This is a genomic window from Candidatus Hydrogenedentota bacterium (assembly GCA_016791475.1).
In the GTDB taxonomy this organism is placed as follows: Bacteria; Hydrogenedentota; Hydrogenedentia; order Hydrogenedentales; family JAEUWI01; genus JAEUWI01.
Map to the genome: position 1 here is coordinate 1 of JAEUWI010000045.1, position 57,671 is coordinate 57,671.

At 62.1% G+C, this 57,671-nt stretch carries 43 protein-coding genes and 1 pseudogene (1 of these 44 running past the window's edge); 22 read left to right on the forward strand and 22 right to left on the reverse strand.

The features are described from left to right. Nucleotides 1-330 precede the first annotated feature (330 nt). From JNK74_20695 to JNK74_20715, 5 genes are all read right to left on the reverse strand, one after another. Nucleotides 331-1,425: a hypothetical protein gene (locus tag JNK74_20695; GenBank protein ID MBL7648602.1), complete on the reverse strand. Its 1,095-nt coding sequence runs from the start codon at nucleotides 1,423-1,425 to the stop codon at nucleotides 331-333. A gap of 324 nt (nucleotides 1,426-1,749) precedes the next feature. Further along, entirely contained in the window at nucleotides 1,750-2,733 is a 984-nt protein-coding gene (locus JNK74_20700) for an LLM class flavin-dependent oxidoreductase (protein ID MBL7648603.1), read from the reverse strand. Nucleotides 2,734-2,785: 52 nt separating this feature from the next. Continuing rightward, nucleotides 2,786-3,229, reverse strand: a complete 444-nt coding sequence (locus JNK74_20705) for a PIN domain-containing protein (GenBank protein MBL7648604.1) — start codon at nucleotides 3,227-3,229, stop codon at nucleotides 2,786-2,788. Further along, nucleotides 3,226-3,519, reverse strand: coding sequence for a prevent-host-death protein (locus JNK74_20710; GenBank protein MBL7648605.1), 294 nt, complete (start codon nucleotides 3,517-3,519; stop codon nucleotides 3,226-3,228). Before JNK74_20710 ends, JNK74_20705 begins: the two co-directional genes overlap by 4 nt. Before the next feature lie 147 nt (nucleotides 3,520-3,666). Further along, nucleotides 3,667-4,929, reverse strand: a complete 1,263-nt coding sequence (locus JNK74_20715; protein ID MBL7648606.1) for an MFS transporter — start codon at nucleotides 4,927-4,929, stop codon at nucleotides 3,667-3,669. A gap of 182 nt (nucleotides 4,930-5,111) precedes the next feature. Here JNK74_20715 and JNK74_20720 point away from each other — a divergent pair, with 182 nt between their 5' ends. After that, complete coding sequence (locus JNK74_20720; GenBank protein MBL7648607.1) at nucleotides 5,112-6,758, forward strand: FAD-dependent oxidoreductase; 1,647 nt, start codon at nucleotides 5,112-5,114, stop codon at nucleotides 6,756-6,758. A 6-nt stretch (nucleotides 6,759-6,764) separates the two neighbouring features. Then, a complete protein-coding gene (locus tag JNK74_20725) occupies nucleotides 6,765-7,466 on the forward strand; it encodes a hypothetical protein (GenBank protein ID MBL7648608.1) in 702 nt (233 codons plus the stop codon). A gap of 424 nt (nucleotides 7,467-7,890) precedes the next feature. Here JNK74_20725 and JNK74_20730 read toward each other — a convergent pair whose 3' ends face one another. From JNK74_20730 to JNK74_20740, 3 genes are all read right to left on the reverse strand, one after another. Next, entirely contained in the window at nucleotides 7,891-10,095 is a 2,205-nt protein-coding gene (locus JNK74_20730; GenBank protein ID MBL7648609.1) for a beta-lactamase family protein, read from the reverse strand. Beyond that, on the reverse strand, nucleotides 10,085-10,600 hold the full coding sequence (locus tag JNK74_20735; protein MBL7648610.1) for an RNA polymerase sigma factor: 516 nt from the start codon (nucleotides 10,598-10,600) through the stop codon (nucleotides 10,085-10,087). The genes JNK74_20730 and JNK74_20735 overlap by 11 nt, the downstream gene beginning before the upstream one ends. A 539-nt stretch (nucleotides 10,601-11,139) precedes the next feature. Next, nucleotides 11,140-11,469, reverse strand: a complete 330-nt coding sequence (locus JNK74_20740; GenBank protein MBL7648611.1) for a pyrimidine/purine nucleoside phosphorylase — start codon at nucleotides 11,467-11,469, stop codon at nucleotides 11,140-11,142. A 212-nt stretch (nucleotides 11,470-11,681) separates the two neighbouring features. Between JNK74_20740 and JNK74_20745 the strand changes: the two genes are divergently transcribed. The 3 genes from JNK74_20745 (at nucleotide 11,682) to JNK74_20755 (ending at nucleotide 16,815) form a co-directional block, all read left to right on the forward strand. Further along, nucleotides 11,682-12,077 carry a BlaI/MecI/CopY family transcriptional regulator gene (locus JNK74_20745; GenBank protein MBL7648612.1) on the forward strand — a complete coding sequence of 132 codons (396 nt, stop codon included), beginning with the start codon at nucleotides 11,682-11,684 and terminating at the stop codon, nucleotides 12,075-12,077. Continuing rightward, nucleotides 12,074-16,204: a M48 family metalloprotease gene (locus tag JNK74_20750; GenBank protein ID MBL7648613.1), complete on the forward strand. Its 4,131-nt coding sequence runs from the start codon at nucleotides 12,074-12,076 to the stop codon at nucleotides 16,202-16,204. The genes JNK74_20745 and JNK74_20750 overlap by 4 nt, the downstream gene beginning before the upstream one ends. Nucleotides 16,205-16,341: 137 nt before the next feature. Then, complete coding sequence (locus JNK74_20755; protein MBL7648614.1) at nucleotides 16,342-16,815, forward strand: SRPBCC family protein; 474 nt, start codon at nucleotides 16,342-16,344, stop codon at nucleotides 16,813-16,815. 131 nt (nucleotides 16,816-16,946) lie between these two features. Here JNK74_20755 and JNK74_20760 read toward each other — a convergent pair whose 3' ends face one another. Further along, nucleotides 16,947-17,285, reverse strand: a complete 339-nt coding sequence (locus JNK74_20760) for a PadR family transcriptional regulator (protein MBL7648615.1) — start codon at nucleotides 17,283-17,285, stop codon at nucleotides 16,947-16,949. A gap of 179 nt (nucleotides 17,286-17,464) precedes the next feature. Between JNK74_20760 and JNK74_20765 the strand changes: the two genes are divergently transcribed. The 6 genes and pseudogenes from JNK74_20765 to pabB all read left to right on the forward strand — a co-directional run bounded on the left by JNK74_20765 (nucleotide 17,465) and on the right by pabB (nucleotide 24,081). Then, nucleotides 17,465-18,322: a prephenate dehydrogenase/arogenate dehydrogenase family protein gene (locus JNK74_20765; GenBank protein ID MBL7648616.1), complete on the forward strand. Its 858-nt coding sequence runs from the start codon at nucleotides 17,465-17,467 to the stop codon at nucleotides 18,320-18,322. Further along, complete coding sequence (locus JNK74_20770; protein MBL7648617.1) at nucleotides 18,319-18,951, forward strand: dTMP kinase; 633 nt, start codon at nucleotides 18,319-18,321, stop codon at nucleotides 18,949-18,951. The genes JNK74_20765 and JNK74_20770 overlap by 4 nt, the downstream gene beginning before the upstream one ends. A 159-nt stretch (nucleotides 18,952-19,110) precedes the next feature. Next, a complete protein-coding gene (gene holB / locus JNK74_20775) occupies nucleotides 19,111-20,196 on the forward strand; it encodes a DNA polymerase III subunit delta' (protein ID MBL7648618.1) in 1,086 nt (361 codons plus the stop codon). 27 nt (nucleotides 20,197-20,223) lie between these two features. Beyond that, nucleotides 20,224-20,943: pseudogene (locus JNK74_20780) on the forward strand (stage 0 sporulation protein). 311 nt (nucleotides 20,944-21,254) lie between these two features. Beyond that, on the forward strand, nucleotides 21,255-22,037 hold the full coding sequence (locus JNK74_20785) for a TatD family hydrolase (protein MBL7648619.1): 783 nt from the start codon (nucleotides 21,255-21,257) through the stop codon (nucleotides 22,035-22,037). 307 nt (nucleotides 22,038-22,344) lie between these two features. Further along, the gene (pabB, locus tag JNK74_20790; protein MBL7648620.1) at nucleotides 22,345-24,081 is read left to right on the forward strand and encodes an aminodeoxychorismate synthase component I; all 1,737 of its coding nucleotides are present in this window, start codon (nucleotides 22,345-22,347) and stop codon (nucleotides 24,079-24,081) included. A gap of 254 nt (nucleotides 24,082-24,335) precedes the next feature. Here the strand turns inward: pabB and tadA are convergent, their stop codons facing one another. Beyond that, complete coding sequence (gene tadA, locus JNK74_20795) at nucleotides 24,336-25,601, reverse strand: Flp pilus assembly complex ATPase component TadA (GenBank protein ID MBL7648621.1); 1,266 nt, start codon at nucleotides 25,599-25,601, stop codon at nucleotides 24,336-24,338. A 374-nt stretch (nucleotides 25,602-25,975) separates the two neighbouring features. Between tadA and JNK74_20800 the strand changes: the two genes are divergently transcribed. The 4 genes from JNK74_20800 to larE all read left to right on the forward strand — a co-directional run bounded on the left by JNK74_20800 (nucleotide 25,976) and on the right by larE (nucleotide 30,234). Continuing rightward, nucleotides 25,976-27,028, forward strand: coding sequence for a hypothetical protein (locus tag JNK74_20800; protein MBL7648622.1), 1,053 nt, complete (start codon nucleotides 25,976-25,978; stop codon nucleotides 27,026-27,028). Between the two features lie 24 nt (nucleotides 27,029-27,052). Beyond that, entirely contained in the window at nucleotides 27,053-27,775 is a 723-nt protein-coding gene (locus JNK74_20805; GenBank protein MBL7648623.1) for a single-stranded DNA-binding protein, read from the forward strand. A gap of 114 nt (nucleotides 27,776-27,889) precedes the next feature. Further along, nucleotides 27,890-29,359 carry a hypothetical protein gene (locus tag JNK74_20810; GenBank protein MBL7648624.1) on the forward strand — a complete coding sequence of 490 codons (1,470 nt, stop codon included), beginning with the start codon at nucleotides 27,890-27,892 and terminating at the stop codon, nucleotides 29,357-29,359. 38 nt (nucleotides 29,360-29,397) lie between these two features. Beyond that, entirely contained in the window at nucleotides 29,398-30,234 is an 837-nt protein-coding gene (gene larE, locus JNK74_20815) for an ATP-dependent sacrificial sulfur transferase LarE (GenBank protein MBL7648625.1), read from the forward strand. A 120-nt stretch (nucleotides 30,235-30,354) separates the two neighbouring features. Here larE and JNK74_20820 read toward each other — a convergent pair whose 3' ends face one another. The 4 genes from JNK74_20820 to JNK74_20835 form a co-directional block, all read right to left on the reverse strand. Further along, the gene (locus tag JNK74_20820) at nucleotides 30,355-31,068 is read right to left on the reverse strand and encodes a twin-arginine translocation signal domain-containing protein (protein MBL7648626.1); all 714 of its coding nucleotides are present in this window, start codon (nucleotides 31,066-31,068) and stop codon (nucleotides 30,355-30,357) included. 175 nt (nucleotides 31,069-31,243) lie between these two features. Next, a complete protein-coding gene (locus tag JNK74_20825; GenBank protein ID MBL7648627.1) occupies nucleotides 31,244-32,749 on the reverse strand; it encodes a hypothetical protein in 1,506 nt (501 codons plus the stop codon). After that, on the reverse strand, nucleotides 32,742-34,157 hold the full coding sequence (locus JNK74_20830) for a neutral/alkaline non-lysosomal ceramidase N-terminal domain-containing protein (protein MBL7648628.1): 1,416 nt from the start codon (nucleotides 34,155-34,157) through the stop codon (nucleotides 32,742-32,744). Before JNK74_20830 ends, JNK74_20825 begins: the two co-directional genes overlap by 8 nt. 94 nt (nucleotides 34,158-34,251) lie before the next feature. Next, nucleotides 34,252-36,735, reverse strand: coding sequence for a Na/Pi cotransporter family protein (locus tag JNK74_20835; GenBank protein MBL7648629.1), 2,484 nt, complete (start codon nucleotides 36,733-36,735; stop codon nucleotides 34,252-34,254). Between the two features lie 233 nt (nucleotides 36,736-36,968). Here JNK74_20835 and JNK74_20840 point away from each other — a divergent pair, with 233 nt between their 5' ends. Continuing rightward, nucleotides 36,969-37,994 (forward strand): aminotransferase class I/II-fold pyridoxal phosphate-dependent enzyme, encoded by a 1,026-nt coding sequence (locus tag JNK74_20840; GenBank protein ID MBL7648630.1) that lies wholly within the window; start codon nucleotides 36,969-36,971, stop codon nucleotides 37,992-37,994. On the opposite strand, the gene JNK74_20845 is transcribed toward JNK74_20840, so the two are convergent. Both JNK74_20845 and JNK74_20850 read right to left on the reverse strand, forming a co-directional pair. Next, nucleotides 37,964-39,580 (reverse strand): hypothetical protein, encoded by a 1,617-nt coding sequence (locus JNK74_20845; protein MBL7648631.1) that lies wholly within the window; start codon nucleotides 39,578-39,580, stop codon nucleotides 37,964-37,966. The two genes, JNK74_20840 and JNK74_20845, sit on opposite strands and share 31 nt — an antisense overlap. Then, complete coding sequence (locus tag JNK74_20850; GenBank protein MBL7648632.1) at nucleotides 39,573-41,915, reverse strand: neutral/alkaline non-lysosomal ceramidase N-terminal domain-containing protein; 2,343 nt, start codon at nucleotides 41,913-41,915, stop codon at nucleotides 39,573-39,575. Before JNK74_20850 ends, JNK74_20845 begins: the two co-directional genes overlap by 8 nt. Nucleotides 41,916-42,144: 229 nt before the next feature. On the opposite strand from JNK74_20850, the gene JNK74_20855 reads away from it, so the two are divergent. From JNK74_20855 to JNK74_20865, 3 genes are all read left to right on the forward strand, one after another. Further along, nucleotides 42,145-42,696: a DJ-1/PfpI family protein gene (locus JNK74_20855; GenBank protein MBL7648633.1), complete on the forward strand. Its 552-nt coding sequence runs from the start codon at nucleotides 42,145-42,147 to the stop codon at nucleotides 42,694-42,696. Nucleotides 42,697-42,765: 69 nt separating this feature from the next. Beyond that, nucleotides 42,766-43,044 (forward strand): hypothetical protein, encoded by a 279-nt coding sequence (locus JNK74_20860; GenBank protein ID MBL7648634.1) that lies wholly within the window; start codon nucleotides 42,766-42,768, stop codon nucleotides 43,042-43,044. A 52-nt stretch (nucleotides 43,045-43,096) separates the two neighbouring features. Then, nucleotides 43,097-43,948, forward strand: a complete 852-nt coding sequence (locus JNK74_20865) for a sugar phosphate isomerase/epimerase (GenBank protein ID MBL7648635.1) — start codon at nucleotides 43,097-43,099, stop codon at nucleotides 43,946-43,948. A 79-nt stretch (nucleotides 43,949-44,027) separates the two neighbouring features. On the opposite strand, the gene JNK74_20870 is transcribed toward JNK74_20865, so the two are convergent. The 5 genes from JNK74_20870 to JNK74_20890 all read right to left on the reverse strand — a co-directional run bounded on the left by JNK74_20870 (nucleotide 44,028) and on the right by JNK74_20890 (nucleotide 51,847). Then, on the reverse strand, nucleotides 44,028-44,495 hold the full coding sequence (locus JNK74_20870; GenBank protein MBL7648636.1) for a hypothetical protein: 468 nt from the start codon (nucleotides 44,493-44,495) through the stop codon (nucleotides 44,028-44,030). A gap of 146 nt (nucleotides 44,496-44,641) precedes the next feature. Next, nucleotides 44,642-46,915, reverse strand: coding sequence for a hypothetical protein (locus JNK74_20875; GenBank protein MBL7648637.1), 2,274 nt, complete (start codon nucleotides 46,913-46,915; stop codon nucleotides 44,642-44,644). 184 nt (nucleotides 46,916-47,099) lie between these two features. Beyond that, on the reverse strand, nucleotides 47,100-49,400 hold the full coding sequence (locus JNK74_20880; GenBank protein MBL7648638.1) for a hypothetical protein: 2,301 nt from the start codon (nucleotides 49,398-49,400) through the stop codon (nucleotides 47,100-47,102). A 111-nt stretch (nucleotides 49,401-49,511) separates the two neighbouring features. Continuing rightward, entirely contained in the window at nucleotides 49,512-50,369 is an 858-nt protein-coding gene (locus tag JNK74_20885) for a hypothetical protein (GenBank protein ID MBL7648639.1), read from the reverse strand. Between the two features lie 143 nt (nucleotides 50,370-50,512). After that, a complete protein-coding gene (locus tag JNK74_20890; GenBank protein ID MBL7648640.1) occupies nucleotides 50,513-51,847 on the reverse strand; it encodes a sulfatase-like hydrolase/transferase in 1,335 nt (444 codons plus the stop codon). A gap of 322 nt (nucleotides 51,848-52,169) precedes the next feature. Here JNK74_20890 and JNK74_20895 point away from each other — a divergent pair, with 322 nt between their 5' ends. The 3 genes from JNK74_20895 to JNK74_20905 all read left to right on the forward strand — a co-directional run bounded on the left by JNK74_20895 (nucleotide 52,170) and on the right by JNK74_20905 (nucleotide 56,979). Next, nucleotides 52,170-53,519 carry a hypothetical protein gene (locus JNK74_20895; GenBank protein ID MBL7648641.1) on the forward strand — a complete coding sequence of 450 codons (1,350 nt, stop codon included), beginning with the start codon at nucleotides 52,170-52,172 and terminating at the stop codon, nucleotides 53,517-53,519. Between the two features lie 54 nt (nucleotides 53,520-53,573). Further along, entirely contained in the window at nucleotides 53,574-55,622 is a 2,049-nt protein-coding gene (locus JNK74_20900) for a hypothetical protein (protein MBL7648642.1), read from the forward strand. 103 nt (nucleotides 55,623-55,725) lie between these two features. Continuing rightward, nucleotides 55,726-56,979 carry a right-handed parallel beta-helix repeat-containing protein gene (locus JNK74_20905; GenBank protein ID MBL7648643.1) on the forward strand — a complete coding sequence of 418 codons (1,254 nt, stop codon included), beginning with the start codon at nucleotides 55,726-55,728 and terminating at the stop codon, nucleotides 56,977-56,979. 296 nt (nucleotides 56,980-57,275) lie between these two features. On the opposite strand, the gene JNK74_20910 is transcribed toward JNK74_20905, so the two are convergent. Beyond that, nucleotides 57,276-57,671, reverse strand: partial view of an FAD-dependent oxidoreductase gene (locus tag JNK74_20910; protein MBL7648644.1) — the 3' portion only. It continues 1,272 nt past the right edge of the window; the window shows 396 of its 1,668 coding nt (coding positions 1,273-1,668); its start codon lies beyond the right edge, outside the window; it ends in the stop codon at nucleotides 57,276-57,278.

The following is a 57,671-nucleotide window of genomic DNA, read 5'->3' on the forward strand; positions in this document are numbered from 1 at the left end:
TCGATGGGACCTCTTTTGGAAAGAATACTTGGCCCTACAGCACGCCGCTTGAGCGGTAGTATTAAAACTGCACCCTTATTTAAAAGATTGGTGGAGAAACCGTAAGCCGCAGCATTCGTGTCGCCCAGTCAAACCCGGTAGCCCCGATACTTACTAATCAGCCTCTGAGTGTCCTCGGCAGAAACGTGGGTTCCGTTTTACGAAGTTTGAGCATACTAGATGGGTGATATTGATAAGTCAAGCGCCATTCCGCGAAGCTGGGAATTCTACCCTGCACGAGTCCACTTATCCCCCCACACCCGCTGCTTCCTCGTTGCCATCGCCACTCTATCACTCCCCACTCCGCCACACCCGCCGCACGCGGTGGTTGTTCGTATCCCCCACATACACGGCGCCGTCCGCCCCAACACAAATCCCATGCGGCCGGTCCATCTTTGCCGCTGTCGCGGGGCCGCCGTCGCCGCCAAATCCACGCCCATTCGGTCCGCTCCCGGCGATGGTGGTGATGACGCCCGACTGCGTGTCGATCATCCGGATGGCCTGGTTCTCCGTGTCCACCACATGCACCTCGCCCGCTGGGCCGACGGCGATGCCTTTGGGGCCGTCGAAGGTGGCCTCGCGGGCGGGGCCGCCGTCGCCGGTGTAGCCCCGCTCGCCCGTTCCGGCCACGTGGGTCAGTGTTCCCGTGCTCAGGTCCATACGCCACACGCTGTGTCCCTCGCGCAGGGCGATCCAGAGGGTGTCGCCGTCCACAAAGAGTGCGCGAGGCCCCACCATGGGGTTGCCGTCGGCCTGTTGGCCGTCCTGGGGCATCGTCTTCTCGCCGTTGCCCGCAATGGTTCGGATCGTGCCCGACGCGAGGTCGACGCGGCGAATGCGGTGGTTGCCGATGTCGGCGATGAGCAGGCCGCCCTTCCCGTCGAGGTCGATGCTGTGGGGCTGCTTCAGCAGCGCCTCGGTCGCGGGACCGCCGTCGCCGCCGAACCCCTCGCGACCACAGCCCGCGACGGTGGTGATGATGTGGGTCTTCCCATCGATGCGGCGGACGATGTGGTTCTTCATTTCGACGACAAAAAGATTCCCCGCGTCGTCGAAGCGGATCTCGTAGGGCTCGTTCAGGTCGGCGTCAAGGGCCAGCCTCCCATCGCCGCTATACCCGGCCCGCCCCGTACCGGCCACGGTGGTCAACGCCTGGGTATTCAGGTCGAATCGGCGAATGCGATGGTTCTCCACTTCGCAGATATAGAGCCCGCCATCGGGCCCGACCACCAGGCCAAAGGGCTGGCCGACGTTCCCGGGCGTGCCGTCCCCCACGGGCGAATCAATACGCCACTCGGCGGCCTGTGCGCGCCCGGTCAGGGCGGGAACGACGAAGAGAAGAGTCAGAAACAGAGCCACGGACTTGTTATTTGGACGAAATGACATTACGTTTTCTCCTACCCATTTGCGCCTTAACGCCTGATCCGTGCCCCTGTCCAATAGGACTCGCACGGCTGGGAGCGCGGGCGTCCTCGCCTGCACTTTGCGCCGCAGGCGCATGAACCGATTCAAATGCGCACTCATTCCTACCGAACACGATTAACCGCTTCGCACCTTTGATCGCACCTCCGGTGCCTTGCAGGCGGGGACGCCTGCGCTCCCAGCCGTGCGCATTTTCCTCGGGGAACCAGGTCATGAGGATAATAAGACGCCCCAACTTTAGACGTCCTTCGTGCTACATCCGACGGTTTCGTGGGAAATAGGAAATCGCTACGTCCCCACCGACTCCATCAAAATCTCATAGGACCTCACCCGCGCCGCATGATCGTAAATTGCTGAGGCGACGATGAGTTCATCGACGCTCGTCCGGTCGATAAAGGCGTTCAACTCGTCCCGCACGCCGGCGCGGGCGCCGACGAAGGAACAGGACATCATGCCCGTCACGTGGGCCTTCTCGGCGGGGGTCCAGTAGACTTCGATATCGTCGATGGGCGGTCGCAACCGGCCGGGCGTGCCGCGTATTAAGTTCGTGAACTGTTGTTGAGCCGAGGTAAAGAGCCGTCGCGCTTCGGCGTCGGTATCGGCGGCGAAGACGTTAACGCCCGCAGCCGCGTAGGGCGCGCTGAGCTGTTGCGACGGCTCAAATTCCCGGCGATAGATTTCCAGCGCGGGCATCAGTTCCCTCGGCGCGAAGTGGGACGCAAAGGCGTAGGGCAGGCCCATCTTCGCGGCGAATTGCGCGCCGAAGAGGCTGGAGCCCAGGATCCACAGGGGCACCTTCGTTCCGGTGCCGGGCACCGCGCGGACCATCTGTCCTTCCTGCGCCACGCCCAGATAGGCCTGCAACTCGAGCACATCCTGTGGGAAATGGAGCGCGCTGTCCGCCGTGCGGCGCAGGGCGCGAACGGTGACTTGGTCCGTGCCGGGCGCGCGACCAAGCCCAAGATCGATCCGCCCCGGATAGAGGGATTCCAGCGTGCCGAACTGCTCCGCCACCACGAGGGGCGCGTGGTTCGGCAGCATGATGCCCCCGGCGCCGACGCGGATGGTGTTCGTGCCCCCGGCCACATAGCCAATGAGCACCGCTGTCGCCGCACTGGCGATGCCGACCATGTTGTGATGCTCCGCCAGCCAGAATCGATGATAGCCCAGGCGCTCCGCATGCCGCGCGAGGTCCAGCGTGTTCCGAAGCGCGTCGGCGGGCGTTGCGCCTTCCGGCACGAAGGCGAGATCGAGTATCGAAAGACGGGTCATGTTTATACTGCCTTTTCGCCACCCCTGTCCCCGAGCTGCTCCTCGGAAGGGATTATTCCACCGCCACGACTTCCAGGCGCTCGGACTCCCCAGGTATGCGCGGCAAGAGTGCGGAGATGCCCGAGTCCAGTGTCGCGAGCCTGCCACCTCTGAGTCTCGCCAGTGCCAGCAGGTAGGCATCCGTAATCTGATTGTGCCCGGTAATTTTGGCCGTGCGCTCCAGAATGATTCTCAGCGGGAGATCGTCCGGCCAGAATTCATATCCCGATTGACCAGTCAAGGTGTTCAGCAGGAGAATAGCCGCTTCAGGCGCGACGGCGTAGGGTTGCATACGCGGATTGGAGATTACTCTCACAAAGGCGGCTTCAGTAAAGGGGCAGGTGGCCCAGCCCTCCTCGCGAATTCCGCGAAACCAGGAAATAACCGCTTTGTGGCGCGCGTGCGCGGGCCAAGCGAGCGCAATGAGTATATTGGCGTCCAGCAGGCGGACGCTCACCACTCGTCTTCCAGAGACCGTATGAACTCCGTCGAAATCTGCGGCGCTCCTACTGGCATGCGAAACACGGGGAGTCCCGTCTCTTTACAGATCTCGATGCCAGCTTCCTCAAGGGTTAGGCCCTCCGCCCGCCCGCGTGGGTCCATGGGGCGTTTCTTCGTGGCCTCGTTGCTCAAACGGTGCGCCACTTCGCGTTCTGAAGAAATCTCACGCCAGAGTTCGATGGGCAGAATGACGCCCACCTCCCGCCCGTCCGCATCAGTTATATATTGAACGTCGTTCAAGGTCATCGCTTACACCTCGGATCCATCCTACCACAAGCTCCTGAATAGCGCCAAAACCGTCAACCGTCAACCGTCAACCGTCAACCGTCAACCGTCAACCGTCAACCGTCAACCGTCAACTGTCAACTGTCAACTGTCAACTGTCAACTCCCCTCACACCACCTTGTCATCCGCCGCGACCAGCACTTCCTCCTCCGCCACATCCACCACCGTCTTCACCGGTCCACGGAAGAACAGCAGAAACACCACCAGCACACCGACCGCGCCCCACGCGGGCGCGCTCCAGATCGCCTGCCAATCGTGAAGGTAGCCGCTGACCGGTTTGGCAAGTTTGTTTGCCTCCATGACCTTCCCGGCCAGCAGGGTGCCGACAAAGGCGCCGACGCCCCAGAGAATAAAGGCGATAAAACCCTGGGCCGCGCCGCGCATGCGTTCGTTGCTCTCCTCGTCCACGTAGAGTTGTCCGGCAATGAAGAGGAAGTCATAGCAAACGCCGTGGATCAGGATGGCGCTGATAATCAGCGTGGTGGACAGGGTGGCGGCATCGACACTCTGCGCGAGGAGGAAGTAACGTGTGACCCAGGCAATGATGCCGATGGCGATGGTTTTCTTGTAGCCGAGTTTGTGCAGCAAGAACGGCAAGAGGATAAGAAACACCACATCGGACACTTGCGCAAGGGTGAGTCTGCCCGCAAAGTTTTCCCAGCCGTGCTCGGTGAGATAAATGCCGAGGTTGACGAAATAGAAGTAGAGCGGGATGCAGATGAGGAACATGCAGCCGATGAAGATGGCAAAGGAAGGCTTCTTCAGCAGCGCGAGGGCGTCGAGGCCGAGTATTTCGCGCAGGGGCACGTTTTCCCCCACTTTCATAGGCGGAGTATGGGGCAGGGTCAGCGCATAAAGCCCCAACGCGATGGAGCTCGCACCCGCGAGGTAAAACTGGAGCGCGACCTGCTCCGCTTTCAGCGCGCTGACGAGGAGTCCCGCCGCCACCCAGCCCACGGCGGACAGGGTTTTCACGTGGGGGAAGTCCTTTTTCGCATTGGGCAATTGGTGCAGCGACAGGGAATTCCCCAGGGCGAGGGTGGGCACATAGGTGGCGCAATAAACGATGAGCAGCGCATAGAAGGGTGCGAAATCCTTCATCTGGGGCAGCAGAAAGAGCAGCGCCCCACCGAGGATGCCGAGCGCCCCAAGCAGCTTCTCCGAGGCGAAGTAGCGGTCGGCTATCAGGCCCACGAAGAAGGGGGAGATCATCGCGCCAACGGCAAAGGCGCCATAGGCCAGGCCAATCTGACCCCCTTCGAATTTCAGCGCATTTGCGAGGTAGGCGCCCATGCTGGCGTACCAGCAGCCCCACGTGAAATATTGGAGAAACATGAAGACGGACAAACGAAGCTTTATGTTCGGATGCATGACATTCCTCGGGGTGGGGTCGAGACCAGAACGTTACAACACGTTTCACTGGCGTGATTAGAGCCTAAAGCACACCAGGATAGCAATCGCAATTTCCAGCGTTGCAGATTCAGGTGGATGGGCCTATGATAAGCAGTCGGACATTGCGGCGGGCCGGGTAGCCCCGCCAGAGGAGGAAGAGAATGACATCGCCGAATACCTGCACGCGGCGCGAGTTTGTCGCCTTGACCTGCGGCGCCTTGCCCGCCATCGCCACAGCCAATGCCTTCGCCGGGCCGGCGCTCCTCAAAGCCGATGTATGCGTCTACGCCGCCACAGCGGGCGGCATTATGGCGGCCGTGGCGGCATCGCGCGAAGGGTGCCGCGTTCTCATTGTAGAGCCCAGTCGCTGGCTGGGCGGCATGACCGGCGGCGGAATCAACCACATCGATTGGGGCCGGAAGGAGGCGGTGGGCGGCGGCGCCTTCGCAATCCTGGAGAAGAACTACGACAACGCGCAGTACCGAAAGGTCTTTGCGGACCTCGTGGCCGAGCATAAGATAGAGGTCCTGTTCGAACATCGCCTGAACTCGGTCCATCGCGATGGCCCGCTGATAACGTCCCTCTCGCTGGACTACGCGCCGCCCGACCCCACCGGTTGTCCCGTCGCCTCGGCCACAACGCAGAACGCTGTTTCGGTTCAGGCGGCCCTCTTTCTCGATTGTTCCTACGAGGGCGACCTCATGGCGGCCTCCGGCGTGTCCCATACCTTCGGCCGCGAATCAACCGGGCAATACGGTGAATCCCTCGGCGGCGTGCGTCCCAATTTGTGGACCTACGACATCGATCCCTACAACACCGCGGGCGACCCGTCGAGCGGACTTCTCCCCCTGCTGCAGGAAAGGGAAATGGCGCCCCTGGGCAGTGCGGACAAGCTCATGATGGGCTACGCCTTTCGCTACAAATACGATCTCGTCGGCGACGGCTGGCCCATAACCCCCACCGACGACTACGACCCGGCCCAGTTCGAGGTATTCCGCCGGGGTTTCAAACAGGGCCTCGACCTTCAGCGCTCCAGGAAGATGAAGGTCCTCGGTGAGATCATCGAAAACAATGGCCGACTGTACGACGACCCAAGCGGCAATACGAACCGCTCCCTCCTGAATACCACCGTGTTCGGGTGCAACGACGCCTACCCCGATGGAGACTGGGCCGTCCGCTCCAAAATCTGGAAGTTCCATCAGGACTTTTTCCGAAATCTCACCCATTTTCTCCGCACCGACCCGTCCGTTCCACCCGCCTTGAAAACACCGGCGGACCAGGCGACTTTCCTGCGGGGCCAGTTTGACGATTCCGCCGGTTGGCCGCACCAGTTGTACGTGCGGGAAGCCCGGCGAATGGTGTCTTCCTACGTCGTAACGCAGAAGGACCTCGAAGGAAAATCGGATCCGCCCCATGCCGTCGGACTGGCCTCCTACGGTGTGGATGACTGGCCCTACGCCACCCTGGCCGTCGGAGGAAAAGTCGCCCTGAGCGGTGGGGAGTTTTCGATTCTGTACCTGGACGAAAAATACAAGGGCATCTACAAAATCCCCTATGAGGCCATCACACCCCGCCGGGAGGAATGTGAAAACCTGCTGGTTCCCGTTTGCTGCTCGGCAAGTCACATTGCCATGACCTCCCTGCGCATGGAGCCGGTCTGGATGATCCTCGGTGAATCCGCCGGGGTCGCCGCCGCAATCAGCGCGAAGCGCGGCGCGCCCGTGCAGGACCTTCCCTATTCGGAGCTCCGACCGAGACTGCTGGCACTGGGCCAGAAACTGGAAAGAACCAACCCTTCACAAGGGTGAAACAGCATGCCCATGCTCCCCACAATCCATTCGCGTCTTCGCTGCCTGTCGCTCGTACCGCTACTCTTCCTCGTGACCATGCCCGCACACGCCGAAGCCATCCCCGTGGCGCCCGACCGCAAGAGCGTCACCGTGGACAGCTACACCGTTCCCCTGAACGATGACCAGCGAAAGGACGTCGAACAGCGACGCAAGCTCACCCTGACGGATGAACAAATGGCCCCGCTGCGGGCCATCTGCGACACTACCCCCAATACCATTGATGTGGTCTCCTCCCAGTACGACAGTTGCACCTGCGGCATGGGGGTCTACGCCATCTGGTGCCGCCCCGGCGAGGTGGAAATTCCCTGGACCAGCGTGGAAGCGGAGCTGGAGAAAAAAGCGGAGCCGCCGACGGCGGACGCGGAGCCGGGACCGGAAACCGGCACACCGGAATCTACCCGGGTCATTGTCGACGCCGCTGGGAAGCTCTATCTCGACGGTAAAGAGTGCCAGGAGGCCGACGTCATGGCCCTGATCGATACGCTGCACGAACGCCAGAAGGAAAACGACTGGGTATCCTGGTGGATCACCCTCGACATCCCACCACCCATCGACGAGGCCACCGACACCCGTATTCACGAGCGCGCGGCCCGCATCGAAGCCCACTGCAAAGCGCGAAACGTCGGATTCTGGGGCCTCGGCATCAGCGCGGACAAGTTCCGATAGCACCGCCCATAAGCTCCCGTCCCACCCAAAAAAGTGCAACGTCCGATCCATACTTATAGAGGTGGTCGGTGGAGAATCTCCGATCAACGATTCGTTCCTTCACCGCGTTCCACGAACGGCGCGGCCACTGACCTGTGCGAATGAGAAGGGGAGGTATACCGGTTACCCTCCCCCGACACCGCCAGGCAACCCGCGTCACGTGAAAACTACGAAGGAAATCCGCAGACCACCCCGAGTAAAGTCCGGCGCCGGACAATTCCCCAACGCCCGAACTGTCTCTATCGAAATGACCACCCCCAGCGGACCCGCCACGCAGTCCATTCGCTGCGGCGAACCCACTCGGTCCATTCGCCGCGGCGAATCCACTCGGTCCACTCGGTCCACTCGGTCCACTCGGTCCACTCGGTCCACTCGGTCCACGCGCCTATAGCGGCAGATGCCGACCAATCAGCATCTCAATCGCCTTGTTCAGGGCATTGCCCGCCGTGTCGCCACCCACATTGGTGGCTGCGAAGAAGGCCATGCCCTTCCCCGGCGCAAGCCACACTGTGGTATACCACAGCGTATTGCTTCCCCCGTGCGTGAGAACGTGGCCCCCCGACCAGCCCCGTTCCGTGACAATCCACCCCATGCCATAGTCCCCGCCGGGCAATGGCGCGTGAAGCGTGGCAAAGGTCTGCGCCGAAACAATGCCCCCCTGCCCCTGTGCGCCCTTCAGGTGCGCCGCGACAAAACGGGCGTAGTCTTCCATCGTCGTGTGTACCGTGCCCGCCGGACCCATCACCGGCGGATTGTCCGCGTTGCGCGCGTTGGGGTTCTTCGGCGACCAGCCAAGCAACCCGCTTTCATGCCCCCACGGCGAACCAGGTGCCGATGGCGCACCGAAGCCCGTGTTCGTCATGCCGAGTGGAGCGAAGAGCTTCTCCCGCATCAAGACTTCCCACGTCTTTCCGGTTACTTTTTCCATCATCGCGCCCGCCACGACATAGCCCGCGTTGCTGTAGGCATATTCTCCGCGCTTGCCGTCGGGTGCCTCCGCCAGAATCTCCGCCGCGCAGACGATTCGGTCCTCTGGCGCGGAAAACCAGCGAATATTCGCCGTGATCCCGCTCGTGTGGTGCAGCAGCATCGACAGCGTGGTGTCCCGGTGACCCTCGTCCATCCCAGGCGCGCTTTCGCCCAGCACTTCTCCAATCGTTGAATCCCAGCGCAGCAGCCCCTCCTCCACCAGCATTCCCGCCACCGTCGCGGTCATCGCCTTCGTGTTCGATCCCAAATGCCACTGCGCCGCAGAGCTTACCGGCGTATCATCCTTTGTAGACAACGTCCCCACCATCGCCTGCTCCACGATCACATCGCCGCGCAGGGCAAAGGCCGCCAGCGCGGGCAAGGCATAGGCAGCTCGTACGCGCTCCAGCGACTCGACAAGCGGCGCGGCGGAATCCAGCTCCACGACCGGCTCAGCCCGCTCTGCCTTGGACGCCTCGTCCGCCGCCTCCCGCGCTTCGCGTTTCTCGGCTGCCGCCCGCACTGCGCGACGGTTCCCCGCGGTCATCGCGACATCCTTCACGGTCCGCACGGGCTGCGACTGCGATGGTTCAAAGCTCCCGCTGACGAGCCCGGCCGAGAGCACATCCAGTTGCACGGTGTCCTTCGGCGTATGGCCCATTTCCGTCAATATCTGAACCAGATCCTGACCGAATCGCATCTGCCATTTCTCTCCGTAGGTAGTTTTGCAGAATTCCACAATCTCCTTCACATCGAGCCCGTCGATTGAGAAGAGCAGATGCCATTCTCCGTCAATCTCAACCACCGGCACGTCCTCTCCCCAGCGCACATCGGTGAATGGAGCGAGCTTCGGATAGGTCTCTCGATCCATGCTATATCCGTAAACAATACCGCCGATGCCAATCGCCAAAAACAAGGTGGCCAGACCCCAGCCGATCAACTTTCGACGCAGTGAACACGCCACGCGCATCGACGTCATGAGCATTGGATACTCGCCGCTTACCTCGCCAGTCGCGTCGTCACCCAGTTGCTCCAGCAGCGCGATCAACTCCCGGCGCTGCGGCTCATACTGCGTCCGCTCGACGCGACGGCCCAGCCAATAGGTGAAGCCATAAATCGAAGAAACCAGGATGAGGCAAATCGCCATGTTGCCAATCGCAGCCATAGGCTCCTCGTATACCGACCAGGCAACATGGACGAAAAAAATTGTCATAGCCACCGCTGCGGTGAACTGGGTCCTCCAGAAGTCGTTGCGCCGAACCCGCGCGAGTTCGTCCACCAGGGCCAGAGACTGCCGCACGCCGTCCAGTAACGGCTCGCCCGGGTCCATCCCGCCGCGCTTACCATACGTCCGACGCGCAACCTTGTACGCGGCGCTCCAGAAAATAGCCGCCACCACGAGGTACCAGGTCCAGGGCGCGTCAGTCGCCATACCCAGGTAAAGAAAGACGGGCAACAAGAGCAATTCCGTGGCTATGGTCGAGAAATCGCCCCACACAATCGTCGCCCGCAATTCCTGCTGTTTGCTCCGCACCGCCTCCAGCAGCGCGTCACCATTCACCGTCACCCGCGTCTGCGAAGCTTCCGCCCGCCAGGCCTGCTGAAAATCGTCAGGGCTCATGGCTCTTCCCTTTCATCAATTCACCCAGCGCTTTCTTCGCGCGATTCAGTTTCACCCCCACATTGCTCTCGGAGATGCCCAGCACTTCCGCCATCTCCCGATAACTCAGTTCGTCCAGATACAACAGCACCAACGCCGCGTCGGCCTTCGGCAATTGATGTATCGCGCTGTAAAGCTGCTCGACAACTTCGCGCTGCGCCGCGCCATCGGTCCCGTCCGTAGCGACAACATGCACGTCCAGCAGGGGTTGTTGTCGTGCTCGGCGAGGCTTGTCCTTCCGGTGCCAGTTCATTGCCGTATGGAGCGCCACGCGATAAAACCACGTCGCCGCGCTGGCCCGCCGCTCAAACTTCGGCAAGGACCGCCACGCCTCCAGAAGAATCTCCTGCGCCAGGTCCTGGCACTCCTCGTGCGTAAGCGTGTACGCGCGCGCCACCTTCACCACCGAAGCCCCATGGGCCTCCAGCCAGGTCACGAATAGCGATTCTTGGTCTTCGTCCAGCAATGCCAATCCCTCGATTGCCTATATTGGTAACGCGGACACACGTTTCCTTACAGAGCCGGGGAAAGAATAAGGGAAGGCAAGGTTGGCGCACACCTTGGCGTCTCTGCGCCTTGCGTGACCATAGATCAAAACGTGCTCACGCAAAGCCGCGAAGGCGCAAAGTGTGGAAGTCAGCGGCATAAAGTAGATTAAGCCACTTCCAAGTGCGACGATACATGAATTGTCCGGAGAGTGTGTTTTAACACAGATCTCCACAGATCCACCCAGATAAATTACAAGGGCTCAAGAACAGCCAGAAGATACAGGTTGGTAAGGGCAGAAGCCTTCAAGGCAGGAGATGGGCACTCAGAAGGAAGGCGAAAGCTTCTGTCTTATCTGTGCGGATCTGTGCAGATCTGTGGGCAAAGTCCGTATCGGCGGTTAATTGGTGATCGGTGCATTTCAGCGCGAAGCACTATTGGTTAAAGGTGCCAATACAAAGCGCCCCTCCGCCGTGTCGAAACCAGCGGAGGGGCGTTGAATTTTGTTTGCGCAAGCGTCTACTTGAACGAGCAGACGTACTCCGCGATGCCGGATTCCACAGTGATGTCGAAGGACGACTTCGCCGGCACATCGAAGTACGTGCCCGCCGCGTAGGCCGTCGCTGCGGCTTCGCCCTTCACCTGGGCCGTGCACGCACCGGAGATGATGTCCATCCGCTCGGCCGCGTCCGTGTTGAACGTGTAGGTGCCGGGATAGATAAGCCCCGTGGATTTCTTCGTGCCATCCGGAAACAAAATGGAGTGGCTCACCACCTTGCCGTCGAAATATACGTTGGCCTTGCAGACAATGCTGACACCATCAAACTGACTGGGAACCTGTTCAGACATAAAACTTCCTTCATAACGCAAAAGCGGGTTGGGTTGTTGAGTCGGGAATTATAGCCGGTCGCAGGCGCGCGCGCCAGATTTTACGGTAGGACAGGAAGCCGCGTGCACTGCTGATCGGCGTTGGTGCGAATGGCCTTCTGTGAGAAGCTCACAAGTCCATTGACATCGACCCCAATTTGTGAAATACTCACAGGACAGACTGGAGGCAATCCATGGACGACGTGAACCGAAACGAACTTGAAGCGCTCCGCATTCTCTGGGCGCGGGGTGAACAGAAACCCGGCGAAATCGAGGCGGAGTTTTCCTGGCCCATCGACAACGGTACCCTGCGATCAGTTCTACGCGTGCTGATGGAGAAGGACCTGGTCACGCGCCGCCGGGACGGTCGCGCTTTCTACTACACAGCCCGGAAGTCCCGCGAGGGAATGTTGGCAGGGTTGACGCGCCAACTGGCCCACGTATTTTCCGGAGGCTCCACAGCCGGGCTCATCGCGCAACTCATCAAGACTGAGAATCTGTCCCCGGAAGAGCTGGCGGAATTGCGGCGGCTAGCCCGCGGCGAAAGTAAGGCGACCTCGGACAGCCAACGGCGAAAGGGCGCGAAATGAACACGCTCGCGGAATTTCTCATTGGTTTGCCGTTCGTCGATGCCGTATTGGTGAAGGCCACGGTGCTGCTGGCAGTCGCATGGTTGATTCATCTAGCACTCTGGCGGCGAAACCCACGTTGGCGGGTGTTGCTTTGGCGGAGTGTTATTCTGGGTTTATTGGCCCTGCCATTTGCGGAGTTCACGCTACCCGCCGTGGAGATCGCGTTGCATAGCGAGGCCGCGCCATCCACACCTCCAACTATGTCTGCATTAGAGGCGCCTGTCGAACAGGTTTTAATCTCGCTACAGCCGAGTATCACGGCTTCTCCGATGGAAATTTTCACACCGTCCGAATCCTCCCCGCCATTCTCCGCCACGGCGTGGCTCTCCCAGAACGCGCTGTCGCTCCTGCTCTTTCTCTGGGGGGCAGGCGCGCTTCTGTCCCTCCTCCAGATGACGCGCGGCTGGATCCGCGTTCAAGCTGCAATCCGCCTCTCGACGGCCGCGCCAGTAACGTTAGTGGATTGCGCTCGCGAAGTTGCGCAACGGCTCGGCATCCGTCAACCTGTAAAGCTGCGCATCCTGGCCGGGCTCGGCTCGCCTTTTCAAACGGGCATGGTGCGCCCGGTCATCGTCCTCTCGGATCGGGCCTTGGGCGAAGATGACGTATCGCAGGTGCGGGCAGTACTCGCCCATGAACTGGCGCATGTGAAATCGCGCGACACCTTCTGGATGAGTCTAGCGCGCGTCCTCTCCGCCCTCCTTTGGTTCCATCCGCTACAGTGGGGTCTACGGTCTGCCCACGGCTCAGCCTGCGAGGAAGTTTGTGATGCTGTGGCGGCTGACCTCGTTGGCGGCGCCGAGTCCTACGCCCGCGCCCTTGCCCTCGAAGCGCTCGCCGTTCACGCCGCCGCCGCCGCGCCCGGAGGCGTTCCTATGCTGGGAAGCTCAGAGATCATGCATCGCCTGCACCGGTTGCGTCAGGGTATTCGCGCAAACGCGCTGGCCGGGCACTGGGTGGCCGTCGCATCGGCCGCAGGCATCACGCTCCTGGCGGCACTCGGAAGCCTTCGACTGGTGCAAGAGCCTGCGGAAGTTTTCGGCGCGGAAATCGACACGCGGTCGGACCAGTCCCCCGCCATCGAGGTGAACCTCACCAAGGATCGGGCGGTAGCAACATTACCCGGACTGGAAGTCGAACTGCTGGGTGTAGTCGGTGCGGAGCCGACACTCATTTCTGTTGACGGGCGTCAGGTAGAGCCACGAGCGTGGGGAAACGCGGCCGAAACAGTAGTCACCTCCTATTGGAGCAACCTCTTGCGACAACAGATGGCGGGCCAACGGCGCGGCACAAACGCGGGCTTTCTCTTTCGCCTTCACCCAACCTCGCCCGCGGCCACTGCGATGGAATTGAGCGGCGTTACGCCAGATTTGGAGAATCTCGACACAACGAGTACTGTGACAGCGGCTGACGAATCCGGTGAGGCATCAGCGGATCGCTACGTGATCGCGGACTGCCGGACGGATCTCGATCTGGAACTGCCCGATCATATTGGACTGCGTAGTAACTTTTCCGGGGAAGCCGAATCCAACCTTTACGCCATCCATTGGAATAATGTGCCGATGGTGGAAAACACAAACGCGCGCTTCCGCAGCCCGCGGTTTAGCAGCGCGGATATTATCGCCGCCAGCTATCAGGTGGATGGCGAACCCTGGTGGCCTCGCTTCCAGGAAGTCTACGCACCGAACGATGGAGCGATCATTCGCTTAATCAAGCAACCGAGAGGCGCCGTTGCTCAGGACTTTTTCTCGAAAAGCCGCAGTGGCGGTAATGCCATGCCCGACGTGATCACATTGAGGTGGGATCGTTTCCTGGCCGGATGGCCTGGCGATCCCGTGGCGCGCGAGAAAGACGTGCTGGCTACCTATAACTTCAGCTTCAATGGAGGCGAAGGCTCTTCGCTTCGAACGCTACCGGCCGCGCTCACTGAACTGACGCCGGCGGATATCCAAGTGGCGGACAGTGTGCCTGACACCATAATCCGTGGCGATTGGAGCATTGTTGAGGACGCCCCGCTCGAAGAACGAATGAAGGCCCTCGAAACGATCCTGAGCGAGGAGGCGGGGACGCCCATCCACTTTGAAAGCCCGGATACCGCTCAAATCGTCGTCGTCGCGCGCGGCTCGTTCTCCTTTCAGCCCATTGCCGACCCGCCCGAAGAGAAGGGAATCTACATCTATGGGGGAAACAACGCCGGTGGCGACCACTACAACTATGGTGCCGCGAATCGCCTGAGTGAAGTTTTCGAGATCTTTTCATCTGGAACCCATGTGGCGGTTATCAATCAGGTGAATCAGCCTGACGCCGCCCAAGTACCCTACGCCTATTTCATGCGTTCCGCCAGAATGGCGCACGGCGAGGCCGCAACACCCGAGGGCCGCCGGAAGCTCGATCAAATCCTCGGCCACCTCGCCGAGCAAACGGGCCTGGAGTTCACCGTCGAACACCGGACGCGCAAGCTCTGGCGCATGACCGCCGTGGCCGCTCCGAACGCGAACGGCGACGCGCCGCCTGCGACATCCGATGCTCAGCCTGCCCCGGACACTGAAACAAAGGATGAACCTGGCACGCCACTGGCCGCAAGCGAAGATCCTGCCGGTAAGACACGTACGTTGCGCTTCCGCTTCGTGGACGAAAACAATAGCCCCTTACCTGGCATTCGCTTTGTCGTGTATGGTCAAACTCACACCGACAGCCTCCGGCGCGGCACGGCAAACGATGAAGGACGTTACGTTTGGGAGGGAGCGCCATCGGAAACAATGGAGATTTCTTTCAGCCATCCGACGGGCGCGCAGGGACATGAAGTCTTGCCGCTGCAGGAAGCAGAGAATATCATCACATTCGAAACCCCGCGGCTCGCGACGTTCCGCGGTTCGGTCGTCGACGCCGAAACAGGGTCCGCTGTACCGGACTACGAAATCTGGATTGGCACCAACACCGATGGCAGCCTCGTCACAACCATGTTCTCAGGCACCCATTGGAGTGTCGCCAAGAGTCCGGAGCGAAAAGGTGATGGCTTTGAACTGAAAATACCCAAGCGAGAACAGGATATCACACATTTACGTATTGCGATTGTAAGTGATGGCTACTTCATTGAACTATCGCCGCTCTTCCCCCAGGACGCACCACCGGACATGTTGAATTTCAAGATGGAAAAAGCCGCTCCCGTGGAAGGTCAAGTCCTTGATGCTGCTGGCGTTCCCGTCCGCGGGGCAAAAGTACACCTCGCCTCGGAAGACTTCGTCATATCGATGATGGGGCTTGGCAATGCCGTATCGCGCTACGACGACAACACCCCGGAGAAGCGCGAAAACGCCCGGCACCTGTGGGTCGGCAAGAATCACGTTGTTGTATTCACGCCAGAGGACGGGCGATTCAAACTTCCCGCGCTTCGGCCCCCGTACGACCTCGTTGCCCTCGACGAGAATGGCTACGTGCGAAAGCACGTCACCGCCCCCGAGTCTAACCATGAACTGCGACTGGAGCCCTGCGCGACGCTCACCATTGGCAATGCATTCCATGAACGCCTTACGGACATCGGCATGAGCCCCGCCTCCGAAACACCCGCATGGTTTTTCGCCCTCCCTACCCGCATGCCCGACATGCGGAGTCCCAGACTCGTCATGGAGAACCTCCCTCCCGGCCGTTATTTCGTGCATGCTTCCTACCGCAGCGCCCCTGGAAGCGAAGCAACATCCAGCAAGGGCAACCGGGTCTCGCGCTACGTCACGCTCGCCTCTGGGGAAGCCGGCCATCTTACTACGCTTGAAAATGGCCCGGAAGTCTCGGGAAAGCTGTCTCTGCCGGATGGCATGTCCGCCGATGTCGAACTCCGAAATGACCGCATTTCCATCTCCTCCAATGACTTCGCCGACGGTATACTTCGCTTCTACACCGTTCCTCCGGGGCAATACCGCCTTGTCGCCAGGCTCTACGCAGCCGATACCCCGGATGATGTGCGCCGAGTCTACACCGAGTATGAATACCCCGACTTCATCAACGTAGAAGAGAGATCATTGGAACACGTGGACCTCGGAGATCTGCGTACGACGGAGGATCATACGCTTGCATTGAGTGAATACTAGCCAGGCGTGGAGATGGGAGAACCGGAATAGGCAATATTGAAATTTGGACTCCTCCTGGAAGTGATTCCGCTGGTAGCAATGCGGCCTGGTTTGTTATGGTGGATGCTGAAATCAGAAACCACCAGAGGAGAGCCGCCATGCCAGAGACCGCCACAGATCAAACCACGGGCACGGTCAAGTTGCACCGGGTATTCAAAACGACACCTGAGAAACTGTACAAGGCATTCGTCGATCCGGACGCAATGGTGAAATGGCTGCCGCCCCATGGATTTACCGGCAAGGTCCATTCAAGCGATATCAGGGTCGGCGGCGGATACCACATGTCATTCACGAATTTCGGGACGGGTAACAGCCATTCCTTCCGCTGCGAATACGTCGAGCTGACGCCCCACTCCAAGATTCGCTACATCGACCAGTTCGACGATCCCAATCTTCCGGGCCAGATGCCAGTCACGATCACGATAAAAAAAGTCGTCGCCGGGGCCGAGGTCGATATCATCCAGGAAGGCATCCCCGCGGTCATCCCCGTGGAATTCTGCTATCTTGGCTGGCAGGAGTCGCTGTCGTTATTGGCACAGTTGGTCGAGCCGGAAATTCCGGATGGCGCGTGAGGTAGCGTCGTACTTCTGGGGAATCACATTTGGGTCGCCCCAATACCCATCCCACCCTACATCCCAAAACCGCAGGTGGGACGCCCGCCGCGGCGCGTCCACGACCTGTGTCACATTCTAACCAATTCCCCTCACGCCAACCCCTGCGCGCGCAGACCCAGCACCCCATTCACGCCCGCAACGAAGCGCTCCCAGTCGGCGCGCTGCTCGGCGAGGGATTTGGCGCCCTCGGCCGTGAGGCGGTAGAAGCGGCGGCGGCGCCCCGTGTCTTTGTCTTCCCAGTAACATTCGAGCATGCCCTTGCGCGCGAGGCGGTGGAGCGCCGGGTAAAGGCTGCCCTCTTTCAGCTCGAAGAAGCCTTCGGAACGCCGCATCACCTCCTGCGTGATCTCGTAGCCGTAGGTCGGCCCCCCCTGGGCCACCTGAAGTATCATCATGTCCAGACTGCCGGTGAGAAATTTGGAATCCATGGCGATTGCGCCTCCATTTGTTGCATCTGCATAGCGGAACTATGGATAGCGTACGCCAAGCGCGCCCCGATGTCAAGCCGCCGGTATGCAATCCCCAACCGCAATACGATACACTACCCACTTGTCTTGGGAAGCAATTTGGGGGGGCGTATGTGCAGGTCCCCGAAACCGGAGTTGGTATGGATCCATTGTTTGACCGCGTCGTACTTGTGGGCGCGGGACTGTTGGGGGCCTCCCTCGGCCTGGCCATGCAGGCCTCGGGCGCGGCCCGCCACATCACCGGCGTGGGACGCCGCCAGCAAACCCTGGACACGGCCCTCTCCCTCGGGGCGATTCACGAAGCCACCCTCGATCTGGCCGGTGTCGCCGCCGACGCCGACTGCATCATCATCGCCACACCGGCGGCAACGGTCCTCGAGGCGCTGGACATCGCCCGGGCCGCATCCCGCCCCTCCGCCGTCATTCTGGACGTTGCCAGCACCAAGGCCGCCATTTGCGCCCACGCCGCCAACCTCTGGCCCGCACCCCGCCGCTTTGTCGGTTGCCACCCCATGGCCGGGTCGGAGAAATCCGGTCCGGAGCATGCCTCGGCCAGTCTCTATAACAACAGCGTCTGCTTTATTGAAGAAAGCCCCGATCTCGACCCCGAGGCCGTGCGGCTGGTCCGCGAACTCTGGCAACGAAGTGGTGCGCGCGTGGTCAATGTGCAGCCCGCGCTCCACGATGTCATCCTCGCCAGCACCAGCCACATACCCCACATCATGGCCACGCTCCTGGCCACCTCCGCCGTGGAGCGGGGCGCCGCGCGCGAATTCGCGGGCAATGGCTTTCGCGACATGACCCGCCTGGCCGAGGGCAGCCCGGAAATGTGGCGCGACATCACCCTCACCAACCGCGAGGCCGTAATGGAAGGCCTGGAAGTGCTCCGGGGCCAACTGAACGACTTTCTCACCGCCGTGGAGCGTAGCGACGCCCAGGCACTGATGCAATTCTTTGAAGCGGGCCGCGAGGCGCGACGACAGGTGTTTACGCCATGAGCGGATGCTTTATTACCTTTGAAGGCGTTGAGGGCTGCGGCAAATCAACCCAGATCGCGCTGCTGTGGGAATATCTGACGGAAGCGGGTTACGACGTCATCGTTACCCGCGAACCCGGCGGCACGCCCATCGCCGAGGCCATACGGGGCGTCCTGCTGAACCCCGACCACGAAAACATGGGACCCGCGGTCGAGCTCCTGCTCTACGCCGCCGCGCGCGCCCAGCATGTCTTTGAGAAAATCGCCCCCGCCCTCGCCGCAGGCCAGATTGTCCTCTGCGATCGCTTCGCCGATTCCACCACGGCCTACCAGGGCGCGGGACGGGGACTCCACGCCGAACTCCTCCATACCCTCAACGAAATTGCCACGGGCGGCGTGTGGCCCGACTGCACATTACTGATCGACGTCCCCGTGACCGTGGGCCTTGAGCGCGCACGAAGCCGGGGCCGCAAAGATCGCATCGAGCAGGAATCCATCGATTTTCACGAGCGCGTGCGCCAGGGCTTCTTAAGTCTCGCCGCTTCCGATCACGATCGCATCCACCTCATCCCCGGCGAGGCTTCAGTTGACGAAGTGCATCAGACCATCCGCCGCGCCGTGGAAGCCCTGCTCGCCGCGCGGGTAGAATAGACTTCAGCCTTCAGGCTCGGCTGTATCGCGCCAGCCCAAAGGCCCCATAAGACCCATAAGACCCATAAGACCCATAAGACCCATAAGACCCATAAGACCCATAAGACCCATAAGACCCATAAGACCCATAAGACCCATAAGACCCATAAGAAACCGCCCATGAGCTTCCGCGACATCAAAGATCAGGACATCCCCCTGCGCCTCATGCGCAACATTCTCCAGCAGAACCGCGTCCCCAATGGCCTGCTCTTCTGGGGCCCCGAAGGCGTGGGCAAGCGATTCGCCGCCATCGAACTGGCCAAAGCCATCAACTGTACCTCGGGTACCTTTGATGCCTGCGACACCTGCCTCTCCTGCCGCAAGGTCATGTCGGGCAATCATTCCGACGTCAAAATCATTGCCCCCTCGGGCAAGGTGCGCAATATCAGCGTCGACGCCATCGACACCATCTCCGAGCTGGCGGCCTATCGCCCGTTCGAGGGTCAGTGGCGCGTCATCCTCATTCAGGACGCCGACCGCATGCGTCCGGACGCGCAGAATCATTTCCTGAAGACCCTGGAAGAGCCCGCGAGCAAAACCACCTTCGTGCTCCAGACCTCCTATCCCACCATGCTGCTCCCCACGATCCGCTCGCGCTGCCAGCAGGTGCGCTTTGGCACGCTGAAGCCGGCGACCGTTGCCGATATCCTCATGCGCGAGCACGATCTGGACACCACCACGGCCCGCGCCGTGGCCTCCGTGGCCCAGGGTCAGGTTTCCCGCGCATTGGATCTGGTGACCACCAACAAGCGCGAGGCCGTGCTCGACGTGGCGCACCGCCTGAAGGCCGGTGAAGACCCCCTCCTCGTGAGCGAGGCCTTCGTGGGCCAACTCAAACAGCACATGGAAGCGCGAAAGGCCGCCCTGCTCAGCGACCTGGAGAACGACGCCACCCCGGACCAGTCCAGGGAAGACCTGGAAGATCAGAAGAAGGAGCAGGCCGCCTTCGTGGAGGGGCAGCTCCGGCGGGACTATCTGGAGTACCTTTACCTCTTCAAAACGTGGTATCGTGATGCGTGGGTCTATACCATGACCCGGGACGCGCAGCATGTCCTCAACCGCGACCAGGTTCCCGCGCTGGAACACTACAGCGGTGGCGGTTACCCCGAAAAGCTCGCCGCCATTGAAAAGTCCTGGGTCTACATCGAACGCAATATTAATATCGACCGGATCTTCCGCGACCTCTTTTTTGTACTCGCGGCCTGAGTATCCGGCTTTGGAGAGATTTTGGGTATGAATGTCGTCAAAATCCGCCTGCGGAAGCCCCGCCGGGTGTTTTCTTTCTTGTGCGCCGAGCTTCCCCTCAACCGGGACGACTCGTGCATCGTGCTGAGTGATCGCGGCGAGGAATGGGGCACCTGCATCCTCCCTCCCGAGCCCTGCCCCCAGGAAATGACCAAGCGCTTTTCCATGAAAGTGCTCCGCCGCATCACCGAGAAAGACGAGAAGAACCGCGACTTCATCGAAGAGGAAGAGCGCAAGGCCCGGGAAATCTGCCTGAAGAAGATCAAGTCGCGTCACCTCCCGATGAAACTGGTGGACGTGGAGCTCACCTTTGACAAGCGGAAGATCATCTTCTATTTCACCGCCGACGACCGCGTCGATTTCAGGGAACTCGTGCGCGATCTGGCCCACGACCTCCGGGCCCGCATCGAGATGCGCCACATCCAGGTGCGCGACGAAGCCAAGATGGTCGGCGGCATTGGCGGCTGCGGTCGCGAGCTGTGCTGTTCAAGCTGGATGAACGAGTTTCATCCCATCTCCATGCGCATGGCGAAGGCTCAGAACCTTTCCCTGAACCCATCAAAGATCAGCGGCCAGTGTGGTCGACTCCTCTGCTGTCTCAGCTATGAAAACGAGCAGTACGAAGCCATGCGCAAGAAAGCGCGCCAGGAAGCCAAGACAAAGCAGGCGGAAGAGGCGTTGAAGCCAAAGGTCGCCCCGGAATCGGAGACCCTGGCTCCCGCGGAACGCGCCCCGCGCCCCGAACGGCGGCCCGCCCGCACCGAACGTGGTGATCGTCCCGAGCGCGCTGATCGTCCCGCATCCAAAGACCGTCCCGATCGCCCCGCGAACCGCGAACGCGCCGATCGTCCCGATCGCCCGCGCCGCGAAACACCCGCCCCCGTCGCCGCCACACCGGCCGAAGCACTGCCCGAAGGCGCGGTGGGAACCGAAGCCGAAGGCAAGCGCTCGCGCCCGCGCCGCAATCGCAAACGTAAACGCGGCGCCGGCGGCGGCAAGAGCGGGGGCGGCGAAAGCTGATGGGCCTGGTCGACACCCACTGTCACCTCCAGAGCCAACGTTTCGATGTAGACCGGGATGCCGTGGTGGAAGCCTGCCTCGACAAGCTCGATTGGCTCGTGGTCATCGGCGACGACATGGCCAGCAGCCGCGCGGCCGTGGCCATGACGGGACCGCGCATTCACGCCGTGGTCGGCATGCACCCCTACTACGCGAAAGACGTGGACGCCGCCGTGCTCGACGAGCTCCGCGATCTGGCCGTGCGGCCCGGCGTGATCGGACTCGGCGAGATGGGTCTGGACTACTTCAATGAATATTCGCCGCGCCCCGATCAAGCCCGCGCCTTCGAGGCGCAACTGCAAATGGCCTGCGAACTGAATCTACCCATAGTGATTCACAATCGCGAGGCCGATGAAGATTGCCATGCTATTTTGAAGGGGTTCGCGGGGCGCCTGTCCGGCTGCATCATGCACTGCTTCGGAAGCGGCCCCGAATACGCGGAAAAGTTTGTCGAACTCGGATTCTATGTCTCCTTTGCGGGCAACGTGACTTTCAGCAAGGCGGTGGCCTTGCAGGAGGCGGCGAAAGTCGTGCCCATGGATCGGCTGCTGGTGGAAACGGACGCGCCCTACCTCGCCCCCATCCCCCTGCGCGGCAAACGCTGCGAGCCCTGGCACGTACAACACACGGCGGCCTTCCTGGCGGAGCTCAAGGGCGTGTCGCTGGATGAGTTCGCGGTGCGGACCACAGAGAACGCAAAGCGGGTCTATAATATAGACTGTGTTAGCTCGTCACCGGTCTGACGAAGCAATAAAGTCTAACCACGAATGGACACAAATTCACACGAATGAAAGTGGGGACGGAACCACAAAGAACGCAAAGAGCTCAAAGAACCGCTATTTCCTTGTGCTCTTTGCGTTCTTTGTGGTTAATTTTGGTTATTATATTGTTGATATCGAGACGTGAATCTGCAACGAAGTCGATTGTGTGCATTGAATCTCCTCTTCTTATTCGTGTGAATTCGTGTCCATTCGTGGTTAAGACTTTTCCTACTTCAGGCGGCAGACTGTTATAGATCGAGAAACCCGTGACCGGTCGCAAATCACCACTATGAAAACCAGCTACGGACGTATCCTCTTTCCCGAGGGCGATTCCCTCCGCGTGTATGAATCGCCCATCGCGGAATTCTGCACCGCGCGGCTGGACGAGGTGCGCTCGATTCTGGCCATCCTGGAGCAGCAGGTGATCCGGGGCTATCACGTGGCAGGCTATATCACCTACGAAGCCGCACCAGCCTTCGACCCGGCGATTCAGACGCACACACCTCGCGATTTCCCCTTGCTGTGGTTTGGCGTCTATCGAGAGCCACTTTTTGAAGCATTGCCCACCGGCGCGGCGCTGCCTCAGCCCGCGTTGAACTGGAAACCGAGTCTGGAGAAGGCGGCCTATGGTGCATCCCTCGCCCGAATCCGGGAGCATATCGCGGCGGGCGATACCTATCAAGTCAATTTCACCTATCCCTTCGAGGCCCATTTTGACGCGGAGCCCGAGGCCTGGTTTCTGGAACGCCTCCAGGCCCAGCAGTGCGGGTATGCGGCCTACCTCGATCTGGGCGACCAGGTCATCATGTCCTTGTCGCCCGAACTCTTCTTCGAGCTTAACGGCGAGCGCATTACCACACGGCCCATGAAGGGCACGCGCCCACGCGGACTTGGGAGTGCGGAAGATCGGGCAATGGCCGAGGCCCTGCGCAATTCACCCAAGGAGCGCGCGGAAAACCTCATGATCGTGGACATGCTCCGCAACGATCTCGGCCGGGTGTGCGCGGTGAACTCCATCGAAGTGCCGACGCTTTTCTCCATCGAACGCTACCCCACCGTGTGGCAGATGACCAGTACCGTCACCGGACATTGCGATGCCTCCGTGCCCGATATCTTCGCCGCGCTCTTTCCCTGCGCCTCGGTAACCGGTGCGCCGAAGATCGAGACGATGAAAATCATCCGCGAACTCGAAGCCGGACCTCGTGGCGTCTACTGCGGCGCCATCGGCTGGTGGGCCCCCGGGCGCCAGGCACGTTTCAACGTCGCCATTCGCACGGCGACCCTTGATCGCGACAGGGGCCTCGCGCGTTATGCGGCGGGCAGCGGCATCGTGTGGGATTCCGAGGTGGATCGCGAATATCAAGAGTGCGAACAGAAGACGGCGGTCCTCTATCACACGCAGCCGCCCTTTGCTCTCCTCGCTTCCTTGCGCCTGGAAGCGTCGAGCTATTTCCTGCTGGAGGAACACCTGGACCGCCTGGCGGATTCCGCCGAATACTTCGGATACGCCTTTGGGCGAGAAAAGGTGCGAGCGGCGTTGGAAGCCTACCGCGCCCAGGTCGAACGCTTCCCCACGAAGGTTCGCGTGCTTTCCGACAAGCAAGGCGTATTGACCATGACCGACGAATTGCTCCCCGCACCGAAGCCGTGGAAAGTGGGGCTTGCCCGCTCTCCCATCGACAGCCGGCAGCCCTGGACCCACCATAAAACCACCCACCGCGCTTTGTACGATAGCGCGCGCGCCACGCGGCCCGATTGCACGGATGTGTTGCTTTGGACGGCCGACGGCGCGCTGACGGAATCGACCTTTGCGAATATCGTTCTGCGCTTCGGTGATAAGCGTTACACGCCGCCATCGGAGGCGGGGCTTCTTCCGGGCGTATTTCGACGACACTTGCTGGAGACGAGCGAAATCGAGGAACGGAAGTTGACCGTGGACGATCTGGCGAAGGCGGATGAGGTGATGTTGATCAACAGCGTGCGCGGGTGGATTGAGGTCGAGTGGGTTGCACTCTCGCCCGAATGATTGGCTGGATCCCCTCATTTGTAGAATAATTCCCGTGGATCAAGTCGTTGCTGTGACTTGGGGTCATATCCATGCCAGACTCCAAATGGCGGGTACACCAATCCCGGTCTTTGATGGACTACTGTGCGCGACGGCATTGACCCATAATCTGACGATGGTCACGCGAAACATTCACGACTTCGCCCACAGCGGTGTACGCATCTTTGACCCCTGGAACTGCTAGAGATCTATGGTGGCCGATCAAAAGAACCCATTCAATCCAGAATATTCGGCAATACCCGCAGCAGTTCGTCCAGCGTCGTGATGCCCTTGAAGGCTTTGTCGAGCCCGTCTTCGGCCATGGTCTGCATGCCTTTCTTCACGGCCAACTCTTCCAGAAAAGAACTGGTGGGCGAGTGCAGGATGGCCTCGGCCATTTCCTGATCCACCGAGAAGAGTTCGCCGATGGTGGCGCGGCCGCGGTAGCCAATGTCGTTGCAGGCCTCGCAGCCCTGGCCGCGGTAGAAGACCGCCTTCTGCTTCTTGGGCACAAAGCGCTCGCGAAGTCCCGGCGAGGGCGTGTAGGCCTCGGTGCACTCGGGGCAGTTGAGCCGTACCAGGCGCTGGGCCATGACCGCCGTGACGGCCGAGGCCACGAGGAAGGGCTCGATGCCCATGTCCAGCAGGCGCGTGAACACGCCCGCCGCCGTGCCGCTGTGAATCGTACTGATGACGAAGTGGCCCGTGAGCCCCGCGCGGACGGCCATGCGGGCCGTCTCCAGATCGCGAATCTCGCCCACCATAATGATTTCGGGGTCCTGGCGCAGGATCGCGCGCAATGCCGTGGCGAAGGTGAACTCCACGTGGGGGTTGATCTGGATCTGCGAGATCTTATCCATGGAGTATTCCACCGGATCTTCGATCGTCACGATGTTGGTGGTGTTGCTCTGCAGCTCCATCATTTCGCGCAGCAGCGCGTAGATGGTGGTCGTCTTGCCGCTGGAACTCGGCCCGGTCAGCAGCAGGGTGCCGGTCGTGCGCGTGATGATTTCGCGGAGATGGCTGACCACCTTGGGCTGAAAGCCGAGGGTTTCCAGCGTGTACAGTTCAAGGGTATCGCCCAGCAGGCGGATTACCGTCTTCTCGCCCTTGATGGTGGGCACGGTGGATACACGCAGCGGGCGCCCGCAGGAGGTCTTTTCGAAATCGATGCGCCCGTCCTGGGGCACATCCTTGCGGTAGACCACGAGATCGGCCAACACCTTGATACGGGCGTTGATCTTGGGCTGAAACTCCCGGGGAATCAGGGCAACCTGCTGCAAAATGCCGTCGATGCGGTAGCGGAGGGAGAAATAGTCGCTCCAGGGCTCCAGGTGGATGTCGCTGGAGCCGTGATAGGCCCCCTGGCTGATGAGAATGTCCACCGCATCCGCCACACCCGATTCGTCCGACTGGTCCAGGGTGGCCAGCAACTCACTCTGAACCTGATGCAAGGGGATCGCGCGCGACTTGTCGCGCTCCACCTGTGATAAATCCGGCATGGGGCGGGTACCCTCTCCCTTTTTGCGGCGACAAACGCACTGCTTCGAGCCAACAAGCCGACTCTGGCGTTACGTCTCCGGTGCGGACTCGAGGGTCACCATGAACCGAAAGCCACCCGGGGCTGCCAAAGCCTCTCCTCATCTTGCGCAACTTCCCCCCGTTATGTCAACAAAACAGCGACCGCAGCCCGGCATCGCTGGCGGGCCGGTGCGCTCCGAAGAGGCCAACAAAAAAAAATGTGAAAACATTTGACGATAAGCATAATAATTCTTATACTGGATTTGTGGCGATGGGAGGGGTAAAATCTCCTCAGTCCCCCCAGTCGTGGCTCGGCCACGCGGGTATGTCCCGAAGGGGACGCTGGAAAGGAAAAATGAACGGCGAATTAATCCCTTGGCGTACGCTGCTGACCGAGCTTCCATCGCTGGTAGAGCTCATGGCTCTGCTGGGCATGTCGGGTTGTCTCATTTTTGTCGGGCACCTGATCAAGGGGATTTGGGTTCGGAACAACGAGACCGTGCCAATTCCCGTGGCTGCCGTCATGAATGTCTTGATGCTGGTGACGTACTTTTCGATTGTCCGCTCCATTTACACCCACACGGACCTCGACCATCGATTCAGCATACTGGTGTGGTGTCTTATCTTTCTGGCCCCCACGGCGGCGTACTACGCACTCATATTCACCACCGCTTTTTCCAACCGCGTCATCGACCAGATCAGCCCCTTCAACATGCGGATTGAAGAGCCCTCCGAATTCGCCGAAGCGCGCAAACTCGCGCTCCGTGGCGATGTCGACGGCGCCGTAAAGCGTTACCGGGCGTACCTGGACAATACGGATGCGGCCATGTTTGAGGCCGCGCGCCTGCTGAAGTCGGAAGACCGCTACGCCGAAGCCGCCGCCCTCTTTCTGGAGATTTCCGAGCGCTATTTTGGCAAGAAGCTGGTCTGGGCCGAAGCCACCTTCCACCTGGCCAAGCTCCGGGAGTCCCACCTGCACCAGGCCAAGGACGCCATGAACCTCCTCGGACAGATTCTGGAACGGGCTTCCGACACGCGTTTCGGCCAGTTGGCCCAGACCGAACTGACGCGCATGCAGTCGCTCTACACCATCGATCCCAACGAATCCGTGGACTACTCCGAGCCGGACGACGGCGAAGATCCCTTCTATGCCGAGGGCCACGTTCGAACCGCGCCTGTTTCGGCAGCGGCCCCGGAAGACAATGGACGGAAGCACACGTCGGATATGCACGATCTGCCCGCGCCGGCGGTGGACCCCTTCTTTGCCGCCGCCATGAAGCGGGCCCAGGAAGACGAAGAGGCTGAAGCGGCGGCCCAGGCCGCCAAACCCGCCCCGAAGAAGTCTCCCGCAAAGAAAGCCGCAGCGAAGAAGGCCCCTGCGAAGCGCAAGCCCAAAGCTGCGGAATAAACCGCAGAATCCCGCCGCCCGACCATGCCGTCTCCCCCACTTCCCGTGCAGATTGCCCGGCGACTTTCCGATGCCTGTGACGCCCTCGCCTTCGCGCCGCCCATCACCCACACCTACAATCCCCTGGTGTACGCCCGGCTCCCCCACGAACTTTATTTGCGTACCTACGCCCGCGCGGGCGTTGAGGCGCTCCTGGTGGGCATGAACCCCGGCCCCTGGGGCATGGCCCAGACGGGCGTGCCCTTCGGCGAGGTCTCGATGGTCCGCGATTGGCTCGGCATCGTGGCCCCGGTGGACAAACCCGCCCTGGAGCACCCGAAGCGACCCATCGAAGGCTTTGCGTGCACACGGAGCGAAGTTAGCGGCGCGCGCCTCTGGGGCTGGGCCCGCGATCAGTTTCAAACGCCCAAAAGGTTCTTCAGCCAATTCTTCGTCCACAATTACTGCCCCCTCTGCTTCATGGAGCAGAGCAGCCGGAACTTCACTCCGGACAAATTGCCCCGTGCCGAGCAGACGCTCCTTTTTGACGCCTGCGACCAGGCCCTGGCCGCACTGGTCGACGCCCTGAAACCGAAGGCCGTCGTCGGGGTGGGGGCCTTTGCCGAATCCCGAATCCGGGTCGCCCTGCCCGAATTCCACGGTACCATCGGGCGCATTCTTCACCCAAGCCCGGCGAGTCCGGCGGCCAATCGCGGATGGGCCGAGGCGGCAAACCGGGAACTGCGGGCTCTGGGCCTTCGGTTCTAGCGACCTGAGCGCACGCGTCGCCCCCGCCGCCGAAAAACTGGCAGTTCCGGGGTTCATCGGGTACAATGAAGGGGCGAGTATTTTCTCCATCGCGCCCTCTTCCGGAGCAACCTCTTGTCCACGACGTCCAATCCCCCTTTTCCCCGCTTGCTTCTTGCCGTGCTCCTGTTGCCGCTGTGCATCGCGGACGCCGCAGCCTCCCCGCGCGTGACAAACGAAGCCTACTTCATCGACGAGACCGGTGGCCGCACACTCGACGAGATCCAGACCCTGGATGAACAGGGGGCCTTCACCCCCTCCGAGGGCAACGATGTAAACTATGGCTACTCCCGATTCGACTATTGGTTTCGCGTTACGATTTCCGGGGCCGAGTCGTCCGGCTGGATGGCCCTGGAGTTGTCCAATCCAAGGCTCGGGGAGATCACGCTGTACGAACTGAACGCCGACGGCAAGACGCGAAGTGCCCAGGCGGGCGTCCGCCGGCCATTCTGGGACCGGGAATTACCGGGTCTCTCGCCCACCTTTCCCGTGGAAATCGCCGCAAACCAGTCGAAAACCTATTATCTTCGGGTGAAGAATTATGGTGCGCTCCGCTTCGACCTGGGCCTGTGGACCCTGAGCGAGCACAATCGCCACGCCAACGTCATGCTGGCAACGGCCCTGGGGGTGGCGGGCGCATTGCTGGTGCTGGCGCTCTACAACCTCTGTATCTTTGTTCACTTGCGGCAATCCGGCTACCTCTGGATCGGCATCTTCCTCCTCTCCTGCACCCTTTGGCAGATGGGAGCCTCGGGCACGGCCAACATGTTTCTCTGGCCCAATTCACCGGGCTGGAGCCGCCATGCCCTGCTGCTGACCGGCGTGATGACCCTGGTTATCGGCACCTGCATGTCCAATGTGCTGCTGGACACACGTCGCTACGCTCCGCGCATCGGACAGATCAACCTGGCCGTCGGCCTGATTACCCTCGCCTGCGCCCTCCTGACCCTCTTCGATAACCGCCTGGCGCTCTACGCGACGCTTTTCGGCGGCCTGATCATTCCCATCAACATGGCGGGCCTGGCCCTGTACACGATGCGGCGGGGTTCGCGGGCGGGCCTGTCGTTTCTCTATTCATGGGGACTGGTCCTGGTGGGCTGTATCATAAACAGTCTCCTCGGTCCGGGCTACCTGCCCGCCAACTGGTTCACCCTTCACTTCATGGACTTCGCCCTGCTCTGCGCCTGCCTGGGCTGGTCCTTCGCTCTGACGGGACGCCTCAAGATTCACGAGCGGGAGCAGCGGCTCGTATTGGAGCGCCTCGTCGACGAGCGAACATCGGCGCTGCAATCCGCCCTGGACGCCGTCAAAACACTCCAGGGTCTCCTCCCCATTTGCAGTTGCTGCAAGAAGATCCGCGATGACCAGGGCTACTGGCAGCATGTGGAGACGTACCTGCAGGAGCACACGGACGCCGATTTCAGCCACGGAATCTGCCCGGATTGCGCCCACACCCACTACCCGGAATATTTTCCAAGACGCGAGGCGGCTCCCGGTCTTCTGGGTAAAAAAGGGGAGCCTTCGCGCGGCCCCGTGGTAGAATAGGGACCGTAGATCTGGCAGCAACCCACCGCGAATCGACCATGAAAACACAAAGCATCCCCGCCCCGGTACAGGCCAGGGAGGAATCCCTGAAGGCCCTGCTTCACGGCTACGGCACGCTGGCCATCGCCTATTCCGGCGGTGTGGATTCGGCCTATCTGGCCTGCGTCGCCCATGAGGTGCTGGGTGATCGGGCGAGGCTGGTACTGGCCGATTCACCGAGCATCCCCCGCTCCGAAGTGCGCGACGCGGTCGCGCTGGCCGAAGCGCGGGGCTGGAACCTGACGGTGATCCCCACGACCGAGTTTGAGAACGAGGCCTTCCTGAAGAACGACGGCACGCGGTGCTATTACTGCAAGTCGGAGCTCTTCACCCAGATGGACGCCTTTGCAAAAGCCCACGGCATTGAGATTCTCGCCTATGGAGAGATCGCGGAGGATCGTTTCGATCCCACCCGCCTGGGGGCCCGGGCCGCGCGGGAGCACCGGGTGGTGGCGCCGCTGGCGGAGGTGGGCCTGCACAAGGAAGAGATTCGCCGCCTGAGCCGCGCGCGCGAACTGCCCACGTGGAACAAGGCCTCTTTTGCCTGTCTCTCTTCGCGCTTTCCCACGGGGACGCGGGTGGCGCCGGAGGAAATGAGCAAGGTGGAGGCCGCTGAAGAAGTGTTGCGGGGCCTCGGTTTTGTGCAATATCGGGCGCGCCACCATGGCGCCGTCTGCCGGGTGGAAATCGATCCGGTGGACTTCCCCAGATTGCTGGACGAGGCGACGCGCGCGGCGGTGCTTTCGGGAATTACCCGGGCGGGCTATCGCTATGTGACGCTGGATCTGGCGGGCTACCGCACGGGGAGCACGGCGGACCCGCCATTGGAGGGGTGATGGGTCGTATGGGTCGTATGGGTCGTATGGGTCTTATGGGCCGAATCTTTTCTGGCTAAGTTTATAAGAAAGGGCCCGCTCTTTGGAGCGGGCCCTTTTTGTTTTCGGTGCCTTTGATTGCTAGATCGCGGCGTAGCGCTCGCCGACCTTGTCCCAGTTGATCACGTTCCAGAAAGCCGCAATATAGTCGGGGCGGCGGTTCTGGTAATGGAGGTAGTAGGCGTGCTCCCAGACGTCCAGGCCGAGGATGGGGGTCTTGCCGGACATGAGCGGGCAGTCCTGATTGGCGGTGCTGAGCACTTCGAGCTTGCCGTCGGCCCCGGCGACGAGCCAGGCCCAGCCGCTGCCGAAGCGCTTCTTCGCGGCGTCTTCAAATTGGGTCTTGAAAGCATCAAAAGAACCGCAGGCCGCATCGATGGCCTTGGCCACATTGGCACCGGGCGCCTTCGCGCCGCCGGGCGTCAGAATGTCCCAGAACAGGGTGTGGTTATAGTGGCCGCCGCCGTGGTTGATGACGGCCTGGCGCTTCGCTTCGGGCACGTCCGCAATACTGGCCAGGATGGATTCCACGGACTTGCCCTTGAAGGCGTCGAGCCCTTCGAGCGCCGTGTTCAGACCCGTCACATAGGCCGCATGGTGCTTGTCGTGGTGGATTTCCATGGTCTTCGCGTCGATGTGGGGCTCGAGCGCGTCGAAGGCGTAGCCGAGGGGCTCCAGCTTGAAGGGCGCGCCGGCTTCGGGCTTCGCTACGGCCGACGGGCTGGCGGAAAGGGTACCGGCCGCCACGGCGCTTGCGGCGAGAAAGGAACGTCGGGTCAGTTCGATATTGTTCATGCTGTTCTTCTCCTGGGCGCTTGCGGTGCACGGCGCGCCTGAGTTGCATTCGGATCCGACCGAGATTCGGCATGGGCATTCCGCGTACGACGGGATCCGTTCGCTGCGCGTGGAATCGATACAGAGGCCTGCCTGAGCTATGGAGCATATAAGAAAATGCCCGCCACATCAACTCTTAGCGGAAGGAAATCAATGTCACCGCTTCGTACCACGCCGCGACATAGAGAAACACCGCGCTGACGGCGGTGCACCCGGTGAGGACCAGGAGCCCCCGGGGCAGGAGTCGGGCGGCGTCATCCACGATGGGCTGGCCGACGGCCTTGTCGCCCAGATACCAGACTCGGACGGGGGACCAGAGGAATCCCCAGATGTATTGAAGCCAGACCGCCGCGCCGAAGCCGGTGAGCACGTAGGGCGGCAGTTCGAGGCCCAGGGTGACGGCGTGGTAGGTCATGCCCGCGGCCGTCTCCGTCCACAGGGGGGCCATGGCGAAGCCCACGACGACGAAGCTGAGCATGATCTTGACGAGGCCCGCGAAGAACGGCGGGATCAGCGAGGCCACCGAGCTCAGCAGCAGGGTCTGCATGACGAAATTGTTGAAGAACGTGGCGTGGGCCGCGCGGGAGATATCGCCCGAATCGTAGGCGTCGCCCACGTACTTGAGCCCTCCCTCGGTAAATTCGTGGGAGGCGTACTGGGTGAAAAAGTAGTTCAGTTCCGTGTCCGCCAGGCCGAGGGCCATGGCGCCGAAAAAGCCCCCGAAGAAGATCAGCAGCAGGGCCCCGATGAGTCGCGGCCGCAGCACCACTTCCTGCATGGCGTGGGACAACACCGGAACGGGAAGACGGGACAGACGCCGGCAGATCTCGAGCATGAGCGTGGACGAGCCGACAGCGACCATCAGCAGAGCGAGCCAGATGCCCCAGGCGATATAGGGACGGGTCTGGACCGGACCGCCGTGGACCTTCGGGAGGGATTCGAGGGCCGGATCAAAGAGTTCCGGAATGAGCGTCTCCAGTCGCCCTCTTGTATCGGCTATGAAGCGTCCTTTTGTTCCGCCGAGCGCCGGCAGAAAGTGGGGTTCCAGGGCGGGATCCATGGGAATGACATAGACCTTGTTGAAGCCGGAGGCCTGAGGCGACAACTGGCCTGTAACCTTGAAGGTCTGGCCATCCAGCACGACATCGCGACCAGAAAGGAGGGGGCCGGCCAGGACTTCGCGGGCACCGGCAACGGGCAAGCGCCCCGATGCCAGCACGGGCTCCAGGCGGGACGGCGCTAGATCGAGCATGAGCAGCGAGGCGCGGGGTAGAAAATCGAGATTCAGGAGGCTCTTCGTGTCGAGCGGATTGGCCGACCTGCCGGGCCGGGCCGAAAGGCGTCGCGATTCGCGCACCATGTCTTCCTGAATAAGCTTTACGACCACGCTGTCGCCGAGGCTCTGCTCGATGGTCAGTGTTCGGCTCCAGGCGTTGATCGCCTCGTCCGAAGCGATGTCGACTTCCTCGGTCCAGACGGCGGTACTCCACGGCTGGGCGTGGAGCCAGCGGGCTTCGAGGGCGGCGAGCAGGAAGAGAAGGGTGACCCCGGCCAGGACCAGCGCGATGGCGATCACGAGGAACCGAGGGGACGACGAAGACCAGTGGCTTGGCAGGGCTCCGGAATTCAGCGGGCTATCCAAGGGGCTGCGCCCCGGCGGGTGCGCCCAGCCGCGCAACCATCTCGTGAAAAAGCTCGGTGAAATAGGCTTCCACGTTGGGCCCGAACCAGCTCATCATGCCGGTCTCATAATCGAGGGGGGTATCCATATAGTATTTATCCGGTGAGAAGTAGCCGCAATAGGTGGAGCAGAAACTGAGGGTCCACAGATCGAGTCCCTGGGTTTCCGCCCACGCCTTCCACTCCACACTCGTTTCGCCGCTGAAGTCAAAGGGCATGCCGACAAAGAACAGGTTCCCCACGCGCACGCCGTGGATCCACCCCTTTCGCTCCAGGCCGAGGAATCCCGTCAAAATGGGAGACAGCCGCCAGTTCGTGTTGGTCTCCGAGGGCCGCAATTGAAAGGGAGGCATGCCGATGGGCACCCCCGCCGAAGCGATATCGAGTTTATTGGAGTAGACCAGCGCGTCATCCTGCACCAGGATCAGTCCGGCGAGACTCTGGCCCATGGCGACGACCCGCTCGGAGGCCGTCGGCGCCTCTGGAGCACGGGGTCCCATGGAGCCCACGGCCCCGCCCAGATACTGGGCGTCGTGGCGGGTTTCCCGCTCGATGAATCGCATGAGCTCGCCGGGATACTCCGCGCTGAACTCCATCATGTCGTCGCTGAAGTTGGTGGGGTGGGCGGAATAACTCGCCAGGTAGCAGAGGTCGCCATCGTCCTGCTTTGCGAGGAGAAAACTGAGCTCGGGATCCACCGGCCCACCATCCCGAACGCGATTACGAATGAACTCGGGGGCCTGAACGCTGCCCGACGCGAGGGAGGCCGGCTCCAGATTGTTCCGGGCCTCCTCGATGGCGTCCACGAAGGACACCACGAGAAAATCGATGAGCACGGGATCGTATTCTCCGCCCGAAATGGCGGAGATCATGCCGGGCATGAAACCGCCCGGACCGCAATGGGTGTGGCTGGCGTTGAAAAGAATCTGATCGCCCGTGAGTCCGGACTGGGCCGCGCATCGCTCGCGCACGGCGCCGGACAGGTTCGGCGGGATGATGAGCATGTCGGAGCCGACCAGAACGACGATGTCCCGGCCATCGCTCAGGGCGAGGGCGCGGACATAGAGGTCATCGCGGATCCCGGTGGATTTCTTGTCATTTTTCCGGTCCGAATATCCGCCGAGGGGGACGCCGGGTTCGGGGGTAATTTTCCGCTTCGCCCACCCCGCCTGGAGGGCGCCGGGCGAGGCGCTGATTTCACTGGTGGCGGCGTGGGCCGCGATATCGGCGAGGGCTTCGCGGTAATAAGACTGGGACTGATATTTCGCGTCGGCGTAGGTCGGCCAGGGCCCCGCGATGAACACAACGAGCATGGCGAGTGCGATCGGCGTCAGCAGCAGCGCGATCAGGATTTTCTTTTTGCGGGACAAGGCCGAACTCCTGGTGGGTGGGTATAAAAAAAGCGCGCCCGAAGGCGCGCCTTTATGATACTTGAATCGGCGGTCTGGATAAAAATCCGTGGAATCAGTTGGTGACTTTCAGCACCCGCGCCGAACGCTCGGCGATGTTCACCAGGTGGTCGCCCACGCGCTCGAGGTGGGCCAGGGCGTCCAGATAGATCACCCCGGTCTGCACGTCGCGGTTGCCCTCGTCGAGTCGGCGCACATGCTCGTCCGTCAGGCGCTTCATGAGCACCTTCAAGCGCTTGTGGATACGGTGGGCATTGGCCACACTATCCGCGTCGCCCTCTTCCAGGGTCTTGTAGATGCACTCGAATTCGGCGTTGAGGTCTTCCTGGAAATCTCGAATTCCCTGCCGGTCGTCGGCGCTCAGCTTGAGCTTCATCTCTTTGAGCAGGCGGTGGAGCTCCACCTGGGCTTCGGCGTGGTCGCCCAGTCGCTCCGCGTCATTCACGGCGTGGACCAGGGCCGGAATGAGGGCCGACTCGTCGGAGTCGAGACCGGTACGTGAAAGCTCGACGAGATAGCTCGTGATCTCGTGCTGCAACTTGTCAATCACGTCTTCACGCGCGAGGATGGAATCGACGAATTTTTCGTTGTCGTCGCAGAGGAGCTCGCAGCTTTCGTTCATGGATTTCTGGCCTTTGCGGACCATGAAGACGACTTCGCGGACGGCCTGCTCCAGGGCGATGGCGGGGGCGCTCAGCAGTTTGGGTTCCAGGTAGCGGAGCACGGAATCGCGCTCGGATTCGAGGACCGGGATGATGAACTGGCAGACGCGGGCGAGCGGTCCGGTGAATCCAAGGAAAACGCACACGTTGACCACATTGAAGGCCGTGTGGGAGTTGGCCACGTGGCGGAGCAGGTTCTCATTGGCGCCGTGAAGCACTTCACCGGGCGTAATCCACTCAACGAAGCCCAGAAAGAGGGGCTCGCCTCCCCAAAGGGGTACGAAGAAAAGGAAATACATGTAGATCGTGCCGAACACGTTGAAAAGCGTGTGGGCCAGGGCGGCGCGGCGGGCGTTGCGGCTGGTGCCGATGGCGGCCAGGTTGGCGGTGATGGTCGTGCCGATATTGTCGCCGAGGATGAGGGGTACGGCGGTGTAGAAGCCGATGAGGCCCTGACTGGACAGGGCGAGCACGAGGCCTACCGTGGCGGAACTGGACTGGACCACGACCGTGGTGAGGGTACCGATAAGGATGCACATGAGGGCTTTGCCGGGAGGCATCATGCCCCCGGCTTCGGGCGTGCAATCAAACATCTGGAACCAGGCCTGGAAATCAGGGCTGTGGCTGAGGGGAGCAAGAATGTCGCTCATGGTCTTCATGCCGAGGAAGAGGAGGCCGAAGCCGAGGAGGATCTGCCCGAAGGAATTCCAGTTCTGGCGCTTCACAAACATCATCAATGCGAGGCCGAGGGCGATGGCGGGGAAGGCGAGATCGTCCAGTTTAAAGGCGATGATCTGCGCCGTCACGGTGGTGCCGATGTTTGCGCCGAAGATGACGCCGATGGCCTGGGTAAGCGACATCAACCCGGCGTTCACGAAGCCCACCGTCATCACGGTGGTGGCGCTGGAAGACTGCACGATGGCCGTCATCAACGTTCCGGCGACGACCGCCATGAATCGATTCTGGGTCATGAACTGGAGAATGCTCTTCAGGCGGCGATCCGCGGCGCGCTGGAGCCCGTCCGACATGAGTTTCATTCCGTAAAGGAAGATCGCCAGACCGCCAAACAGGACCAGCGTCATATGGGTCATGTTGTTGGCCATGGCCTCGAAAGTCAGGGTGCGTACATTAAAGCGTTCATTCAAGGTGGCGTCGGGACGGTCATCAACGATTTCAACGTCCGCGAAATACTGCTGAACCCCGTTGCCCAGCGTCCAGAAAGTTTCGGCCTTGCCCTCCTGGTCGGTGATCACGCGTTGTTTGGCCACCTTGGCGCCGTCCGAATTGCCCGAAACGCGAAAGTTCACCTCAACCCCCGGCGCGGGTGACCCATCCGGGTTGGTCAGCTTGACGCCGAAAGGCCCCACCAGGCCACCCGTGTGGCCTTCGAGTTTGGAACCGATACGCTCCACGCCGGACACGGCGCGAAAGGAGACCGAGCCGAGGTCTGGGTACGCCGGGAGGGACGCGGACACCATGATATCGCCGGGATACTTGCCCGCGCGCAGGAGGGCGCTTGCGGTACCCGAAGCGTCTGTAATGGCTTCGATTGCGGTTTCGCCGTTGGTCTCGAATCGCGCGCCCGTACCGGGGTTCTCAATTTCAAAGTGTACCGTTACCCCGACCGCGAGGCGGCGTTCGCCTTTGCCGCCGAGCAGGCCGGGCTCGGTCGGCCCTTCCACCACGAGGCGGAGGGGGCTGCCGAAGACCTGATCGCAGAGGGCGGTCTGGTCATTGCCCGAGGCGTGCTTATCGAGGGAGAGCCGCGCGGGCACGACGGGATCTTTTTTTGCGCATCCCGCGAGAAGGAGGAATGGAAGTAGCCCGAGCATAAGCAGGGATCGGGTGCGAAGGGAAGGAATAAGTGCGAGGGTCATGCGAGATTTCCGGTGTTCGTCTACGTAAGCGTTGACGTTCCTGGTTGAGGCGGCGCCTGGGGACAATACAAGTGGCACTTCCCGATTGCGATGGCAAGCGCTTCATGTTAGCACATGGTTAGATTTTGCATCAATTTGTGTTAGCGTTTTTTCCGATTGCCCGATTCTGTTGCAATCCCCGGTTGGGGTACGATTGGGCGCATTGCACGCCCATCGGAGCCGAGGAAGTCTTTATGCACACCCCCATCGATCTGCGCAGTGACACGGTCACCCGCCCCTCCCCCGCCATGCGCGCCGTTATGGCCGCCGCGGAGGTCGGGGACGATGTATTTGGCGATGACCCGAGCGTCCTTCGGCTGGAAGCCCATGCGGCCCAACTACTTGGAAAGGAGGCCGGACTGTTCTTCCCCTCGGGCACCATGGCCAATCTGGCGGCGGCAATGACCCAGACCCGGGCGGGCGACACGATTATCCTGAGTGAAGAGGCCCACATGCTGCACTACGAGGGGGCCAATGTTGCCCGCTTTGCCGGCCTGTTGGCCCGGCCCCTTGCGGGGACGCTCGGCAAATTCGGCCCGGAGGATGTGGCGCGGATTCTGGTGCAGAAAGACGATCCCCATTGTTCGCCCATGACCCTGGTGGCGATGGAGAATACGGTAAATCGCGGTGGCGGGGCATGTTACTCCCTGGCGGAGACGGAGGCGCTGGGCCAGTACTGTCGAAGCAAGGGGATCCGCCTCCATTGCGACGGCGCGCGGCTATTCAACGCGGCCACGGCGCTGGGCATAACCGTGGCGGCGCTGGCGGCACCGTGCCATTCCGTCAGTTGCTGCCTTTCCAAGGGGCTGGGCGCGCCCATCGGGTCGGTGCTGGTCAGTGATCGTGCGACCATCCACGAGGCGCGTCGATGCAGGAAGCAACTCGGGGGCGGGATGCGCCAGGCGGGTACGGTCGCGGCGGCGGGCCTGCATGCGCTGGAGTATCATGTGGCGGGCCTGGCCGACGATCATCGCCGCGCCCGGGAATTTCGGGCGGCGCTGGAAGAAGCCGGCGTGACCTTTCCCATGCCGTCCCCCACGAACATCGTGATCTTCCATTCCGCCGACCCGCAACGGCAGGTGGAGGAACTCGCAAGCCGGGGCGTGCTGATGGTTCCCTTTGGCGCGGGACGTATCCGCGCGGTGTTCCACCGGGACATCGACGACGACGACCTGGGTGTGGCCGTGCGTCACTCGCTGGCCGTGCTTACTTCTTCCTGAGAAGGTTCCGGCTCGCCGGCGGCGGGAGTCTCCTCCAGGAGCACGGTGGCATCGAAGGCGATGGCGCCATCGTCGTAGCCCGCGGTGACGCGCACTTCGGCGATCTGCCGGGAGCCTTCGAGGGCGGTTTCCATGGCGGCGGCGAAGGTATCCACGGTCTGGCCGCGCAAGAGGCCGGAATGGGCGTAGGGCATGCCGCCTTCACGGAGGACTTCGAGCAGTTCGACGGGCCGCATGCGCATGTAGAGGTCACCGTCTCCGGGTGCGGGCTCGCGGGTCTTGTCCATCGCGAGGGCGTGTTCCATGTGCTGGGGATGGAGGGTAATGCGCAGCCCGGCGTTTTCGGCGAAGAGCGCGGGTTCGAGTACGCCGCCCCAACCGGAAGGGCATCGGACGATGCCGGATTCGAGCCGGTAGGGCACAAAGTCGGTTGGCGCCTGACCGGCGGGCAGGGGCGCGATGGCTTCGGTCAACCTGGGGGCGAGTCCGGACTTCGTTTCGATGAATAACTCGGTTTCGGGGAAGGGGACGATACCGTTGTAGTCGAAGCCGGTCCAGCGCAGGGAGAAGGCGGAGCCAAGTCCGCCCTTGAGTCCGTCGAGCAGGGTGGCCCAGGACGTGCCGGACGCGCCCGTACCACCGAGCACGGGAAGGCCGCTCCAGTACGTGGCGAGTGCGCCGCTGGTCATTTCATCCACGGCGCTCCAGACGCGGGGCAGGGGCGTATTGAAGTCGCCGGCGATGACGAGGCTTCCCTGGGCGGGGACCATGAGATCGCTGGTGCGCTTTCCAGCGGCGAAGGTTTCGAGTTGTGCTTTCCAGGCGGGGGAAACGGTGCTGCGGCTGGAAAAGGTGATGGCCTGGGGCGCGAAGTGCAATCCGAAGTCGGACTGGACGAAGAACTTGCCCAGGGTCTCGTCTTCGTGGAATTGGATGCGTCCCTGCAGGTCGCCGGCGAGGGGTGCGACGGTTTCTTCGAGGGTTTCCACCCCTTCGTCTTCCCGCAGGGTCAGGGCCTTGATGAGGGCCTGGCGCGAGGGACTGAAAACGAGGGTGCGCCCGCGAACGGCGTAATAGGCTTCCGAGTCGCCCATCCTGCGGAGGTGAAGACCGCCCGCGTATTCCACTTCGATGTTGTCCGCGATGCCGTAGTAACGCTCCACGAGGCAGCCGATGCGACTCATGCGGGTTACGACGAGCAGGTCGGAGAACTCCTGAAGATCTGTGCCCGAAACGTAGCACACATCGGAGACCAGATTATTGAGGATCCACTCCGGCAGTCCGAAATCGCTGCTGAGCCATCCGGGGATGTTCTGGTATTCCTCGGGGAGCATTCCCAGACTCCAGAACGTGGAATCGGCGGCTTTCTGTCGGGTATCGAGGAGGTTCTGGGCGCGCAGATGGAAGGTCTGATCGCGGGGTACCAAGCGCTCCATGGGCCAGTTGTCCCGGGTGGTCCAGATGAGCCAGACGAGGAGCAGAGCAAAGGCCGCGGGGAGCAGCTTGCGCATCTGACCGCCGCTGGACACGGGGGCGTCGTAGCTGTTGCGGCGGGGCGGGCTGTAGCTTCGGATCGTCTCACTCATCTCGGGCGGCTTTCTTGATTCGGAATTCCGTGTAGGCTCCCGGGGCGCCTTGTCCGTCGGGGAATGCGGCGAGCACGGACAATCGGGCGGGCAATAACACGGCGCTGTAGCGGGTGGCCGCGTTCCAGGGCTGGCTCGGGCCGCCCTCTCCCCCGCTCCCCGCGGCGAGGACCTGCTGGATCTCCGCGGTTCCGATGGGGGTATCCACACCGAGCCGGGCCGCGGCGAGGGCGTAACGTTCCTGTGCCGCCCCATCGCCCGAGCCCGAATCCGGATCGAGGCCGAGGAGCACGCCGTCTTCCACTTCCCGCACACCGACGGACTTGCCGAAGGAGAGCACGGCGCCGCGCCAGCCTTTCTTGGACTGGCCCGCGACCAGCACCTGATGCCCGCGCAGCAGGGTCGACGCGCGCAGGCGGGCGATGGCGTCTTCGTATTCCGCAGTAAATTGAAGTTCGTGGCGGATGACCAGGGCCGCGCCGGCGCCGCCGAGTTCCGCTTCTCCCAGGTTGGCGTTGCGGGCGAGACACAGGACGAGTCCGGCGTCGTTCATGCCGGTGAGTGCACCGACCTGCCAGTCGAAGGCGAGGGTAATGAAGTTGTGTCCTTCCCCGGGCTCGACGGTGGTGAGCATGGGAACGGCCGCACCGGCCCAATCGAGATTGCAGCCCACAAGAACGGTGTCGTCGGCTGCGCGCGCGCCGGTGACGACGAACTGCGTACCGGAGAGGGCGGCCGCCAGGGGCTCGCCATCCGGTGCGCTCAGTTCCCCGGCGGGCTGAACGAGCAGTGCGCCGTCGAAAGGAAGCCCGGCGCCCGCGGCATAGCCTTCGAGTTCGGCGAGGAGGTCTCCGGCGAGGCCTTGGAGCATCGGCCTGGCCTCCATGCCGAGGCGGGGCAAGGCCACGGATGCGGGGTCAAGCATGGGGGGCCAGAAGCCCCAGAGTGCGCCGGACGGGCGAATTGCGCCGTCGTGTGCGGGCGCGAGAACGCGGTCGTTGAAGCGCGCCGCTATTTGCTCGCGCGCGGTGACGGCCCTTTGGAATCCGCGCTGGAAACCTGGACCGCGAAGGGTGATGGCATAGCTGCCGGGCAGGTCCTGTCGCTTCACGGCGGGATGAGACGGCGCCTCGGCAGTCGCCTGCTCCTTCGAGAGGGCGGTGGCCTGGTCGCGGAGCCACCGCTCCGCATCGGGACCGAAGGGCGTTGCCGCCGGCAGGTAGCGCGGGTCGCCATAGTTGGTGCGGGAAATGAAGGTTCCGATGTGCTCGTTGGCGATACCCACGGCGAACTGAGCGGTCTTTCCGTTGGCGAGTGCATCGTCGCGCAGCGCGAGGGCGATTGCCGCGGTGGGTTCGCCCGGAATAAAGAGGATCTGGAGCCCGTCAACTTCGAGGGTCTGGAAGATTGCCGACGCCGGAAGAACTCCCTGCGCGAGGGATGGGGGCAGGGGCGCTTCGAGATAGGCGGTCTTCAGGGTCACATCGCGGAAGGTCATGCCATTGGCGGCTTCTTTGGCTCGTATGGCGAGTAGCCGCCCGATGGCGTCGACGCGATCCCAGCCTTCGAGGTTTTCCGGGTTACCGGGGGTCTGATCGGCGGTTGCGCCGGGAAGGAAGATGGCGACGCATTCGGGGGTGGTTTGTTCTTCCATGAACCGATAGAACGCGCCGGGGAAATCCGCGGAAAGGTGGTAGCGATGGCTTTCCGGGGCCAGTTCGGGCCGTGCGGACAAACCGGCGACCACGGAAATGGCTTTTCCGTCGGCGTCATCGACACGGATCACGCCGATTTGTTCATCGGCGGGCCCATCGACGACGAAACGATTCCGGGAGAGTGCCTGCTGCTTTGCGGTGGCATAACCGAGGGTTGCTCTTTTCTTCTGGTCGCTGGCGGTCTCCATGGTGGCCACGATGGCCTGGGCGACGATTTCGAGGGTCTCCGGCTGGTATCGTCCGGAGGTCCAGCGCATCACCAGGGACTGATCCATGCCGCCGGGGCCGTTGCGGGTGCCGGTGGCGCTGAGGAAGATGTTTTCTCTGGGCGCGAAGGCGGCGGCGAGTTCGACGACGCGATCGCGAAGGGCCCGGGGCACGTGGGACAGATCGACGCTGACCAGATATACCTTTGTGGTCCCGTCGTCGAGATAGAGGCAGCGGGACCACAGTCCATCGTGTTCGCCGAGGGATTCGCGCCCCATCCGCTCGGGGTATCCGCCGAGCGGGGTGCCCTGGGGGACCGTGAGGCGGGTTTTTGCTGCGCCCGCTTCCAACCCGGAGGCATGCGAGGCGAGGAGCACGAGGAGGGTAATCCCCAGTGCTTTAAATCGGATCATAGAGGTACACCCGCTTGCGTGGCTTCGCTTCAGTTGAATGGGAAGTGGGGAGTTTAGCACGTTTTTGCCCGGAGGATAAATTTCCGGGGCATCAAGGATGAAGGAAAGGTCTGGCGGGCGGGCTGGAAGGACCGGGTCTGATGTGCATTCCCCCCTCCTTTCAGTGGTATAGTAAGGGCTGGTCCGAAGCAGTACACGAAAACGATTGGATTTCGTGAGGAGCCGTACGATGCCCAAAGCACTGGTCGCCCTGGCCCAGGGGTGTGAAGAACTGGAAGCCGTAACGATTATCGATCTCCTGCGGCGCGCGAACATTGAAGTGGTGTCGGCGAGTTTGACGCCCGAGCCGGTGGTGTGCAGCCGGGGTGTGGTGCTGATTGCCGATACCACCCTGGAAAAGGCCGCGAAGATCGAGGATTTTGATGCGATTGTGCTGCCCGGCGGCCTGCCCGGCGCGGACAATCTGGCGGACAGCCCGCTGGTGATGAAGACGTTGAAGCGGATGGCGAAAGAGGACAAGTATGTGACGGCGATCTGCGCCGCGCCCCGGGTGCTGGCCAAGGCCGGGCTGCTGGCGGGCAAGCGGGTGACGGCCTATCCGGGCTTTGTGGATGGGGGCCAGTTTCCCGAGTTGCAGTTTACCGGCGGCGCGGTGGAAGTGGATGGGAAGATAGTGACTTCGCGCGGTCCCGGCACGGCGATGGATTTTGCATTGACGTTGATCGAGCTGCTGTCCGGCGCTTCGACCCGGAAGACCGTGGAGGCTGGACTGAAGCGGTAGCCCGCAGCCTCGTCGACAGGCTGCGGAGCACAGGCAGCTTTCTTGACCTTCGACCTGAGGAGCACGCTGATGCCGGAGCGATTCAGAGATTTTGTGGACCCGGTGGGTCCGAAGGCGGCTATCGACCGACTCGAGCATGATCTGGGGGGACCACCGGTTGTACCGCCCCGACCCGGCCTGCACGGCAAGGTGCTGGGTATCCGCCGGGGTCAGCAGCACAAAGAGGGCAGCCATCGGCTGGATATTACAGTGGGTGGTGAGGAGAGTACGGAAATTATTGTCCGCGTGCCCATTGGCGCTTACGCGGGTTGGGAAGGCAAGAAGGTCATCATGTATCTGGATGAGTGAACCGGGCGCATTGAATGCGCGGGCAGGTTCCACCACCAATTGAGGAGTAAGCATGTTTTTTTCGGGTATCAGTGACGAAGCGGGCCAGCCGATCGACGTACAAATCAAGGCCCATAAGGATTTGGGCTGGAAGCACCTTGAACTGCGCATGGTCGATGGCACGAATATCACCCAGTTGAGCGACGAGGCTTTTGCCGCCGTGAAGTCGGCCGTGGAGGCCGCGGGCATGAGCGTTTCGTGTTTTGGCAGCGCCATCGCCAATTGGGCGCGCCCCATTACGTGTGATCCGCAGATCGACATTGACGATCTGAACCGGGCCATCCCCCGGATGCAGGAACTGGGCACGCGCTTTATCCGCGTGATGAGCTACCCGAATGATCCGAGCAATCCGATTGACGAGCCGACGTGGCGCAAGGAAGCGATTGCGCGGATGAAGACGCTGGCGGCGATCGCGGAGGACGGCGGCATCGTGCTGGCCCATGAGAATTGCAGCGGCTGGGGCGGGCTCTCGGCGGAGAACAGCAATATCCTGCTGGGGGAAGTGGCGAGTCCGGCGCTGCGGGTGGTGTATGACACGGGCAATCCGGTGAGCTACAAGCAGGATGCCTGGGAGTATTACCAGGCGGTGCAGGACCACATCGTCTATGTGCACATCAAAGACGCGAACATCGTGGACGGTGAAGCGGTGTATTGCTATTGCGGGGATGGCCAGGGCTTCGTGCGGGAGACGATCAGCGACCTGCTGGCGAAGGGCTATGACGGCGGGTTCTCCATCGAACCCCATCTGGCGGCGGTGATCCATACGGGCGCAACGACGGACAACAAGGATGAGCTTTACAACTCCTATACGGAGTATGGTCGCCGCCTGATGGCCATCGTCAAAGAGGTGAAGGCCGCCCTCTGAGCGGACCGCGATTTTCCAGCTTGAGACGCCGCGCGGGCATGCTCGTGCGGCGTCTTTTTGTCAGTTTCGCCGCCTGAATTCAGCCGGCGGTATCGAGGAGATCGTGGGTCTCGGGTGCGGGGCTTCCAGCGTGGTTGACGCTGACGCGATCATAGGCCTCGATGAAGGAGCGGTAGACCACGCCGCCATCGTAGCGCTCGGCGATTAGGGGAAGACCTTTGGTCTCGATGTCGCTCGCGAGTTGGGCGATGTCTTCCTGGTACCCTTCGCCGAGCGTTCCGCGAAGCTCTTCGAGCACACCGGCCACGCGCTCATAGTGCCGGATGGTTTCCTCATTTTCTCCGTAGGTCGCCCGGGCCGCTCTGGCTTCCTGCATTCGCTCGAAGCTGTCCTGCAGGATGTGGGCCGGGTGACTCATCTCGGGGAGGTAGAGTGGATCCGTATTGGGCTCGTCGCTGGGAACAACGGTCACTTTCGCATCGCGGTAGCGCTGCGAGACTTGAACTTCATCCACCAAAGGCCGGTGGCTGGCTCCATCCACGTACATGACCAAACCCTCCATTGTTTGGTACCAACTTTATTTTGCGCCGGTTCGTCTATCGGCATATTTGCGCCTGGACTTTAGCGCGTATTGGGCGGGCCACGAAGAAACAACGCAAAACAACAAAAGAAATCGAAAACGAGTGAATCTTTTTATCGCAACTCGACACCGCGTGACTGGGTTTGGAAGTAGAGTTTCTTGAGCAGATCGACGATGGAAGCGGCGGCAACGTTGGTGGAGGGCAGGGAGATGGAAGTGAAGGTGCTACCGTCCAGCCAGGCGTGAAGTTCGCCCTCGGCCTGGGCGAGTGCGAAGGGATTCAGGCCATGCCGCCTTGAAAAGGAGACACCGTAGGAATAGTGCATTGTTTTGATCGATTCATCAATCTTTATGGCGGTTTTGGCTGTTTTTGGATAGGCCAATGCATCGCTGGCGGCAAAACGCTGCCCGACACTTAACTCGGTCTCCTGGGTCAGTCCGAGGGTTATCCCCCGCTTTCGGCTTTCCTGCTTGCACTTCTGCAGAATGCGCTCCAGAATCCTCTTGCCCATGGCGCGCGCCTCATCGGAGGCGTGTAACTCGGCGTTGAGGAGGGTTTGAACCGCTTCGTTCAGGCCATCGACCGACACAAACCCACGGGCGGAATCCAGCTCGAAAAGTGGCTCTGCGCCGTGGCGCACGGCGAGCAAACCCAGGGGACCGGAAAGGCCACGGGCCAGCAGCCCTTCGAGGAAGCTGAAGCGCTCCTGCAGGGCGAGACCGGCGATGGAGACGACGTGGTCCAGCTTTTCCATGAAGCTGGACTCCTTGCCTGCCTCGTAGGCCAGCCTGGGCAGGTTGATGGCCACCTGATCCACCAGGGTCCAGCCGGGTTGCCAATGGGCGCGGCTGTCGCGGTTGGCGGCGCCGCGGGTGAAGTAGAAGCGGACGGCGTAGCCCCCTTCGATGAGGGCGGCGGCCTGGTTGAGGAAGGCCTCGCCCGCCGGCTCCTTGAAGAAACGCTCGTCGATGCCGATGCCCACGACAGGCACGGCCACGGGCAGTCCGCCGGAACGCTGGAGCACTTCGAGGAGCTTCCAGGCGAGTTGCTGGGCGGCGTGCTCGAAGTCGCGATAGCGCTTTGGGGTCTCTCCGTCTTTCGTTTCCAAGCCGACGGCGGGGACTTCCGCGAGAAAGTCGGGGACGGTCCAATAGAGGCGGAGTTCGGTGCCGGTGCCGTCGCCGCCGTGGACCATGGCGCGGTAGGCGAACTCGTAGACGATCATTTGCGCGAACTGGGCCAGTTCCTCGGGGGAATAGGCGGCGACGTAGGGCGCGAAATAGTAATTGACGGCATCCCACGCGAGGGAGCCGGAGAAGTGGGCCTGAAAATTGGCCGTGGCCTTGGCGAGCTGCGCCAGAAAGGTGATGGCGTTGCGCGGGGGCGAGGCGAAATCGGGCGCGCCGGGAAGTCCGACGCCGAACTGGGCGATCATACCCGGCGAGAGGAGGGCCTGGCGGAGTCGATCGACCTTTTCGAGGCCGTGGAGGTGGATGGCGCCCTGGAGATGGGCCTCGCTCACGTGGGGCGAATAGACCCGGGCGAGGGCGTATTCCTTCTTCACGGCGCCCGCGAGGACGTAGTCGGTCTTGACGGGATCGCCGCCGGTGGTGGCGCTGGTCAGGCCGCGGATGATGCGCTCGCAATCATAGAGCGGGACGCCGAGGCGCTGGTGGCGCTCGCGGTACTCATGGAGCCCGTGGGCCACGAGGCGGGCGGCGACCAGCTCGCGCACGAGGGAGGTGGTGAGGGTCTTAATCTCCGCCGCTTCGAGCTGCTGCTCCACCTCCGCCGCGACGAGTCCCGCCATGGCGGCATCGAGGCCGGTTTCCAGCACGAGGGCCTCCACGATCCGCTCGCGGTTCCAGGAGAGGATGGTGTCGCCGCTGGTGCGGACGAAAAGCCCCTGGGTGCGGCCGTGCGCGGAGACGCCACTGCGCTGGGCCTCTTCGAGTTCGCCGAGGAGCAGGCGCATATCGCCCTCGCGGAGGCGGCGGATACGGGCGCGGCGGTCGCGGTAGCGGGCATAGGCAAAGGCCGTGCGGATGTGGGCCATGGAGATAAGGACGCGCTCCACGGCATCGTGGATGTGATCCACGGTGGGCACATGGCTGCCGAGCTGCTTCGTGAGATAGATGGTGACGGCGCGGGCCAAGCTGTCGGCCAGATCTTCATCGTCGCCGCCGATGGACTGGGCGGCGCGGAAGATGGCGTTGGCGATCTTGGCGCGCTCGAAGGGGGCCTCCCTCCCATCGCGCTTGAGGACCGTCGTAAAGGGTTCCGGCGCGCCGACGAAGGGCAGGGGCAGCGACATCTGGGCATCAAAGAGCCCTTCCGGATGGGGTCCGGCGATGTCGGGTTGCTGCTCTGCGGGATCGATGGCCATAAAAAGCTCAACTATGGTGGTCGGGTGCGTGGAATTGCGCCAGAGGGGCACCGAGGATTTTAGCGGATTGCGTGGGGAGGCGGCAAGGCGGGGGGAATTATGAATTATCGCTCGTTCCCAAGCTCCGCTTGGGAACGAGGTAAGGACTTTGTTGGGCACTGGACCGGTCTCGCCAATCGCGTCTTCAGGTTTCAATGCCGCAGCGTCTTGCGAGGGCGGGCAGGTAGTCATCCAATTCGTGATCCAGCATATCGAGCTTGGCGCGCATGAGTTCCACGGCTGGGGCCAGCGATTTGCCTGCACCGTTGCGAAAGTCGAGGCGAGGGTCTTGCTCGACGACGGGAATGGCGGCGATGGTATTGGCCTTTTCGTCGGCGAGGACGGCGCGCCACTGCTCGTACTGAAGTTGGGCTTCGGTGAGTTCTTCGGGACTGTGCATGGACGACGCTGCGAAAGTCCGAAGGAACTCGCGGTGGCGGGCGGAGGCGTAGAAGTTCGCGTGGCTGCGGGCGACATGGTAGAACCAGCGCGCGGGTGATTCTTCCGCACGAAAGGTGGGCATGCAGCGGGGCGGCACCAGGGGCCGGGCGGCATCGAGGGCGTCGACCGCGCGTTTCAGGGCCTCCTCCATTTTGCGATAGTAGCGCCCGAAGGTTTCGGCGCTTCCGCGCACGTCGTCTCCCCGTGCATCGCGCAGTACGTGTATGGAAAGTTTCCCGTTGCGCTTGAAGCAGTCAGGCAGGGGCACATCGGGGTTGGCGAACATGGGATGGGCGGGCCCGAGGTAGTAGGGTCCGCTGAAGTAGGGCGGTTGCTCCGGAGACCAGGCGATGGCCTCCGAAACACTGGCCCAAGCCTGGCGCAGGAGGGGCGCGGCGTCTTTCCCGGCGATGCGCTGGGCCAAGGCCGCCAGCACGGGTTCCTTCCCCGGTGCGGGTGACCAGGCGGCATATTTGTACACTTCGGCGCTGGTGGCGCCGTAGCAGGGTTGGAACCAGGGAAAGACCCAGGCGCCGTCCGCGCCGGAGGCCGCGAGGGCTTCGGCGCGATCATACCAGCGATCGAGACAGGGGATGTAGGGCAGGCCCGGGGCCTCAAAGGCCAACTCGGGTTCGCTCTTCAAGAAGACGGGAATCCCGCGCGCTTTACACGCCGCGATCTGGCGCTTTGCCCGATCGGTTGGTCCGATGAGATCAATGCTGTAATCCCAGATGAGCTTGTTGACCCCGCCCTCTTTGGTCACGGTCCCGTCTTTTTCAATTTCCGTGAGCAGAGCGGTGCCCGGCATGAGCTTTTCGATGAAGCCGGACTGCATGTCGTCGGCGGACCAGAACATGGCGGCGGAGTAAGGCCAGGCGACGACGAGGGCTTCCGGGTTGGCCTCGCGCGCGGCGGCGGCCAGGGCGTTGCATAGGTTGGACACGACGGCGTCCGCGCCGAGGGGTTCGCAGCGGGCGCAGTTGGTGTGGCCGATGGAGACGCCGGCCGGGCGCATGAAGCAGTGCTGAAATTCCTCGCCTCCGATGATGATCAGGACTCCGTCGAGTGGAACGGCCTCAAACAATCCCCGGATGGATTCCTGGAGGTACTGGCGCATCAGGGAGGCTTCCGTGCAGAGGAGATAGCCTTTCGGGGGCTGATCGAGGAAGTAGAGCGCCTCCGCACCGCGCAGCTCGGGATGATTCGTGAGGATTGGGGCATCGGCGGGATAGAAATCCCACATGCGCAGGGGCAGGTAGGTCTTCAGGCCATAGCGCCGCGCCTCACGGGCGCTCTGCGCCAGGCGTTCCAGCAGTTCGGGCTTCTGGAGCGCCGCCAGTTCTGGAATGGCCGTGCTGAAGGACAACTCGTGAAGGCGAGCGGCGGCGTAGGCCCGCGATCCGATTTCGGGGGTGAGGATGACGGCATTGTTCCCCTGAAAGACCACGTCGCGACAGGAGCCCGTCCAGGGAACGGCGCCGACGCGTGTATCGAGGCGCGCCGAAGTCGTGGACTCCCCCAGCGCAAGGACAGGCGCTGAACGAAACCCCATATGATCGACCAGGTTAACCACAGCATCGCGCAACGCGGTCGGTGTTCCCGCGCGCACAACGACGCGGTCGGCGGCGACGGAAATGGTGAAAGCGTTGGTCAGCGGGGCGGCTCCGTCCACCTGGAGCACGAGCGCCTTTCCCTGTGCGACCGACGCGTCCGCTTCCCGCCGGATGGGAAGGTCGAGGCCCATGCGTTCCTTCAGGAACTCCGCAAGATGCTCCGCCATGAGGGTGGTCACGGGTTCGGCCGTCACATCCACGACGATGGCCCAGTCCGGCGCGAGTGCGACCTCACTCTCGGAAGCGACCGCGCCGGGATCGGACGTAAAGCGCGCGAAATAATCATGGGAAAGAAAAGAGAAGGGGCCCGCGAGATAGGCGTCATCGACGGCGTCACCGAGGACGGGACATGCCCCGAGCAGGGCGAGAAGCAGGACCGGCAAACGTCGCATGGCAACTCCTTCGAAAACAAGGACGGCCGCCCCTTTAAGGGGCGGCGCCCATGGTTCGTTTTTCCATTCGAAAGCCCCTGGTCCGCGCGGTTTGCGTCAGCGCCTGCGGGGTCAATCCATGATCCAGGCGTTGCCTTTTTTCTTGAGGTTGACGGACATTTTTCCGCCTTCGTCGTTGAAGACGATGGTGGTGTTGTCGCCTCGGATGTGGAGGCCTCGGAGGGCTTTTTCGCGGGTTGCGGGGTCGGAGACCATTTGTTTGGTCATGGCCATGAACTGTTCTTTGCCGACCTGGGCGATGAAGTCGTCCATTTGTTTGGCTTTTTCTTCGCTGGTCATTTTTCGGATGGTGTCGAGGTCGCCTTTGCCCATGGCTTCTTCGAATTTGAGGTAGGTTTTCATCTGTTCGGTGGCCATGGCTTCTTTGCCCTGGAGCACGGTGACGGGGGTGGATTTCTGCACGGGGGCGCTGAAGGAGATTTCGTAGGCGAAGGCGGGTGTGCCGAAGTCGGCGTTGCCTTCATCGGAGCCGTCGATGGCGCCGCTGAGGACGCCTTTTTCCACTTTAAGGCTGTCTACGCCGCCGGCGCCGCCGCTGTGGGAGAAGAAGGGCATGGAGGTTTGGGGGCTGTCGACGGGCACGTAGACGGTGCCGGTGACTTCGGGGGTTTCGGCTTTGGGATCGAAGCGCAGGAGGATGCCGAGGAGTTTACCTTCGCGGCAGAGGGTGTCGAGGTTGAAGAGGATGGGCGATTCGAGCTCTGCGGGGGCGATTTCTTTATCGCTGAAGAGGATGCGGAGCTGGGGTCCGTCGCCCATTTCTTCGGCGTCGTCGAAATCGAGCACGAGGACATGTTTGAGGGGGATATCTTTTCCGTTGACGGTGAAGGTGGCTTTGAGCTTGGCCTCTTCGGCGCTGGCGAGGGTGAGGAGGGCGCATGCGAGGAGGGTGACTGCGTATTTGATCATGGGTTCTCTCCGTTGGTTGGGATCGAGTCTGGGGTTGGCTGGTCCGGGCTCGGGGCATGGTGAACAGCATAGGCCTATGCGGACCAAGAGTCAATAGTAGGTATGGAGTATCCTGTGCAGCGCTTTCGGGGTGAGGTCCCGGCTCAATCCTTTTGTTTTCCGGCCTTCTCGGGCGCGCCGTCGGCGCTCATGACGCTGCCCTGTTTCTCGAAGTCGTCCAGAACCTGCTGGAGCATGGCGCGGATGCTGGCGGCGTCGGGGGACAGGGTGGCGGCGTTCAGGGGCTTTGCCTCGTCGAAATCGCTGGCGACGTGATAGAAGCGTCCGTCGCCGTAGAGCTTGTAGTCGGTGGTTCGTGCGGTGCGGCCGCGTCGGGCGCTGTTGTCGCCCCAGCGGGGGTCGTAGTGGGCGAATTGCCAGGGCTTGGGTTCATAGGGCTGGCCCTTGAGCAGGGGCAGAAGGCTGCGTCCGTCGAGCCGACCTTTATAGTCGGAAACGCCGGCGACATCGAGCAGGGTCGGGAAGAAATCTTCGAAGCCGACGAGCCCTTCAAAGGTCTGACCGGGCTTGATGGTTCCTGCCCACCAGGCGATGAGGGGCACGTGGGTTCCCGCATCGGTGAGGCTGCCTTTGCCGCCCTGAAGCATGCGCCCTTGAAACGGGGACGTGATGTTCCGGTTGGTACCGTTGTCGCCGGTGAAGAGAAAGAGGGTGTTTTCCGAAAGGCCGAGAGAGGCCACGTGGTCGACGAGCCGCCCTATGTTCTTGTCCATGTAGGTCACCATTTCGGCGAAGTGCCTGGGGTTTTCCGCGTAGCGGTCGCCACTCCCCCACTCCGCGCTGTCGGGGGTGGGCACGAAGGGGTTGTGGGTGAGGGCCATGGGATAGTAGAGGAAGAAGGGCGCGTCTTTGCTGCGGGAGACGAAGTCGATGGCGAAGTCGCAGAAGATGTCGGGCCCGTAGGCGTCGGGATCGCGGGGTAGTCGCTTGCCGTTCTGCTCGATGAGGGGATTCGCGTAGCGCTCGCCTTCGGGCTTGCGCGCGCTCAGTTGCCAGAGGCAGTGTTCATCGAAGCCGAAGCGCGGGGGCAGGGTGCTGTCGTAGCCGAGCTGCCATTTCCCCACGATGGCGGTTTTGTACCCCACATCCTTCAGGGCGTGGGCGAAGGTCTTTTCTTCCGGATTCATGTAGGCGAATTGGGTATAGTTGCGGAAGTTGTGTTTGCCGGTCATGAGTTGGACGCGCGTGGGGGTGCAGAGGGGCTGGCTGTAGGCGTGGGTGAAGCGCATGCCCTCGCGGGACAGGGCGTCGAGGCGGGGGGTCTTGTAGTGGGTGCTGCCGTTCGCGCCGATGCACTCGTAGCCCAGATCGTCCGCCATGATGAGGATGATGTTGGGCGGCGCGGCCGGCACGATCCTTACGAGGCTCAGGAGTGCCAGCACGATAATGATGTGACGGGCGAAAGACGGGGAGATCATAATCATTCCTTTCCGGTGTCCGGAAGCGGGCGCGGCTTCTGGCATCACGCGGGGACAGCATTTTTTGCATGTGTCAAGACGATAGCACACATTCACCCGACGCACGATGTGGTTTCGGGGTATGGCCCGTTGGGCCAGTTGAGGGTAACAGTTGACGGGCGCGCATGCAATCCGTTCCAATAGACCTTTGATTTGCGCGAACCACGACGCTGGAGAGATCAACCCGATGTTCGGACGCCCCCATACCCCCCGCCCCCGACTGTGGCCTGCCTGTGTACTTCTGTGGCTCGTGCCGAGCCTGGGGTGCGTTGCGGAGGAGGCTGTGCTGGGGACGAGCGCCAGCGGGCACTACCTCCGCTTTCGGGAGCGACCCATCTTGATCGCCGGCGACAGCGGAACGCAGTGTGTGCTGCAGAACGGAAATCTGGACTTCCACCGCTGGATTGATGATTGCGCCGCTTCGGGGTTGAACACGGTTCATGTCTGGTCCTTTGTTGCGCCGCGACAGAAGCTGGATGGGTCGGAGGTTGAAGCGCGCTATGGCTATGTATTTCCCGGGCTCACGCCCTGGGCGCGCAAGACTTCGGGTGCGCGCGCGCACGATGGCGGATACCAGTGGGATCTTCATCAATGGGACGAGGCGGGCTACTGGCCTCGCTTTCGGGCGCTCTGCGCGGCGGCGCATTCGCGCGATCTGCTGCTCGGCATCACGGTATTCTGGGGCTGGCCCAAGCATGGGTCGGACTGGATCTATCATCCGTTTAATGTTGTGAACGGCGGGCCGATCACGGAGGAACCCCGTCCCCACGTGACGCTGGTGCAACAGATCGCCTCGCCCGGCACGGAGGTGTTGGGGGAAGCGTGGTCGGAGGCGTGGCCGCCGGCCAAGAAGAACCAGTGGCATTGGGAGCGCTTTGCGGAGAAACTCATCACGGAGACGTCGGCCTACGACAACGTGTTTTTCGTGTTCATGGACGAGCACTCCTATAGCGATGGGAATGGCGCGGAGCATTTTCGAGCATTCTTTCAGAAGCGGGGTTGCCTGTGGACGGATCGGGAACTCCGCCGCGCGGAGGTGGACTTTGTGTTTGACCCGGTTACGCATCGGGACGAGGGCGGTCGCAATCCGGAGTGCGTGGAGCGCTTTTTTCGCGATCCCGCGCGTCCCTTTATGATTTTGGAGGGGGGGCCCTATCAGGGGGAGATCGCCCGGGTGAGTTTCTGGACGGCACTGATGGGCGGGGCGGGCATGGTCTATCACAACGACGCCGAGCAGGAGACGGTTCACACGGGGATCATGGGCTACGACCCGAATGTTCCCGGCGGCGATACGGGGGCGACGCGTCGGCAGTGGCTTGGCTTAGCGAGCCGCTTCTTCAATACGTCAATGCCGGATCTTGACGCGATGGCGCCGCACAATGAGCTGACGGGCAGCGGCGCCTTCTGTCTTGCGCAACCGGGAATGACCTATGCTGTATACGCGCCACCGGGCGGTGATGAAGAGGTGAGCGTGGATCTTTCCGGCGCTCCGGGGCGCTTTACGGCGCGCTTTTACGAGCCGACAACGGGAAACTGGCAGGAACCGCAGACGGTGGACGGTGGCGCGCGGGTGACCCTTGCGCGACCTTCCCCCGCCGATTGGGCGCTGTTGGTCACGAAAGTAACGCACTGATCGAAGACTGAAACGCGCAATGGCCCGCGAACGGGGTCTGGAGGCGAGAGATACTTGAGGCTGCTGCTTGCCCTTCTGTTGTGCCAGTTCAGCGCCGGGCTGGAACTTCCGGCGGGCTTTGACCCGGCGGCGTACTATCTTCCCTCCGCCGGTGATCGGGGTGATTTGGAGTCACCCCGGGGCGCGGCGGAACTGGCGGAGGGGCTGGTGGCCCATGGCGCGCCGGAGAGTCTTGCCGTGGCGGAGTCTGTGCTTGGCGCCGTGCTCGACGCGCAGGAGACCCGGCAGGGCGCGGCGCACCGGGGGAATTTTCGCTGGCGTTTCGCCGAGGGTGCGATTGGCGATCTGAATTCCGTCGAATTTACGCTGCGCCATTTGATTCCACTCATGATTGCCCATGGTGATCGTCTCTCGGGGCCGTTGCGCGCGCGTATGGACGAGGCGATACGCCTTGGGCTTGAGGAGATAGCACGCAAGGATGTGGACATCTCCTACACGAATGTCGCGGCGATGGACTGCATGAACTCGATTCTGGGCGGCGAATGGCTCGGTGAGAGCGCGTTTTCCGAACGGGGCTATGCGCGGCTGAAGGCGCTTGAGGCGGAGACCCTGAGCCACGGCACTTTTCGGGAGTACAACACGCCTACGTATACCCGTGTGACGCACGAGGCCCTGACGCGCATCGCGCGTTACACGAGGAACGCGGAAGCGGCGGTGCGCGCGCGGGCCTTGCGAGCGCGACTTGCGCTGACGGCGGCGCTGCACCTTCATCCAGGCAGCGGGCGCTGGGCGGGTCCCCATGGCCGGGGTCACTACCTGAGCCGTCCGTCGGAGATTGAGGCGGAGCGAGGCTACCTCGAGCGTTGGATCGAAATGGGGAATGCGCCCGCCGGCTTTCAGGCCATGCTGGACCAGCGTCCCCTGCCCTATTCCGTTTGGGAGTCGGCGCACGAAGGGCTGGGACTGGGCCTGATGACCTGGATGGATGAGGCATTTACCATGGGCACGTCGACCCGTGAAATCAGCCGCCAGAGCAGCGTCTTTCTGGTTCAGGGGATGCGGGCCGACGGCGCCCGACCCGCGCTGGCCTACGCCAAATACCTGATCGACAGCCCGGAGGACGGTGGCGAAGGGTCTACGCGAATGGGCCGCAACGAGCAGGGCAAGTTTCTGGGGGTGCAATGGGGGACACGGGCGATTGGCCTCTATGCGCCGCGCACGCTGGAACATCCGGGCAGCGTGGTTCCGGCATCGCTGAACCGGTTTCGGAGCGCGAAGGCCGTGGTGGAGTTTTCGGGGCGCGAGGAGAACGACGGTCAGTGGGCGAGGACCGCGTTCGTGGATTCGTTTCCTCACAAACTGAGCGCGGGTGAGGTGGTGGTCGTGGAATGCGGGAGTGCGTTTGTGGCCATCCGCCCGCTTTCACGGGACGATCTGGGCCACGGGGCTCCCCTGCGGCTGGTGCGTCGCGACGACGGCGTTCTTGCGCTTGAGATGTATAACTATCTTGGGCCGGAGACGGTATTCTGGGAGATGGACCGGGAGAGTCGGTTTTTTCAGGGGAAGCCGCGGTGCGGCTTTTATGCGGAGACGGCTCCGGTTTCCGCGTACGCGGATGGCGCCGCCTTCGCCCGTGAGGTAGCTTCGGGAAGCTTCGTGGATGAGGCGTCTCCGCCGGTCACGAGTTACCACGATGGGGCGGTAAGGCCGTGGACCGTAAGTTATACGCGCGGCGGCGAAACGCTGGGGATTGAGCTTGATCTCCTCGCCTGGTCGCTCACCCGGCGCTGGACCGAGGCCGGAGCACTGGGCTGGCCGCTGCTGGAATCTCCGCTGGCGAGGCAGGACGGGAGCGGCCACGTGGCCGTGGGCGGGGCGTCGTTGACGTGCGGTCCACACCCGGCGTGGCTTTTCTCGCTGCCGGAATCGGACTTTTATGTGGCGGGCTATCACGGTGAGGCGTCGCGGCTCACCCTCGACACGCCGTCGGGGCGCGTCACGGTACCTTCCATGGGGACGGGCGTTGTGACCTGGCACCGGGGCGAGGTGGAGTTGGACGCGTTGCATACCGGCGAGATAATTGTCGAGAGGGGGGCGCGGTGAGCGAAGGCTTTGGAGTCTTTTATTCGGTTCGGGCCGGGTGATACTATTTGTTCCGAACCACTTGCCACCTTCGTCACCCATGCCGTCTTGAGATTGTTCCGCCATGAAGTTCAGTCCGCTCCACGCCCTCCTTGCCACCCTGTTTGCCCTGGCCGCTTCCGGCTGCGCGACGGTGGAGTCCCTCCCGGCAAAAATCGAGTTGTCGGCCCGGGTGGTCAATGTGACGCGGTTTCTACCGGATGGCTTTGCGCAGGATGGGAGCGTGAGTTATCAGCGGGAGATTCAGGAAGCGCTGGATCAGAGTCCGGACGGTGCGACGATTGTGTTCCCCCCTTCCATCTATCGGCTGGAGTCCAGCCGGGGCCTGCGGATTCCGGCGAACCGGACGGTGGTGCTGGATGGGGCGACTTTCCTTCTGGCGGGCGAGATCGACGAAGATGGCGAAGCGTTCCTGCTGGACGGTGTCTCGGAGGTGACGATTCAGGGGGGAACGATTATCGGGCGACGGGATGTGTGGGCGGAGTCGGTGAATGTGGCGGGGATCCGGGTGCGGGGCAGCGGCAGCCATATCCGGGTGGAGCGAACGCGCTTCTACGACCTTTCCAGCAATGCCGTGGGGATCTTTGGCGATAGTCTGGACCACCCCATCCGCCATGTTTGGATTGTGGACATTTACGCGGAAAACTGCTGCAACCTCTACTATGATTACCTGACGGACAAGCGGGGACCGGCCGAGGGCAGCGTCCGCGAAGATCAGGGCAGCGTGTGCCTTTACAATGTGTCGGATTTCGTGGTGCGTGGGTGCTATCTGGATGGATCACGGTCGGACGGCACGCACTTCAAGAGCTGCCGCAACGGCCAGATCTCGGACAATCAGATCTTGAACAGCGAGATGGGCGGTTTCTTTCTGGAAGGCTGCCAGAACGTCATTGCGACGGGCAATATCATGCGGAACAATGGATCGCGGGGCTGCACCATCGAGCGGGACAGTACGGACTGTGTGCTGAGCGACAACATTGTGGAGCGGAGCGGTCGCGAGGGCTTGTGGGCGCCGGACGTGGCGCGGATTGTGGTGTCGGGCAATCTATTTCGCGAGAACGGCCAGAAGGACGACGCGGAGAAGGACTCGGAGATCCGGATCAACGATGAATCGCGCTATCCCACGGTGCCGGCGGATATCCGTATCGAGGGGAATATTTTTCAGAGTACGGCGCACTGCAACAGCGTGATCCAGGTGAATGCGGGCGCGGGGCCGGGGATCGCGATCTGCAACAATACCTTCACGGGGCCGGTGCGGGAGCTGGCGATCGAGTCGAGCTTTGAGGTGCTCGTGGCGGGGAACGCGGGGCTGGATTGACTGGGGGGAAGGACTTAAGGGACTTAAGGGACTTAAGGGACTTAAGGGACTTAAGGGACTTAAGGGACTGAAGGGACTTGAGGGACTGAAGCTGAAGGGACCTGAAGGGACTGAAGGGACTGAAGGGACTTGAGGGACCTGAAGGACCTGAAGGACCTGAAGGACCTGAAGGACCTGAAGGACTCAGGGGGTACTCATTGAAGTCCGGTGGGGCGTTGCGATCTATTCTTGGGCGGGAGGCGCTGGTGGATTGCGACAACGCCCCCCGCGCTTTCCTGGGGCTGTTTGGGGCTTGCTCAGTGCTCCACGCGATCCGGTCTGGTGTATTGCTGCATGATCATGCCGCCGGTGATATTGGCGACGTTGTTGAAGCCGTGCTGTTTCAGGATGCGCGCGCCGACGTGGGCGCGGAGTCCGGACTGGCAGATGACGGCGGTGGGTTGGGCGGGATCGAGGCTGGCGAGTCGGTCGCGCAGTTCCTCCACGGGGATGTGGATGGCGCCGGGCAGTCGCATCTGGGCGAACTCGGCGGCGGTGCGGACGTCCACGATCTGGAGCCCCTCAAGTTCCACTTTCGGCGAGGCAATGGACGTGGCGGCGTCGAGGTGATTTGCGGCGACGAAGGCGGCCATGTGGATGGGGTCTTTCGCGCTGCCGAAGGGCGGGGCGTAGCATAGGTCGACCGAGGCCAG

Excerpts from the sequence above, each read along its gene's own strand:
- JNK74_20695 (MBL7648602.1), bottom strand. The coding sequence starts at position 1,425 with ATGTCATTTCGTCCAAATAACAAGTCCGTGGCTCTGTTTCTGACTCTT.
- JNK74_20700 (MBL7648603.1), bottom strand. The coding sequence starts at position 2,733 with ATGACCCGTCTTTCGATACTCGATCTCGCCTTCGTGCCGGAAGGCGCA.
- JNK74_20710 (MBL7648605.1), bottom strand. The coding sequence starts at position 3,519 with ATGACCTTGAACGACGTTCAATATATAACTGATGCGGACGGGCGGGAG.
- JNK74_20715 (MBL7648606.1), bottom strand. The coding sequence starts at position 4,929 with ATGCATCCGAACATAAAGCTTCGTTTGTCCGTCTTCATGTTTCTCCAA.
- JNK74_20720 (MBL7648607.1), top strand. The coding sequence starts at position 5,112 with ATGACATCGCCGAATACCTGCACGCGGCGCGAGTTTGTCGCCTTGACC.
- JNK74_20725 (MBL7648608.1), top strand. The coding sequence starts at position 6,765 with ATGCCCATGCTCCCCACAATCCATTCGCGTCTTCGCTGCCTGTCGCTC.
- JNK74_20730 (MBL7648609.1), bottom strand. The coding sequence starts at position 10,095 with ATGAGCCCTGACGATTTTCAGCAGGCCTGGCGGGCGGAAGCTTCGCAG.
- JNK74_20740 (MBL7648611.1), bottom strand. The coding sequence starts at position 11,469 with ATGTCTGAACAGGTTCCCAGTCAGTTTGATGGTGTCAGCATTGTCTGC.
- JNK74_20745 (MBL7648612.1), top strand. The coding sequence starts at position 11,682 with ATGGACGACGTGAACCGAAACGAACTTGAAGCGCTCCGCATTCTCTGG.
- JNK74_20750 (MBL7648613.1), top strand. The coding sequence starts at position 12,074 with ATGAACACGCTCGCGGAATTTCTCATTGGTTTGCCGTTCGTCGATGCC.
- JNK74_20755 (MBL7648614.1), top strand. The coding sequence starts at position 16,342 with ATGCCAGAGACCGCCACAGATCAAACCACGGGCACGGTCAAGTTGCAC.
- JNK74_20760 (MBL7648615.1), bottom strand. The coding sequence starts at position 17,285 with ATGGATTCCAAATTTCTCACCGGCAGTCTGGACATGATGATACTTCAG.
- JNK74_20765 (MBL7648616.1), top strand. The coding sequence starts at position 17,465 with ATGGATCCATTGTTTGACCGCGTCGTACTTGTGGGCGCGGGACTGTTG.
- JNK74_20770 (MBL7648617.1), top strand. The coding sequence starts at position 18,319 with ATGAGCGGATGCTTTATTACCTTTGAAGGCGTTGAGGGCTGCGGCAAA.
- holB (MBL7648618.1), top strand. The coding sequence starts at position 19,111 with ATGAGCTTCCGCGACATCAAAGATCAGGACATCCCCCTGCGCCTCATG.
- JNK74_20785 (MBL7648619.1), top strand. The coding sequence starts at position 21,255 with ATGGGCCTGGTCGACACCCACTGTCACCTCCAGAGCCAACGTTTCGAT.
- pabB (MBL7648620.1), top strand. The coding sequence starts at position 22,345 with ATGAAAACCAGCTACGGACGTATCCTCTTTCCCGAGGGCGATTCCCTC.
- tadA (MBL7648621.1), bottom strand. The coding sequence starts at position 25,601 with ATGCCGGATTTATCACAGGTGGAGCGCGACAAGTCGCGCGCGATCCCC.
- JNK74_20800 (MBL7648622.1), top strand. The coding sequence starts at position 25,976 with ATGAACGGCGAATTAATCCCTTGGCGTACGCTGCTGACCGAGCTTCCA.
- JNK74_20805 (MBL7648623.1), top strand. The coding sequence starts at position 27,053 with ATGCCGTCTCCCCCACTTCCCGTGCAGATTGCCCGGCGACTTTCCGAT.
- larE (MBL7648625.1), top strand. The coding sequence starts at position 29,398 with ATGAAAACACAAAGCATCCCCGCCCCGGTACAGGCCAGGGAGGAATCC.
- JNK74_20820 (MBL7648626.1), bottom strand. The coding sequence starts at position 31,068 with ATGAACAATATCGAACTGACCCGACGTTCCTTTCTCGCCGCAAGCGCC.
- JNK74_20835 (MBL7648629.1), bottom strand. The coding sequence starts at position 36,735 with ATGACCCTCGCACTTATTCCTTCCCTTCGCACCCGATCCCTGCTTATG.
- JNK74_20840 (MBL7648630.1), top strand. The coding sequence starts at position 36,969 with ATGCACACCCCCATCGATCTGCGCAGTGACACGGTCACCCGCCCCTCC.
- JNK74_20845 (MBL7648631.1), bottom strand. The coding sequence starts at position 39,580 with ATGAGTGAGACGATCCGAAGCTACAGCCCGCCCCGCCGCAACAGCTAC.
- JNK74_20850 (MBL7648632.1), bottom strand. The coding sequence starts at position 41,915 with ATGATCCGATTTAAAGCACTGGGGATTACCCTCCTCGTGCTCCTCGCC.
- JNK74_20855 (MBL7648633.1), top strand. The coding sequence starts at position 42,145 with ATGCCCAAAGCACTGGTCGCCCTGGCCCAGGGGTGTGAAGAACTGGAA.
- JNK74_20860 (MBL7648634.1), top strand. The coding sequence starts at position 42,766 with ATGCCGGAGCGATTCAGAGATTTTGTGGACCCGGTGGGTCCGAAGGCG.
- JNK74_20865 (MBL7648635.1), top strand. The coding sequence starts at position 43,097 with ATGTTTTTTTCGGGTATCAGTGACGAAGCGGGCCAGCCGATCGACGTA.
- JNK74_20870 (MBL7648636.1), bottom strand. The coding sequence starts at position 44,495 with ATGTACGTGGATGGAGCCAGCCACCGGCCTTTGGTGGATGAAGTTCAA.
- JNK74_20875 (MBL7648637.1), bottom strand. The coding sequence starts at position 46,915 with ATGGCCATCGATCCCGCAGAGCAGCAACCCGACATCGCCGGACCCCAT.
- JNK74_20880 (MBL7648638.1), bottom strand. The coding sequence starts at position 49,400 with ATGCGACGTTTGCCGGTCCTGCTTCTCGCCCTGCTCGGGGCATGTCCC.
- JNK74_20885 (MBL7648639.1), bottom strand. The coding sequence starts at position 50,369 with ATGATCAAATACGCAGTCACCCTCCTCGCATGCGCCCTCCTCACCCTC.
- JNK74_20890 (MBL7648640.1), bottom strand. The coding sequence starts at position 51,847 with ATGATCTCCCCGTCTTTCGCCCGTCACATCATTATCGTGCTGGCACTC.
- JNK74_20905 (MBL7648643.1), top strand. The coding sequence starts at position 55,726 with ATGAAGTTCAGTCCGCTCCACGCCCTCCTTGCCACCCTGTTTGCCCTG.